Below are 53,896 nucleotides of genomic sequence, written 5' to 3'. Positions count from 1 at the left end.
AGGCCTTGATTCCGACCAGGTTGGCCGGAATATGCAGCGGAGCGAGGTCGGAAAGGCTTTCGATTTTCTTAATGACTTCGTCCGTGATCAGGACGGAATCATTAAACGACTCCCCTCCGTGCAGCACCCGGTGCCCGACTCCCTCGATCTCCGACAGCGAATGAATGATCTGCAGTGAAGTCAGTTTTTTAAGCAGTTCGCGCACCGCTTTTTCATGATCGGGAATAGAGTAAATTTCCTGCTTTTTTTCCCCTTTCACACTGATTGAAAAAATTGAATCCGGCAAACCGATTCTTTCCACAGAACCTTTTGTCACTAATCTTTCATCAGGCATGTCGAGTATCTGAAATTTCAGTGATGAACTGCCTGCATTGATTGCAAGAATTAATGCCATGTCTTCACCTCCCGTTCATTTTACGATCAGCGCGCAAACCATTGATCCATTTGAATCATAAAATCCCGCATTTTGCGTTCATCCGAGAAATCCGGCATTTCGGCAAGAAGCGTCTGTTTCGGAACAGAAGCGCCCCTGCCCTTCTTCTGCAACAGAATCACACTCTTGGCTGCAGCCGCATTTTTGAAAAGTGAGGACGGCAGCTGAAGAAGTGCCAGAATGGCCGCATTTTTCTGAATGAAGCGATGAAAAAGGTGTTTCTTGTCTTCCGAGAATAGTTGATTGGGAATCAGATAGAAAAGATATCCGGATTCCTTCAGCTGTCTCAGACCTTTTTCAATAAAAAGAAAATGTGTGTATGCCTTCCCGTTAATCCCGTTCAGTTCAAACGACTTTGCCGACTGCCTGTCCGGATAGATTCCGACCGGGACATCGCAAACGACAAAATCAACAGGCCCGGAATAGATGGGCCCGAGTCCGTCCTGATGAAAAAAATGGATCTCTTTTTGCTGCAGATTGGCATTCGTAAAAGCCAATTTAAGCATCAGGTCATCCGTTTCCGCTCCGTATGCCGCAATATGATCCGTTTCAGCCTGATTCATGACGCCGGTCAATAGATTAGCTGTACCGACTGCAGGATCGAGAATGGAAAACGGCCGGCTGCCGGCCAGAAGTGCGACGACATGTCCCATTAAAATGACCAGACTGTCCGGCGTCATTTCACGGCCCGGCCGCGGCTCGGCCTTCATCCCTTTAAGTGCGGCAAGCTGAAAAGCGCGGCGGATCTCTTCCGCAGTCATTCCCTCACGATAGAAATCCGTATAAAACGGCTCAAGTTTTTTCCCCAGTTCTTCATCCTGAGCGGTTCCCTTGAAGATTATTTCACCGGCTGTGCAGAGCGCTTCGAGATAGCTTATATGACGATGCTCCCTGATCAGCCGGACAGATTGATCGAAAACCGAGAACAGCTCGCTTACTGTCGTTGTTTGCAAATTTTTTCCCCCATAATGAAGCGCTTACAACATAATAAATATGACAAAATCCCTCAGTCTCTTTTTAGCCCGCTGCGGGTGATCTCTTTTAGCACATCGTCCGAAGCCGCCTGATTTCGCCGACCCATTTGATTTCCCAAAAACTTTGCCAAGTCATTGACAAATGTCACACTTTCCATTTTTTAAATCACTCCTGTATTTACTATAGATTAATTGTAGCGGCAGAGCAACCGGAACGCAAGTCAGAACGGATTCCGGAATGAGACAAACAATCGGGCCGGACCGATTCATCCGCTGAAATAATCTATTTACGAAAAAAAAACGAATAAGTTTCTTTTTTCCGGATCCGTAAAAAAATTCCGGCCTTCAGACAAAGACCGGAAAAAGTTCAAAGATTTATTTTCAAGCGGCTGCTTCAAAAGTCGACGTCATCCGTCCATTCATTGCTGCGCCGTCTTTTTTTCATAGTCCTTTGCTGCCGGCGCTCGTTTTCCTCTCCTGACCCGCCGCCCGCGTTCTCAAGAATCTCTTTAACCTTTTCGACCGTTTGCGGAGCCAGGTCGATGAGCCTTTCATACAGATGCGTGCTATTATCCAGATGAATGGTCTTGACTCCCGCCGGACCGACAATCAGAAAAGCGATCGGAGTAATCGAGACGCCGCCGCCCGTCCCGCCTCCGAACGGCAGGTAGGCTTCCGTCTCCTCTCCCGGCTCTTCGTCAGTATTTTCATTTTTTACAGTAAATTCACTCCCGCCGGCTACAAATCCGAAACCGACTTTGGAGATTGTCACAATCATGTGTCCGTCCTTTGTCTCAATCGGTTCGCCGATAATCGTTCCGACGTCGATCATCGACTGAAGATTTTCCAGCGCTGTCTTCATCAAGCCCTGAATGGGATGATCCGCCATTGCATTCTCCCTCTTTCACCTGCCGCCTTATCTGCCGCATGATAAGCATAGCTTCCCCCGCTTTGATCGTGATCATGCACGATAATCGGGAAGTGAAAATTTTTTTCTGCTTTTTCCGGAACAGAGGAATCACTTCGATTGAAGGCCGGCCGACCATCATTTTTCCGATCAGGGGCATGACAGAATACTTGACCGACCAGATGATCCCGCAGAGCATGGCGGTTGCCTGTGCATTCTCAACCCCGCAGGATGTCTTCCAGAAAAAATCGCTGAGGCATACTCTTTCCGTCAGATCAAGAGAACGGATTGTTCTGACGATCTGACGGCTCAGACGATACCAGTCATGCATGGGCTGAAATGCATCGCCGCCCTTGCCGTTCCGGACCGGCCTTCGGTTGTCCGCTTCCTGTTTTTTAATCCATTCTCTGAAAGTTTCTTCAGTAATTTTGAATGATTTCAGTTCTTTTTTCCAGAAAAAGACAGTTATTTCCGCTTCCAGCCGATCCGTTCCGATCAGGCATGAAATCCGGCAGGAAAGGACGCTCTTGAATAAAACAACGGCAAATATAAGAACAGCGGCCAAAAAGCAAAGCAGAAGCGCAAATAGAAGCATCATCCGTTTTCCCTCTTCAGATCCATGCGGGAGGCACGGTGCATTAATTTTATACTTATTATTAGCCGCAAAAGGCGAACTATCCTTAAAAATGCGAAGGATCAATAAAAAATCGCCGGAATCAATAAACGATCCCGGCGGCAGGAGTTTAGCGTTTCCGCGAACGCAGATGGACAAAAAGGGGGTAAGGCTCGGATTTAATTCACTTTTTTCGCTTTTTCCCGCTTGAATTCGCTTTTTTCGCGGTGACGTTTTTCAAGCACATGCAATACACGGTCAAAGCCGATCTTCTGCTCGCGAAGCATGACCAGTGTATGGTAAACGACATCGGATACTTCCCATTCCAGTTCATCTGCCGACCGGTTCTTGGCGGCAATGATCACCTCGGACGTCTCTTCGCCGATTTTTTTCAGGATCTTGTCGATGCCTTCATTGAACAAGTAAGTCGTATAGGTGCCTTCCGGGCGCTCCGCTTCACGCTCGGCAATCACGCGTTCCAGTTCGGCGAGAATGCCGTAGCGTTCATTCCCGCTCTTTACGGATTCCAGCTTGTCGCTCTCCTCCGTCTTGAAACAGCTATAACTCCCGGTATGGCACGCAGGACCCGCAGGATTGACTTTGACAATCAGCGCATCCGAATCGCAGTCCACCGCCCAGTCGACGATTTTCTGGATGTTTCCCGACGTTTCGCCCTTGTGCCATAGTTTCTGCCTGGACCGGCTGAAAAACCATGTTTCACCCGTTTCAAGCGACTTTTCGAGCGATTCTTTATTCATATAGGCAAGCGTCAATATTTCTTTGCTCTGTGCATCCTGAACAATCACCGGGATGAGCCCTTTTTCATCAAATTTGACATTTTCCGCATTCATCGGATCGCCACTCCTTTTTGTTTCAAATATGTTTTAACTTGTGCAACCGACGTCTCTTTATAGTGAAAAATCGAAGCGGCCAGTGCGGCATCTGCTTTTCCGGCACTGAAAACATCCAGAAAATCAGACGCTTTTCCGGCACCTCCGGAAGCAATGACCGGCACATCGACGGCCTCACTGATTTTACGTGTCAGATTCAGTTCAAACCCGCTCTTCTCCCCGTCCCGATCCATACTGGTCAGCAGGATCTCGCCGGCTCCGAGCGAAACGGCTTTTTTCGCCCACTCGACAGCATCCAGATCCGCCGGTTTTTGCCCGCCGTGTGTATAAACTCTGTATGAGGACGTTGCCGGATCAAACTTCGCATCAATCGCGCAGACGATGCACTGGCAGCCGAAAAAATCGGCTCCGGCTGCAATCAGTTCCGGATTTTCCACTGCCGAACTGTTCAGAGACACCTTGTCCGCGCCCGCGCGCAGCAAAGCCTTTATGTTTTCCGGCGAGTGGATGCCGCCGCCCACCGTAAAAGGAATGGCCAGTTTGGCGGCTACCGCCTTCACAACGTCGACCATCGTGTTTCTGCCTTCATTCGATGCGGAAATATCGAGAAAAACAAGTTCGTCCGCACCCTGGTCGTTATAGTACATCGCCAGTTCGACAGGATCGCCGGCATCACGCAGCTGAATGAACTGCTTGCCTTTGACGACACGCCCTTTTTTTACGTCAAGACAGGGAATAATCCGTTTAGCCAGCATGCACGTCCACCACCTTTAAGGCTTTTCTGAGTGAAATCTGTTGTGTGTAAATCGCTTTTCCGATGATCGCACCGCTGATCCGGCCCGATCCCATTTTCACCATGGCCGCCAGTTCTTCCGTACTGGAAACACCTCCGGAAACGACGACCGGCATTCCGATTTCAGCCGCCAGCTTCCCGGCGCCGTCCTGGTCTGCGCCCTTTAAGGCACCGTCCCGTGAAATATTGGTATAGATGAAATGGCGGGCACCGAATCCGATCAGCCTTTTTGCCAGATCGGCCGCACTCAGTTCGGAAACCTCCAGCCAGCCCTTTACTGCTACTTTGCCCCTTTTAACGTCAAGACCGATGGCAATCGAGTCCGGATAGCGGCTGAGAGCCAGCCGGACGAATTCGGGATCCGCAATCGCCGAACTGCCGAGAATCACTCTGCCGACTCCCCGATCCAGATATCGATCGACTGTTTCCATATTGCGGATGCCGCCGCCGACTTCAATATGTACCGGCACCTCGGCGGCAATTTGTTCAATCGTGCGGCGGTTCAGCGGCCGGCCTTGCCGGGCTCCGTCAAGATCGACAATATGAAGCCATTGTGCTCCTTCGCTCAGAAAAGTTTTTGCCGTCATAACGGGCGAGTCGCTGTAAACCGTAGACTGGCCGTAGTCTCCCTGAATCAGCCGGACGCACTTTCCGTTCAGAAGGTCGATTGCCGGATAGATCGTAAACATGACTATTTTCCCTCCTCACGCGGCGCAAGCGATGCCGACGGCCGGGAAACGGCGGTTTTGTCCTGCGGCAGCCGATTTACAAAGCCGAGATAATTTTTCAGGAGCGCCTGTCCGAACGCACCGCTTTTTTCCGGATGAAACTGCGTGCCGAATACGCGGCCTTTGCCGACAACGGCCGGAACCTGTCCGTGGTAGTCCGCCGTCGCGATCAGAATCGACGGATCCTCTGTTTCAGCGTAATAAGAGTGAACAAAATAAGCATAATCCGGTGCCAGCCCATCAAGCAAAAGGGAATCCGGCTGCCTGAATTCAAGCGTATTCCAGCCCATATGGGGAACTTTATAGCGTTCTCCCGTAATCGGAGCCGTCCCGCTGAAGCGCACAATGCGTCCTGAAAGGAAAGCAAGGCCTGCGGTCAGGCCGCCTTCCTCGCTTTCCTCGAATAAAAGCTGCATGCCGAGACAGATCCCAAGCAGCGGTTTTTTTTGCACATAACGTGTCAGAAAAGCAGAAAGCTGCTTTTTATTCAACAGCGCCATCGCATCCTTAAACGCGCCGACCCCGGGGAGAATCAATCCGTCCGTTTCGGCGAGCTCATCCGGACGGTCGCTGATCGTAAAATCCTGGCCCAGTCTTTTCAGCGCCTGGCTGAGACTGTATAAATTGCCCATGCCGTAATCGACAATCCCGATCATCCCAATGTTCCTTTCGTCGACAGGACCCCCTGAATCCTTGGATTTTGAACCGATGCCGCGTCAAGGGCGCGCCCGAGTGCTTTAAAAATCGACTCGATGATGTGATGCGTATTTTCTCCGTAACGAACGGTTACATGCAGATTCATGCGCGCTTCAATAGAAAGCTTATCGAGAAATTCAGGTACCAGTTCCGTATCGAACGTGCCGACTTTCTGAGCGGGCAAAGTTCCGTGAAAGACAAAATACGGGCGGCCGCTGAGGTCGATGGCTACGTCCGACAGTGCCTCATCCATCGGGATAACGGCATAACCGTACCGATTGATTCCTTTTTTGTCCCCAAGCGCCTGGCGGATTGCCTGCCCGAGACAGATGGCGATGTCTTCCGTCGTATGATGATCGTCCACGTCGGTATCTCCTTGCGCCTCGATGCCGAGATTAAACAGGCCGTGCTTCGCGAAAAGCGTCAGCATGTGAGTCAGGAAGGGCACGCCGGTTTCAAGGCGCGATTCGCCGCTGCCGTCGATCGCAAAATGCAGTTTGATCTGTGTTTCAAGAGTATTCCGCTCGACTGCGCCTGTCCGTTTATTCATGAACAGCGGCCCCCTTCATGCGCTCTTCGACGGCCCGTGCATGGCCTTCCAGCCCTTCGAATCGGGCGAAAGCGGCAATCGCCGGACCGTTTGCTTTCAGCGCTTCATCCGTGTATCGGATCAGACTTGACCGTTTAACAAAACTCTCAACGCCGAGAGGGCTCGCATAGCGGGCCGATCCGTTTGTCGGAATAATATGATTGGGGCCGGCAAAGTAATCGCCGACCGGCTCCGAGCTGTACATGCCGAGAAAAATGGCTCCCGCATGCCGGATCAGCGGCAGAACGGATTCGGGATCGGCCGTCGCCAGTTCAAGATGTTCCGGAGCGATTTGATTTACAAATCGGGCCCCTTCCTTAAGATCGGCCGCAAGCACAATCTTCCCGACCGTTTCAATCGCCGGACCGGCGATTTCATGCCGCGGCAGCACCGCGAGCCGGCGGTCGACTTCTCTGTCGACTTCCTCAGCGAGCTGCCGGGACGTCGTGATCAGTACGGGCATCGACAGTTTATCATGTTCCGCCTGGGAAAGCAGATCGGCAGCTACCCATTCCGGATGCGCCGTCTCGTCAGCCAGAATCGCAATTTCGCTCGGTCCGGCAAGGCTGTCGATCGCGACATCGCCGAACACCTGTTTTTTTGCCAGCATCACGTACAGGTTCCCGGGCCCGACAATTTTATCAACCGGACGGATGGTTTCGGTTCCGTAAGCGAGCGCCGCAATCGCCTGCGCCCCTCCGACCTGGTAAATCTCCTTAATGCCGATCTCATGAGCGGCAGCAAGCACCCCGTCCGCAATCAAACCGTTTTTCTGAGGCGGAGAGACCAGAACAACGCGCCCGACTCCGGCAACGAGGGCCGGGAGAGCGCCCATCAGGACAGACGAAGGATAGCTCGCGGTCCCGCCCGGTACATAGACACCGACCGAATCAAGTGCTGTTACCTTCTGTCCGAGGACGACGCCGTATTCCACTGTTTCTGTCCATGACGAAGGCTTTTGCTTTTCATGGAAGGCACGGATATTCTTGGCCGCCCGGCGGATTGCCCGGATCACTTCTTCAGGAATGCGGCGATAAGCTGCGGCCGCCTCTTCATCCGAAACGCGCAGCTTTTCCAGTTCGATTCCGTCGAATTGTTTTGTATAAGCTTTCAGCGCTTTGTCGCCTCCGGCTCTGACCTGTGCAATGATCTCACGGACAGATTGCTGCGCCTCTTCTTTGGCCTCAACTTTCCTTTTCTTTAAAAAACTTAAATCCCCGTTTTCAATCCATTCCAACTTTGATTCCTCCCGTAGCCCGGATCATTTTCTCAACAATCTCGTCAATGACGGGCTTTTTCAAGCGATAGCTGACCGGATTGACGATCAGCCGCGAACTGATATCCATCAGCCGGTCAAACTCAATCAATCCGTTCTCTCTGAGTGTCGTTCCCGTGGAAACAATGTCGACAATGGCATCTGCCAGACCGACGATAGGAGCCAGTTCAATAGAACCGTTCAGCGCAATCAGATCAATCTGTTCACCGCGGCGCCGATAAAAATCGGAAGCAATGTTCGGATACTTTGTCGCAATCTTCAAATAAGGATTCTTGCTGCGGTGTCCGGGAAGCCCTGCCACGGCCATGTGGCATCTGCTGATGCCGAGATCGACCATTTCATAAACATCGCGCCGGCTCTCGAGCAGGACATCTTTTCCGGCAATCCCTATATCCGCAGCGCCGTACTCAACGTAAGTCGGCACATCGACCGGTTTGGCAAGAATAAAGCGAAAGGGTGCAGCATCCTGATCTAAAATCAATTTGCGCGTCGTTTCGAACGTGACGGGCAGTTCGAATCCGGCGTTTCTCAGGAGGCGGCACGCATCGCCGAAAATCCGGCCCTTCGGCATCGCCACCGTAATAACCGATTCATTCATCCTTTTGTCTCCGTTTCCTCAGATTTCAAAAAGCGTTCAATCGTTTCAAACTGCCGCGCAAAGGCTTCGGCATCAGTAATGCCGTCCGCATGCTGCAAAACGACAGTGCGTCCTTTTTCCCTCTCCCGTGCGGCAAAGCGCATTGCTTTCCCCGCATTTTCCCGATCATAGATGACCGCCTGTTTGTGCGGTTCGGCCGGAGTTCCGCCTGCCACGCTCATCAGCCGGTCGATCCGGATGCCGAAACCGGTCGCCGGACACGGGCGGTGAAACTGTGCCAGCAGATCGTCATAGCGGCCGCCGCTTGCCACCGGAAAACCAAGCCCTCCGCCGAATCCTTGAAAAACAAATCCTGTATAATAGCTGAGATGCGGCATCAGCGTGATATCCAAATCAATCCGGCCGTCGAGATGATCGATTTTCAGCAGCTGAATGAGTTCAACGATATGTTGATAATAGGAACGTACAGGAATTGACGATCCGGCCGTCAGTTCTCTCAGAAAATCAAGCGTCGCCTGATTATCCATCCTTCTTGAATCGATAAATGTATTCAGCCTTTTCGCCGATCGATCGGATAAGTGCAGCGAAGCGACATATTCATGAAATCCGACATCATTTTTATTATAAAGCAGATTGCGAAGCTGTCTGACCGTTTCCTTGTCTTTTACAATATCATAGAAAAAAGCATTGACAAATCCGACATGGCCGACCGCGAGCCGGATCGACCGAAGTCCGGCCTTCTTAAGCAGCGTCATCAGCAGCGAGATTACTTCCACATCCGCATAAGGTGTCGCGTCGCCGATCAGTTCCGCTCCGGTCTGCTCGAATTCACTCGGGTGCCCGCCTTCTCTCCTCTGGCTCCGGTACAGTGCCGCCGTATAGGCAAGGCGCAGCGGAAGCGGCTGCTTCCTCAGACTGGAAGCCGCTATCCGCGCAATCGGCGTCGTCATATCCGGGCGGAGTACGACCGGACGCCCTTCGACGTCCAGAAATTTGAACAGCTGGCCGTCTTCGATGGCCGAAGCGCGTCCGATCGTTTCAGCGTACTCCAGCGCAGGGGTCTTTATAAAATCGTAGCCCCAGCGCAGCAGTTCCCGGCGGAAAATCGCTTCCAGCCCGGCGATCGACCGCTGAGCCTCGGGAAGCGTATCCCGCAGCCCGAGCGGCCTTTCAAACATAAACGGTTGTGTCATTAAGATTTTCTCCTTCTCTGCAGCTTTTCTCTTTCTTTTGTTTATCCAAATAAAAGGGAAGAAAGCCTTCTTCCTTCAGGTTCCGTTTAAACTGCAACCCGTCAGTCAATAACCTCCGGTTGTTTTGCTTTACTTCACTAGTATGGTAAAGCATGTTATGTGTATTTTAGATGAAAGTTCACCATAAGTCAAGTAGAGTTGTTTCCCTTTTAAAAATTTTCCCCACAATCAAAACCACCCTTCAAAAGGGTGGTTTGCTCTAAGGCTATAAGCCTTGGATTGCCGACCAGCGTCTCAAGACGCTGGCCTTCACTTTGTTCAGGCCATATTGCCTTTGCCTCTTTTGCCCACCCATAAATGGGTGTTTGTACCACTCAGCGACCTCTAAAGGGGTCCTCATATTCCCGGACACTTAATTTATCTAGTGCGATATCGTGTTTCTCCTGATCCTGAATATACTTTCGAATGGTTGCTTCATTGAGTCCTACTGTACTTACGTAGTATCCTTCGGCCCAAAAATGTCGATTCCCAAATTTGTATTTCAAGTTTGCATGCTTGTCAAACATCATCAGTGCGCTTTTCCCTTTCAGATAGCCCATGAAACTGGACACGCTCATCTTGGGTGGTATGCTTAAAAGCAGGTGAACGTGATCGGGCATCATGTGTCCTTCAAGGATTTCAACACCCTTGTATCGGCAAAGGTGTCGGATGATCTCCTGAATGCTGGCCCGATATTGATTGTAGATTATTTTTCGTCTATACTTCGGTGTGAATACGATCTGATATTTGCCCAACCATTTTGTATGGGCTAAACTATTTGTTTGATTAGCCATTCTGTTCTTCCCTTCTTTTAGCAATATAGCCTGAACACCTATATTCTATCGAAGGGAAGAATTTTTTGTATAACGGTCTGGGTACTCCCCCCGCATAGCAGGGGGTTTTATGTTTCGCACGCTACGCGTACTCAACGGACTAAAGTCCATAAGAAAAAGGGCGGCCTGAGCCGCCCTTTAAACGATCGTTTTTTCATTAAAACGCTTTTCCGCCGAGCTGCTGCTGTGCAGTCGCTACGAGACGCTTCGTGATTTCACCACCAACGGAACCATTGGCGCGCGAAGTCGTATCGGGGCCTAATTGCACACCAAATTCGGAAGCAATTTCCATTTTCATTTGTTCCAGTGCCTGCTCTGCGCCCGGCACGAGAACCTTGTTGCTGTTATTTTCAGCCATGTTTCTCACCTCCTTGTGCCCTTATCATGTGCAGGCCCCATTTCCCGCATTCACAAGGATCGGTGGTAATTATTGCAAATCGCACAAGGTGAAGAAATGAGAAGCTTTGAAACAGCCGGTCAGAGCAGTCCGCTGAATGCATCCTCACTTTCGCTACTTTCAAAAGTCAGCGTTTCAATCCCCCGGACCGCTTCATTCACCAGATCTTCCATGTCTAACGAGCGTTCAAAACGGCCTGCATGGAATCTGTCCGGACGCGTCCTCGGGGCTTTGGGCAGGAAAATCGTGCAGCAGTCTTCATAGGGACGGATGGATATTTCATACGTATCAATTTGCTTGGCAATAGCAGCAATATCCAGCTTATCCATCGTAATTAACGGCCTTAAAACCGGAAGATCGGTCACTTGATTAATGGTATTGATACTTTCCAGTGTCTGGCTGGCAACCTGGCCGAGACTTTCCCCGGTCGCAATAGCCAGGGCACCGCTCTCTGCCGCTGCTTTTTCCGCAATCCGGAACATCAGCCGTCTCATGATCGTAATACGGTAATCCTCCGGAACGGCATCCCGGATCGCAACCTGTGCCCGAGTGAAGGGCACAAGGTGCAGGCGCACGCTCCCTCCGAACGACTGCAGCTTTTTTGACAGATCGATCACTTTCTGTCTGGCGCGGTCACTCGTATAAGGCGGGCTCTGAAAATGGATCGCCTCGATCAGCGCCCCCCGTTTGGCCAGAAGATAGCCGGCGACGGGACTGTCGATGCCTCCCGACAGCATCAGCAGCACTTTTCCGCTGGCGCCTACCGGAAGGCCGCCCGCCCCTTTGTACTCATGCCCGTAGATCCGGGTTTCATGATAGCCGACTTCCACGCGCAGGATCAGATCCGGGTGATGGACATCGACGCTAAGATGAGGACAATGCTTCAGCAGCCATGCGCCCAGATCCCGGTTCAGCTCGCTGCCGTGAACGGGAAATCGCTTGTCCTTCCTGCGCGCGGCGATCTTAAATGTTTTCACGCCTTCTTCCTGCTCGGCGATGCGCAGCGCGCCGCTGTGCATCGCATCCAGATCGTTTCCGACTTTAATTGCCGAAGAGATATTCTGGATGCCGAAGATTCTTTGAAGAATGGGAATGATTTGATCGGCGTCTTCCCCGTTCAACTGAATTTCAATATCATCAAAATGCCGTTTTATATAAAGACGGGGAAAGCGGCTCAATTTCCCGCGTACATCATCCTCAAGTTTCATGACAAATGCTTTCTTATTCTTTCCCTTGATAGCAATTTCCCCGAAACGGATGATCAAATAATCATAAACCATCTGTTTCACCCCATTACTCTTTTCAATTGTCGTGTCTGAACGGCGAGTGCCGAAAGGAAAGCGTCGATTTCCTCCGCTGTCGTTTCAAAAGCCGTGCTGATCCGTATCGCTTCTTTTGCTTCGTCTTCGGGTACGCCCATTGCCAGAAGAACGCCGCTTGCTTCATCATCTTTTGAGGAGCACGCCGATTTCGTAGAGACAAAAATATCGTTTTCTTCAAGAGCATGAACCAGCACTTCGGCCTTGATTCCCTTTAATGAGACATTGACAATATGAGGCGCCGCACCGCTCTGCGGCGTGTGAATCACTGTCCCGCCGATCTGCGGCAGTCCGTCGCGAAGCCTCTTCTGCAGAGCGGTCAGGTGAAGAATCCCTTCATTTTCGCGCTCAAGAGTCATCCTGAGCGCCCTGACCATCCCGCAGATTCCCGGAAGATTTTCCGTTCCGGACCTTCGCTGATTTTCCTGGCCGCCTCCGGCGAAAAGAGGATCAAGCAGCGTGCCGTTGCGGACGTAAAGGATTCCCGTCCCTTTCGGACCGTGAAACTTATGGCCGGAAATCGTGCATAAATCAATGCCGCTCTCCGCCAGCCGAAGCGGCACCTTGGCAAACCCCTGGACATGATCCACATGGAAAACCGTTGTCGGGCGTGCCTTCAGAAATTCTCCGATTTCCCGGATCGGCTGAATCGTCCCGACTTCGTTGTTGACGTGCATGACGGAAACAAGAATCGTGTCTTCGCGGTATGCCCTTTTAAAATCATCAAAAGATACCCGGCCCTCGTGATCCACGGGCAGATAGGTCACCTCGAAGCCGAGATTTTCCAACTGTCCGAACGCATTGAGGGCAGAAGCATGCTCAACAGATGTCGTGATCAGATGGCGGCCGCGGCCGCGGTAGGCGAGCGCCGCTCCTTTTATAGCAAGATTGTTGCCTTCCGTACCTCCCGAAGTGAACACAATCTCTTTTTTATCGACGCCGAGCAGCGAGGCAGCTTGTTCGCGCGAGCGCGACAGCAGGGCTTCGCTTTTCCCGCCCAGTTTATGAAGCGAAGACGGATTGGCAAAAAATTGCTCGGCCACCGTCCGGTACGTATCCATTGCTTCGGCATAAGGCTTGGTTGTTGCGCTGTTATCAAGATAAATCATTGATTTGTTTATAAGCTCCTTTCAGATGGCCTGCAACGGCCCATTTCGATTAGAAACGGGCAGAATCGTTTTTATTTCTCATCTCAATTCTTACCGCTTTATCTGAATCTTAACATGTGATGTTCCGGCTGTCGACGAAACGGCAATCGGAACGCGATAAAAAAACGGCGGCCCGATCCGCGGGACGCGGAATCAGGCCGAAACAGGGGGAAAAATATAAAAGAACGCCGTTTCAATCACATTTGCCGTTCCTGATCCTGATACAGATCCATTCTTTTCAGAATCTTGGGTTCTTTTTTCTCAATCGCCCGAACAGCCGTCTCAACGGCCGCCTGATAATCAAAGTCTCTGAACAGTTTTTCCGCCGTTTTCAGTTCCCGGTCGATTTCCTCATACTCGCTGCGATAACGGTTGCCGTAACGGATCATTTCTTCCGCCAGGGCGGCCGTTTCCACCAGCCGGTCCGCCCGGCCGCGGACATCGTCGACCTTTTCCTGAGCCTGGCTCAGTGCACTGCGGACACCCGCCATATCCAGCGGTTTTTCATCGAGCTTGAGATTCACGGCCTTCAGCAAATTCCCCGCTTCGGCAAGCGCATCGGAAAATGAAGCGGGCACACCCGGCAGATTGCTTTGCCGGAGGATCCTTTTGGACTCAAAAAGCGTGTGTTTCAATTTCTGGATGGTTTCTCTGGCCGCCAGTTCATCCTTGCGCAGAGCCTTAATCTTCCTGCCGAATTCATCCGCAAGAGACTCGACCTGCTCAATATCCGCGCGCATCTTCTCAAGTTTTTCAATGATCGAGCTGAAGGCTTCCGTATGATTGTTCAGAACCTCGCGCGTTTCAACAAAGCTGCCCTCCAGTTTTTGATAAGCCTGGCCTATGTCGCGGCGCGCTTTCAGATCCTCGACGTCAATATGATAACTGTCTCTGACGGTTTCTGTCTCATCGGCCAGCTCTTTTATCTTGCCTCCTACACGGTCCAGCCTCTTCTCAATACTGGGCGCCAGATCATGGAGCTGCTGCCTGCTCAGCACTTCTTTTTCAAGCTGGGCATACAGCCAGTCCAGCTGATCGTGAATGCCCTTGCAGCCTTCCTGTGCTTCATCCAGCTCCATTTTGGCGACGGCCTCCGAAAGCACGTGCAGCTGTTTTTCCATCTCTTCAGTCTGCGAATCGAGCTGCAGATAATCAAGGGCATAGCCCTGTTCCGTCATTTCTTTTTTGCCCTGCCTCAGTTCCTTCAGCTGATTCGGGATCGTCCGCTGGAGATCTTCAAACAGTCCCGGAATGCGTTCAATCCGCATCTGGGCACTAACGACCGATTTCTTGACGTTCAGAAGAATTTCACGCGCTTCTACGTAGTTCCCCTGATCGCTTTCTTCTTCATATTTTTTAAACTGTTCATCGATTTCCCGAACGGATTTTTCCAGAAACGGCAGCGCCTGCCTGAACTGATTGCGCTGGGTAATCATATTTTTTTTGATCTGATGATAGCTTTCCTTGATCGGTATCACGTCTTTGCGGTTCCTGCTCTCGCTGTCCACAACGACATTCAGATCATGAAGCATGTGATCGATCGTTTCCTCAATTCCTTTTCTTTTCTCCTCAAGCGCTTTAATCAGTTTTTCCGCTTTTTTAAAGCGATATTTATCGGTCAGCTCTTCCGCGTTAAAAAGAGTCTCCTCAATCGCCGGCAATTCCGCGGTAATGATCCTGTCCCAGTCCGATCGCGATTTTTCAAACTTTTTCTCTGTATCGCCGACCATTTTCAACTTTTTCACTTTCGCTATCTCTTTCGCGACGGGCCGATTCATCAGTTCTACTCTCCACGTCTCGATACGATCAATTTCGCCGTACATTTTTTTTCGCATCCATGCACCGTAGACGATCACAATGACGCCAATTAAAATAAGGCCGATTATCACATAAAGCATACGGAATTTCCCCCATTCTCGCATGTAACCCATTCACACTCAGCTACTCTATATTGTATCAAAAAAAGGCGCAATAAGATTAAAAAATGAAAGAATGCGTCGATTTTTAGCAGCCGGGAAGTCGGAAAATCGCCGGCACCGCACAAACGGTCCCGGCCTCTATGTATTCTTCGACAAATGGAAGACGGCATTTAAATATGATCGGCCGAACGGCCGTCTTCGCCTGAATGCTGCCGTGCTTTTCCGGGGAAACCGGCGGCTCTTCTCTGCGCCGGACCTCCCCGTCACCGATCCGGGGCACAAAAAAGCCGGCCAGTTCTGCAGAAATTCTGACCGGTTCGCCCGCATAGATCCGTTTCGGCGCCATTCCGCCCTGCTTCCGGTTCGTCGATAACGAATCGGACAGGGGCCGGGTCTGCCCCCGCATCTTGTGAAAATCCCGTTTCCTGCCACAATCGGCGCCTGACAGTAAAAAACACGCAGCGCCTTCCCCCACCTCCTCCGATGACACGGCTTATTTCAGATTTCCGACAGGACGGCCGGCGAGCCGCTCCACCCACCTTTTGATATAACGCAGATAATTCATGCGGAAAGATGGTTCACCGGGCTGCAGATAAAAAACTTTTCTAAGAAACTGGGGCTGAAGAAAGGGCATCATGATCATGTCCCGATACTGCAAAAGCGCGAAGTCGGCCGACATCGGATCAAATTTTAATTCCGGAGCCGCTTTCTCAAAGAGCCGGGTCAGCAGAAACTTTTCCTTCATCAGATAACTGGCCATCAATTCACGGACAAGCTGATTGTCCAGCGTCATCTCCCGATGGACAAAGCGGGACAAATAAAGAGATTGCTGCTGATAGCCGATCAGTGCATCCGCAACAGAGACGAGACACTCATCCGGCGGTTTTCCCGCGTCCTGCGCCTCATGCTCCGCTTTCTCCAGATTGTTTAAGTACCCTTCAAAAAAAGAGGCCATAAGATATTCCAGAAGCCCCTGTTTTCCGCCGAAATAATAAGAAACCAAAGCAATATTTACACCCGCGTCCGCTGCAATGGCGCGCACGGAAGTGCCGTCATAGCCGCCCATATTAAATAATTTCAGCGCCGAATGAATGACGGCCTCGCGCGTGCTTCTTCCACTGGCCGGATTCGCATGTCTCGTCAGCATTCTTCCACATCCCTTCAGAATGACTGCATCCAATGTCACTAATATAAGCCTTCTCTTCATCAAGCGTCTACCCTGCAAAAATCGTTCGACTTTTCCGATGAAACTTTCGACCTGATCTGATAAAATGAGAGTACTCCCTTGAAAAACCGAAGGTGAAAATTATGAATTCTGTCAATAAGACGATGATCAATGCTCTCGAAGCACTGATTGGCGACGAGCCGAACCGGATTGCCAATCTGGCCAATGCATCGGCACTGCTCAATCAATATCTGGACGATATCAACTGGGCCGGGTTTTACTTGCTTGAAAAACATGAACTCGTTCTCGGGCCCTTTCAGGGAAAAACGGCCTGCATCCGGATTCCCGTCGGCAAGGGTGTATGCGGAACTGCTGCCGAGCGAAAAGAAATCGTCCGCGTCAGAGATGTCCATGACTTTCCGGGCCACATTGCCTGCGACGCGGCCTCGCGCTCGGAAATTGTCGTCCCGCTGTTAAAAGGAAATAGTTTAATCGGCGTGCTGGATATTGACAGTCCGGTTCCCGACCGCTTTTCAGAAGAAGATCAGCAGTTTCTTGAAGCATTTGCGGAAACGCTCGTCCAATATCTCTGAAACGGACGGGGATACGGATCTTCAAAACGGAAATGGCGCTGTCATCCGGCCCGCGGCCCACACTTCTTCTTGACAACAGGCAAATAAAAAATGTATAATTTTCTTCGTGTAAAATGAGGCAGCATCGTCAAGCATCCAATGTCCGTTTCTTCTATTTTGTTCCTCTTTCCGAGGTGTACTGCGTAACCTAGACTGCCTGGGCGAACGTGCAAGATAGCAAAATAGCATTGGAAGTGTTTGCGAGGTGTCATTTTATGCCATTAAAATGACAAAGGAGGAGTCATCTCTATGGCTCGTTATACTGGTCCTGTATGGAAAAAATCACGGCGTCTGGGCATTTCGCTCAGCGGAACGGGAAAAGAACTCGAGAGACGTCCGTATGCTCCGGGACAGCACGGTCCTTCTCAGCGTATCAAACTATCTGAATACGGCCTTCAACAACAGGAAAAGCAAAAACTGCGTTTTATGTACGGTTTGAATGAACGTCAATTCCGCCGTACATTCGACGATGCAGCAAAAATGAAGGGCGTCCACGGCGAAAACTTCATGATCCTGCTTGAATCCCGTCTTGATAATCTCGTTTACCGTCTCGGTCTGGCACGTACGCGCAGACAATCGCGCCAGCTCGTCAATCATGGCCACATTACGGTGAACGGACATCGCGTCGATATCCCTTCCTACCGCGTAAAGCCGGGAGAAACGATCGGTGTCAGAGAAAAGTCGCGGAATCTTATTGTTATCAAAGATGCACTGGAAACAAATACGTTTGTTCCCGAATACCTGACCTTTGACCCGAACACTTTAGAAGGTACCTATACGCGCCTGCCCGAGCGTTCAGAATTGCCTGCAGAAATTACCGAAGCCATGATCGTCGAATTCTATTCAAAATAAACAATGAATGGATGCTTTCCGCAGGGAAAGGCGAAGAACCGGAGAAGATTTTCATTTCGTATGAAAATTCTCTTCGGTTCTTTTTTGTGTTTAATGGTCATCCTCTCAGCTCATGTATCCAATCAGACCCTCTGCGAGAACACGCCGTCGATTCCTCCCTAAAGCGACGGCTTGGCGCGAGCGCCGATCTATTCTTTTGAATGCTGATACAAACAATTATTGATTTCTCCGAAAAAGAGAGAGAATCAGGAACAAGTTCTCTGTTCTGATTATTCGCACCTATTGATTCCGTTCCATTTACGATCAATTATTTAGGCGTTACCGTTGATTTTAAGCACATTAATGGCGATATTATGCCGGTTACTGCTGATATTTTGCTTTTTACTGCTTATATCCTGCATTTATCGACGATTTTAACCATGATTTACTGAAATCCGCGGCAGACCAAAGAAAAAGATCGGACTGTTTGCTCAATATCAGCGCCTGTCCGCGCCGGACAATCAACCGCGGTCGGAGTCTTATCGGTCAGCGAAACAAGTTTTTCGGTCGCGGCAGAGAGTCTTTCGGTCAGCGAAGCAAGTTTTTCGGTCGGAGCAGCGATTTATCGATCGGGGCCTCGTTGCTGGGAGATTATCAGGCGGCGCCCCCGGTTTTTCGGCCGCGGCGGGGAGTCTTTCGGTCAGCGAAGCAAGTTTTTCGGTCGGAGCGGCGATTTATTAATCGGGGCCTCGTTGCCGGGAGTTTATCGGCTGGCACGCACTGTTTATCGGTCGCGACAGGGAATTTTTCGGTCGGCGTGGCAAGTTTTTCGGTCGCGGCAGGGAGTCTTTCGGTCGGCACGCACGATTTTTCGGTCGGAGCGGCGATTTATCAATCGGGGCCTCGTTGCCGGGAGGTTATCGGTCAGCACGCACTGTTTATCGGTCGCGGCAGGGAATTTTTCGGTCGGCGTGGCAAGTCTTTCGGTCGGCGTGGCAAGTTTTTCGGTCGCGGCGGGGAGTCTTATCGGTCAGCGAAGCAAGTTTTTCGGTCGCGGCAGAGAGTCTTTCGGTCAGCGAAGCAAGTTTTTCGGTCGCGGCAGAGAGTCTTTCGGTCAGCGAAGCAAGTTTTTCGGTCGGAGCAGCGATTTATCGATCGGGGCCTCGTTGCCGGGAGTTCATCGGTCAGCACGCACGATTTTTCGGTCGGCGCAGCAAGTCTTTCGGTCGGAGCGGCAAGTTTTTCGGCCGCGGCGGGGAGTCTTTCGGTCGGAGCGGCGATTTATTAATCGGGGCCTCGTTGCCGGAGTCTTATCGGTCGGCACGCACTGTTTATCGGTCGCGACAGGGAATTTTTCGGTCGGCGTGGCAAGTTTTTCGGTCGCGGCAGGGAGTCTTATCGGTCAGCGAAGCAAGTTTTTCGGTCGCGGCAGAGAGTCTTTCGGTCAGCGAAGCAAGTTTTTCGGTCGCGGCAGAGAGTCTTTCGGTCAGCGAGGCAAGTTTTTCGGTCGCGGCAGGGAGTCTTTCGGTCGGCACGCACAGTTTTTCGGTCGCGACAGGGAATTTTTCGGTCGGCACGCACGATTTTTCGGTCGGAGCGGCGATTTATCAATCGGGGCCTCGTTGCCGGGAGATTATCAGGCGGCGCCCCCGGTTTTTCGGTCGCGGCAGGGAGTCTTTCGGTCGGCGCAGCGATTTATCAATCGGGGCCTCGTTGACGGGAGTTCATCGGTCAGCACACACTGTTTATCGGTCGCGACAGGGAGTCTTTCGGTCGGAGCGGCAAGTTTTTCGGCCGGCACGCACGATTTTTCGGTCGCGGCAGGGAGTTTATCGGTCAGCACAGGCGGTTTATCGGTCTTGAGCCACTATTAATCGGTCGGCGGCGCACCGCTTATCGGTCTGGGGCGATGGATTCGGTCATCCCGGCCGTTTTTTCGGTCAACTTGTTCGCGGTATCGGTCAGCACAGGCGGTTTATCGGTCGTGAACTACCTTAATCGGTCGTTGCCTGCCATTTATCGGTCATCACCGGGATTGATAGCAGAAACGCTCTTGTCTTTCGAGAGATTGACGTTTACAGGAAAAGTCGATCATCATTGGACGGTACAGCAGGAAAATGAACGAAAGAGATATCATATTTTGCTTTTCCCCGACTGCTCGACTCTTCGCACTTCCTTAAGAGCTGTGAACCGGCACCGGAAGCCGGATCCGATCGATCCCTTTCAAGCCCCGCGGACAAATCGCGCGGATCGCTTCATCATTCGGGGCAGGCCTGTTTCTCAAGCGGAATCCGTCTTTTTTAGAATAGGGTTCCCTTTTTTTCCCTTTTCAAGAAATTTATTTTAGGATAATATATTAAAGAGCCCGGTCATTTTAAATTTCTTCAGAATTTTATTGTCTTTTAAGGATCAAACAATTGTCAGAGGAGATTTGCCATGACGTCCCATTTCAATAATTTTTCCCGATTTTTCGACCGGTTGGCGGAAAAGTGGGCAGAAAGCTCCATGATCCGGACAATCCTTTCAGTAGAAAATAGAATCTGGAATTCATTTCTGATTTTCCTTTCCGTATTATTCATTGGTTTTTTTTTCGCGATTGGCACCGTTTCCGGATACTTTGCCGAATTGGTCCGCAATCAGCCGGTTCCCGATTTCAAAACTCTGAGCCGGGACATCAACGACTACTCGGAAAGCAGCGTTGGCTATTTCGCGGGAAATATTCCGATCGGCAAAATGAACAGCGATCTGATCCGTACCAAAACGGCACTTAAAGATGTATCCCCCAATCTGGTTCACGCCGTGATTGCGACAGAGGATGAACTTTTCTATCAGCATCATGGGGTTGTACCGAAAGCCGTCATCCGGGCAAGTTTCGAACAATTGCTGAATGAACCCCAGGTGACGGGCGGAAGTTCGATTACTCAGCAGCTTGTAAAAAATCAAATTCTGACCAGCGAAGTTTCTTTTGCCCGAAAAGCCAAGGAAATTCTTCTGGCGCTGCGTGTTGAAAAATTTTTTTCAAAAGATCAGATTCTTGAAGACTATCTGAATATTGCTACTTTCGGCCGGGACCGTTCGGGCAGCAACATTGCGGGAGCTGAAGCAGCAGCGGAAGGTATTTTCGGCGTGGCCGCCGACAAACTGGATATTGCGCAGGCCGCCTTTATCGCAGGCCTGCCGCAGGACCCTTTTGTCTATACGCCCTTTACCAAACAGGGCGATGTCAAGACAGATATCACTGCAGGCGTCGGCCGGGCGCATGAGGTGCTGCAGCGCATGTACGATACGGGTTATATCAGTAAAAGCCAGCTGGACGCAGCTCTGAACTATGATTACCGCAGCCATTTTGCGAAACCGCAGAAGTCGGCAGCCGTTGATTACCCTTATCTGATGAAGGAAGCGGCCGACCGGTCGCAGACGATTCTGGCTAAGCTTGCGGCGCAGCAGGAAAGCTACGACGGCGATACGCTTTACAATGATTACATGGCCTATCAAAAGGTCGAATATGAATACAGCAGAAAACTCTATGGAAGCAAATCTGCCGAAGAGATCGCCAAGCTGCACGGAACAAACCTGGGCACGCTGACCGGGCATTATAAAATCTTCAACGGACTGCTGCAGACGGCTGCCCACAGGCTGGCAACAGGCGGTTACAAAATTTACACAACGATCAATAAACCGATCTACGACAGCATGCAGCATGTCGCGCAAAATTACACGGGTTACAGCCCCGACAAAATCGTTACGGTCGGCAGCAGCCGGACCGGAAAAAGCGGATCAGTGAAAGATCCGATGCAGGTCGGCTCCATCCTGATTGAAAACCGAACGGGGAGAATCATCAGTTTCGTGGGCGGACGCAGCTTTCAGCAATCCGAGTACAATTATGCAACGAATGTGCCCCGGCAGAACGGATCGACGATGAAACCGCTGCTTGTCTACGCGCCGGCCATGGAGCTCGGGCTGATCCAGCCGGGATCGATCCTTCCCGATCTGCCTTATAAGCGGACGATTAACGGGCAGGTCTATCAGCCGACGGATTACGGATCAACCGCGACCCATCAGATTTATCATGGATTTGAGACCGCCAGAGCGGCGCTTGCGCAATCGGACAACGTTCCGGCCGTCAGTGTCTTTACGCGGTTAAACAGCGTTACAGGCCGGGCGCCCGACTATCTGAAAAAAATGGGGATTACGACATTGGCCGGTTCGGACGGCTACAATATATCCGCAGCCCTCGGAGGGATCGCCCGCGGAATCACCGTCGAGGAAAATACGAATGCCTTTACAACTTTTGCGAACGGCGGGCAGTTTGTTGATGCCTACATGATTGACAAAATCGTCGACGGCAGCGGCCATGTTATCTATCGGCACGAATCGGCGCCCGTCCGTGTTTTCTCGCCGCAGACAAGCTACCTGATGGTGGATATGATGCGGGACGTTCTGAAATACGGAACCGGCGCCAGGCTCCCCGGATCGCTGCAATTCTCGGCGGACTGGGCAGGGAAAACCGGAACATCCCAGGACTGGCGAGACTCATGGCTTGTCGCCTCCAATCCGAACGTGACACTCGGCGTCTGGAACGGCTATGCGCATAATGAACCGATGAACCCGCTCACTTATTCCACACAGACGCGGCAGCTGTGGGCCGGTTTCGCAAACGGCGCCTATCAGATCGATCCGCAGCTCATGGACCCGGCCAAGCGCTTCGAACAGCCGCCGGGCATCGTCCGTCATACTTTCTGCGGGATCACGGACGAACAGGCCACGCCGATGTGCCAGGCAGCCGGTTTCGTAAAAACGGACCTGATGAATGTAAAATACCTGCCCAATCGGACGATTGAAGCGCTGGAACCGGCCTTCACTTCCCCGTCCGGCAAGGGAAACAGCCCCAGTCATACACAGCCCGGCCAGATCAGCGGCTTCAGAATTAAACCGGACTTTTTAAGCACCTATTTCCCATTCACGGATCTACAGTCCGCAGATCCCGCCCTGCTTGGGAAAATACAGAAATAAGGCTTCAAAAGAGGCCCATCGGCGGCACCTGCATATCTGAACCGTCCATTTCGACTATAGGGGCAGGACGTATCATCCGATGGCAGGCTCCCGCTACAGTGGAAATCTTTCACCGATGCCGGCCTCACTCCTTGTCATCATTTTCCGGGAATCCGGGGCGAAAGAACGCGCCGGATTCTGATCGATTGATGTTTATAATATGAAATGAAAGAGAGCGCCTCATCACCGGCTATTCACCTGATGAGACGCCCTCTATTTTATTCTCTTAAATCTGTGACAAATTTATTTCGTCGAATTGCGGAAATCGATATGATGCGGCAGGACGACCGTGGAGCTCTCCACTTTTTCGTTATTCATTATTTTCGTCAGCAGTCGCATGGCCACCGCTCCGATGTCGTATGTAGGTTCTGCGATGCTGGATAATGTCGGGCGGACCATCTGAACAAGGCGCGTATTCTCGCTACTGATCACTTCAATGTCGTCCGGCACTTCTTTGCCCTCATCCTGAATTTCATGAATGGAGCCGATCGCCATTTCGTCGGAGTCTACAAAAATGGCCGTCGGTTTCACCTCCTGCTTCAAGAACTGCTCCGTCGCTTCCTTGCCGGATTCATAGGTGTAATCGCCTACAGACAGCAACGTTTCATTAAAGGGGATGCCGTGCTCCGCCAGCGCCCGCTTGTAGCCGTTCAGTTTGTATTTTCCATTGATCGGCACGTCAATCGGTCCGTTAATAAAGCCGATCTCCCTGTGCCCGGATTCAATCAGATGCGACACAGCTTCAAAAACAGCCTGTTCATAATCAATATTCACCGACGGGATCTGATTTCCTTCGTCGACCGTCGCCGCAAGGACAACCGGGGCTGAGGAATGTTTAAACTCCTCAATGTGCTCTGCCGCGATTTTTCCTCCCATAAAAACAATGCCGTCCACCTGTTTGCCAAGCAGTGTTTGAATCAGGCGAATTTCCTTGTCCTTATTTTGATCAGAATTGCAGAGAATGATGTTGTATTTGTACATCGTTGCAATATCTTCAATACCGCGGGCAAGTTCGGAAAAGAAGACACTCGAAATATCAGGAATAATCACACCGACTGTGGTTGTCTTTTTGCTCGCCAGGCCACGGGCGACGGCATTCGGACGGTATCCCAGTCTTTTGATTGCTTCAGACACCTTTTTCCGCGTCGTCGGTTTAACGTTCGGATTCCCATTCACGACCCTTGAAACCGTCGCCATCGAAACTCCCGCTTCTCTTGCCACATCATAAATTGTTGCGCTCATTGCCCTCGTCCTCCTCGATTTTCCACCGTTTACCTCCATTCAATCCGAATTTCGGTCCGCACTCTAGAACGTTTTCATTTTTCGGCACTCGAAAATTGCCCCAACACTATAAATTGACGCCTTTCATTTATAGTATCAGAACGGCATCGGCAATGCTATGCTTTTCTGCCGTAAAAAGACCCTTCCGGCAGAATGATAAGCGCTCTGCCGGCAAAATCAAGTCGTTATACGTAATCCCTCGGAATCGGGATCATCCGGCCGTTCTCTTCACTTCCGGTTCTTCCGTCCCGTGAAAACGGCCGCTTCAAGTTGACGGATTTATTTTTTGCGAGCTTCAAAAATTCGGAACCCTTTCCTTTCAGAGAAATGGTTTCCTTCCCGATGCTCCGCACCGCTTCTTTCCCGGAAGGAGATGCAATGAAGAACATGACCGCAGCACCAAGAATACTGCCGAGAAAGACACCGGATAAAAAAGAGCGTCCCTTTCCCGATTGTCTGGCCGAAACACTCACCGGGCATCCCTCCTTATTCGTTTTTTTTAGAATGCTTCCAGCGTTGGATTAAATCGATGGCTGCCTTGCCCCACTGAACCGCCTGGGCAACTTTGCCCGCATTTTCTTCTCCGCTGCTTTCGATGCTTGATGTCACTTTCTGAACGGAAGTATTGATATTGTTCAACGATTCGCCGAAACCGTGAATGGCATCAAAAACGCTGTTGAGATTCGCTGATTTTTTCTGGACATCCGTTGCCAGTAAATTCGTCCGATGCAGCAGTTCCGTTGTCTCCTCATTCAGCCCTTTCATCTGATTCTGAACATCCTCCAAAGTCGACGCGACATCATCCATTGTTTTCTGGGCGGAACGAAGAGTCTGTGAAAGAAAATAAACAAGCACCGCAAAAGCAACTGCGATTACGGCAACAGCTAAATATAAAATAATGATCACCGTATGTCCTCCTTTTAATCGATTCGCTATTAGTTTGATAAATAAACACGTTTCTATACCTCGAATAAGGCCGACGACCGGTGCATTTCCATCTCACCGGCGTTTCATGTTTCATTTTATCATGTAAAAATGTCGAAAAAAAGCAGGAGGACTGCAGAATCGCATTATAAATTCAAAATTCTCATGTACTCGCTCTGATATTTTTGAATATCTCCGGCGCCCATGAAAAGGAGAACGCTGTGACCGTACTGCTTCAAATCTTCGATATTGCTGTTATGCAGAATGTGCGACCCGGGAATCCGGTCCTGCAGATCGTGGATGGAAAGCTTGCCGCTCTTTTCACGGGCAGAACCGAAAATATCACAGAGATAGACTTCGTCCGCCGTTCCCAGCGCTTCGGAAAATTCATCCATAAACGTCATGGTTCGCGAATACGTATGCGGCTGGAAAACAGCAACAATCTTTCTGTCCTGATACTTCTCCCGCGCGGCTTCTATCGTTACGCGGATTTCGGTCGGATGGTGGGCATAATCGTCAATCATCACCTGATCCGTGTCCGAAAGAACGGTTTCCGAAAATCTCCGCTTGACGCCGTGAAACGAAGCCAGCCGTTCCGTGACAAGCTGAATCGGCACATTCATATAATTACAGAAAGAGATCACGGCCAGCGCATTCAGGACGTTATGGTTCCCGTAACCGCGGATCTTAAAGTGCCCGTAAAAATCGTTGCGTATATAGACATCGAACGACGTGCCGCTATCGTCGGACTGAAAGTCAACGTTCCGTGCCTGAAAATCATTTTCTTCATTGAAGCCGTAATAAATGATCGGCACATTTGACTGGATCATCTGCAGTTTCTCATTATCCCCGCAGGCGAAAATCGCTTTTTTAACTTTCAGGGCAAGTTCCTGAAAAGCACTGACAACGTCATCAAGATCCTTGTAGTAATCGGAATGATCGAATTCGATATTTGTAATAATGCAGTAATCCGGTTCGGAATGCAGAAAATGGCGCTTATATTCGCACGATTCCCAAATGAAATATTTGCTGTTCTCGTTCCCCGATCCTGTTCCGTCTCCGATCAAATAAGAAACCGGAGCGAATTTTTCAAAGACATAAGACAGCAGTCCGGTCGTGGATGTTTTTCCATGCGTCCCCGTGACGGCAATGCTTGTGTACTTTTTGGCAAGATCGCCGAGAAAATCATAGTAACGATACACAGGGATACCTATTTCCCGTGCTTTAGCAATCTCTTCATGCTGATCCGGAAAAGCATTCCCGGCGATAACAACCTCGTCGGATGCAATATTATCCTTAGTGAACGGCAGAATTTTGATGTGTTTATCTTCCAGCGCTTTCTGAGTAAAAAAACGCTTCTCATAGTCGGAACCCTGAACTTCGTGATGCAGGCCCTGCATAATCTGCGCCAGGGCACTCATCCCGGTACCTTTGATTCCGACAAAGTGGTATTTCGTCATACAACGACCTCCATAACATGCTTCGTGCTTGACCCAACTGACGATACCAATAGTATACTCATTCTTACTTCAATAAGTGTTTTTGCCTTGATTAAAGCAGTCATGATGATCGTCCGGCCATAACGTATTTCGCTATCCCGTGCCCGTTTCCTATTTTTCCCGTCAAATACCTGCGGCATGCACCGCCCGCGAACGTCCGCACCGGCCCTGGAGCGCCCGGATGCCGCTGTCAGTGAAACCGGCCTTATTTTTCGTTCCTGCCGAATCATTTCATCCTTTCGGAAAACAAAACAGTCAACAGAAACCGCCCTTCGCGTTTTCGGAAAACCGAAGACGCAGCCGGTCAGTCTGTCAGACATGAAAAACCTGTTTCATAAAAGTTAAGAAAAAATTCTCGACACCTATTTTAACCTTTATCGACGAGGTTGTAAAAGCAAATTTTACTAATACGATTTATCGCCCGAAATTTGCTCCTCAAATTTTTTTTTGGATATCAGCACCTGACGCGGCTTGCTCCCGTTCGCACCTGAAACGACATTGCGGCTTTCAAGCTGATCGACAAGGCGTGCGGCGCGGTTATAGCCGATACGGAAGTGGCGCTGGATGCTTGAGACGGATGCCTGTCCCTGCTCGACGACAAATGCGGCCGCATTATTAAAAAGATCGTCTTCCCGGCCGTCCGCTTCGGAATCCGCATCGGCAAAAGACTCCGCATCAAACAAGTATTCCGCTGCCGGCCGATGTCCAAAGGCATCCGTGACACGCCTGATTTCCTCGTCGGAAACGAAACATCCCTGCAGCCGCCGGATCGTCCGGGCACCGTTCTCGGCAAAAAGCATATCTCCTCTTCCGAGCAGCCGTTCCGCGCCCCCGCAATCCAGAATTGTCCGCGAGTCGGCCTGGGAAGCAACACTGAACGCGATTCGGGTCGGAATATTTGATTTGATTAAACCCGTAATCACGTCCACCGAAGGACGCTGCGTCGCGAGCAGGAGATGAATGCCCGCCGCCCGCGCCTTCTGGGCAATTCGGCAGACGGATTCCTCTACATCCTGCGGCGAGGCCATCATCAGATCCGCCAGTTCGTCGATCACGATCACGATATAAGGAAGCTTTCCGCTTTGATCCTCGCCGGCCGGCCGGCTGCCGTTATAGCCGGCAATATCCCTGACTCCGGTTTTTGCGAACAGCCTGTACCTTTTTTCCATTTCTTCAACGGCCCACTTCAGCGCAAGCGCTGCTTCCTTCGGCTCGGTAATAACCGGAGCAGCCAGATGAGGAATTTTCTGATAAGGAGCCAGCTCAACCACCTTCGGATCGATCAGAAGAAAACGCAGGGCATCCGGAGACGTTTTATAAATCAGGCTTAATATTAAAGAATGAATGCAGACGCTCTTTCCGGAACCGGTTGCGCCGGCAATCAGTCCATGGGGCATTTTTGAAAGATCCGTCACGATGCAGTTTCCCGAGACGTCCTGCCCGAGCGCTGCTGTAAGCGGGGCTTTGCTTTTCAGAAAAGCATCCGAGTTCATAATCTGTTTTAACAGCACCGGCTTGCGCCGGTCATTCGGAATTTCAATACCCACCGCGCTGCGCCCCGGCACCGGAGCAATTCTGATCTGCTTAACGGCAAGGCTCAGTTTGATGTCTTCCGCCAGGCCGAGCACCTTGTTTATCTTTACGCCCGGATGCAGATGGATATCGACCCGCGTCACGCTCGGTCCGCGGACATGGCCCAGTATATCCGCCTCAACCCGAAAATTCGACAGCGTCTCAGCCAATATTCTTTCTTTTCCGGCAATCCATTCCTCACTCTCTTCTCCGGATTCCTGAGGATCATCGAGAAGATCGAGCGGGAGCTGCAGGCCGGACTCGCCCGCTTGATTCCCTTGTCTCTCTCCATTTTCCACAGGCCTGCGATGAGTATGATGATCGGATTGGAACATCAGTACGTTGAAGGGGACTTTCGACTGATGGTGGGGACGGTGCGGCGATCTCGGCAGGCTGCTGTTTACCGGCATTGTCCGTGGCGGTACGGCCGTCTCCCGGGTCGCCGCCGCAGCTTCCGGCAGCCCCGAACTTACGGAGACCGGCGCTGCGGCAGCCGGCAGGCCGTGCGGAACCGACCCATCCGCTTCCGGAACAGGCCGGAGCGTCTCCCCGGGTTTCCCCGGAGCAACCGTATGAGCGCGCGCGGACAGATAATCGGACGGTTCGTCCGGATGTTCGTCCCTCTTTTTTCCGTTCCTGTCTTCAGACACAGCGGATGTATCCGCCCGGCGGTGAAGCGCGGGCTCCTCAATGACTTTCCTGTCAATGACAGGCGGAGTCTTCAGTGAAGGAAGCGGGATGCGCTGATGCATCGCCTCATTTTTCTTTTTTTCCGCAATCTGTCTTTTTTCCTGTTCTTCTTTCGAAGTATCCAGATAGAAATCTTCATCCGCTTTTTTCCCATAAAAACTTGCGGGCGGCTTTTTATAACCGAATACCGGAGAAGGGACTTTGGTCAGGCGGAAAGGGGCTTTCTTCTCTTTCGCATTCCCGTTTTCCTGTCTTGCTGTTCCGGCAGAGACGGATCTGTCCGCCCGGTTTTTATCCAGCACTCCCGGAACATCTGAATCACGGCGCAGCGGCTCGTGCCCGTCTTCAGCCGGAGCTTTCTTATATCCTTCCGGATAGCGCGAAGCCATCTTGACTTCAATATGACGATGCGAGTCTTCGAACCGTCCCACAGAGTGCGGTTCCCGGCCATCCCCCGCATACGCCCGGTCATGTCCGTTGCCGCTGTCCTCCTCTTCCCCGTCATCCAGGCTAAAAAGACGGTGCCACCATTTTTCTGCCATTTCAGATTCACCTCTTTACTCTTGCAGGCTTCAGTGCCGCGGAATGTCGGTCAGCGAGGCAGCAGTTGATAAAAATCCTGTCCTACCGCCGTCGCCGGATCAAGGGTCAGGATGCCCCGCTTCTGCGGCGCACCCGGCAGCCCGAGCTCACGTGCCGAACAGATCATCCCATCCGAGGCAATCCCTCTTAGAACCGAAGGCCGGATCACCATTCCGTCCGGCATCAGCGCGCCGACCTTCGCAACGACAACCTTCTGACCCTCTTCGATGTTCGGGGCGCCGCAGACGATCTGCAGCTGCTCCGGCCCGACATCAACCTTGCAGACGTGCATGTGATCGGAGTCCGGATGCTTTTCCGACTTGAGCACATACCCGGTTACAATGAACGGCCGATCATTATTTATGATCCGCTCCGAAAATCCATATGATAAAAGTTTTTCATTCAGACGGCTGATAAAATCTTGATTCGCTTTGATCAGCCCCTCTTTATGATCCAATGGAAGATACGTCGATGCATTGAAAAAATTGTAGCCGAGAACTTCTCCGGTTTCGGCCTCAAAAATTTCCGATACATCGCCTCTTCGCTCAAACTTTCGCAGACCGCCCTCTTTCAGATAGGTAATCAGAATATCACCGATGCCTTCCCGATTATAATAAAAAATCATGTGCTTCTCCCTTTCGTAAATATTAACGATCGGTCGTTCGACCGTCTATGCGGCGTTTGCCGGCAAGAATAAAAATCGGTTCAAGTTCTCCTTTGTCGTAAATAAAAGGAAGAATCGTGATCGGTACTTTTCCCGATGCGAAAAACTTCATTGTCATTTGCGCAAGGATATCATATCCCTCGGGATTAACAATGTCTCCGAAAATAAGCACGTCCTGATGCGGAACGGCAACCGTCAGCTCTCCGCGGGCCTTGGTTTTCATACGCTCCAAAAGGCGGCTGTTCAATATCCTGCTTGCGTCGTACCCGTCATTGTAATTAATAAAATAGAAAGCATTGTTTCGGACCACATCTTTTTTGGGTCTGGCCGGAAGCGACCTTAGATTAAAATCCGCCGCCTCGACGATCTGCTGCTCATCCATTCCTTCCTGCTGCAGCAGCCGGCGGTCCAGCAATCGGTACGAACTCCCCAGATCAACCGCATAGAATATGCTCGTCTCCGCAGTATGTTTCCGGAAAACAAGACTCCGTCCGTCGGATGTCGTCAGCGGAAACGAAGCCGAACGGATGACCGGAAAGATCTGCTTTTCTTTTCCCTTGAGGCTCAGGGAACGCCCCATATCGCGGAGAGCGCGGTCCGCATAGTACACGCTCTCCTCAACGGCACGGGCGCCTTCCCGCGAGCTGCGTTCCAGAATATCCGCCAGAGACAGGGTAACGCCCTTCCCGCTGTCAGTATTAACGACTCTGATTTTGCCCGATTTATGATCGTAACGGATCCGGCGTCCTTCCGATGCCAGCTTTTCCGTAAGGATCTTTTTTAATTCCTGCTGATTCATTGGCGAACAGCCTTCCCTTCGCTCCGAATAACATCATTTTATCATAGACTGGCCCCCAAAGTGCAGGGGAGAGTAAATGATTGAAAAACTTGGCTTAGCCGGGCCTTCAGCCCTTCGCCGCGGGGACGGGACAGCCTCATGCCGAACAGGCCGCAGGACGCGGCGCATCTGTCCGTCCGCTTATCTTATCCCTATCATCCTTAAAAATTTTCTTATAGTATTTAAAAAATCCGTCCTGAAGACTGCCGGCCGGCCCGGTCTGCAAGGACGGATTTTTATTTTTCAGCCGAATACGTTCGGAAGAAGCGCCATTACCTCTTTTTCCGGTGTTCGCTCAACCCTTTAAGCAGTTCTAAAATATGAAAAAACATATCGCTCCTTGTGACCCGGTTTTCTGTCAGGATGCCGATCGTTCCCCCGTGTTTTCTCACGTTCTTCTGATGGACGTACTCATCGGCGACATCCCCGAGCTCCCGTCCCCGGCGGACGCCTTCGGCAAGGATCTCCGGAAGCCTGATCCGTGCGCCGCCCGCCGTAATGATCCTGCCGGAGCGATCGGCCATAGCTCCCCAGTTGCAAAGAAACATTTCTCCGTCCAGCAGGCTGACCCCGCCCTCCAGTCCGATTCCCACAGAAACTTCGCTGTCTTTTTCGAGAACCGCCCTGGCCCGGTTCATGGCTCCCTGCCGCGTTTCAAGATCGGACATCGGCATCGCGGAAACGCGCGACGGCACCTCAAAGCTTCTGATTTCGGCGTCTGCCCCTTCAATCGAAACCAGGCGGGTAACGGCCTCAATCTTTGCCGGGTTTTTTGTTCCGACGCCAATAATTTCCATAGATAAGCTACCTCTTTCTGATACATTATTTTTTTATAAATAACTCTATTCGTCCGAGCAGGCACTGCCGGGCGACAAAGCCTTTTTATAATCAGGATCGGATTTTTCCACTGCCTCAGCTTTTCTTGGTTTATCGGATGATTCCGCCTATAATGGTAAATGATAGCCATTGCTTGAGAAAAAGTGCCTCAGCCAAGAAATAGAAATCGGAGGGATTATCATGAAATCCGGTCTTTATGCCGTCATCCTGACCGCAGGAATTGCAGGTTTCAGCGCAGGAGTAGCGGTTGAAAAGTTTAAAAACGGCGGTCATCGTTTACTAAGCTCGGAAAAAGTGCTTCATTTAGTCAGAAAAGCGGCAAAGGAAAGCCTTTCGGTTGACGGAGCATGGATTTATCTTTCTCCCCAGACACTGACAAGAGATGCGCTCACCAGTCGGGTCTACAGAGGCGGCCTGACCGTGGCGGAGGAGAAAACGGTCGGCCATTATGACTTCCTTGCCGACGCGCATACAGGAACCCTGCTTGAACTCAAGAAGCAAAATTAATCGAGAAGCAAAAGCCCTGTGTCCGGAAAACACAGGGCTTTTCAATCGTCGCAAACGGCTTCAAAACGATAAATGGGTTGGCCTTTTGCAGAAAATTTATCCTCATATTCCGTCGTCACATTATCGGTAAACTGCGATCGATGCAAATCGAGGCTTATATTCTGCAGTGTAAAACCGTATTTCGAAAAACTCTCCAGCGAATATTCGAAAAAGCCCTGATTATCTGTCTTAAAGTAAACCGTTCCTTGATTTTTCAATACATATTCATATTGTGCCAGGAAAGTCTGATAAGTCAGCCTTCTCTTCTCATGCCGTTTTTTCGGCCACGGATCGCAAAAATTCAAATAAATAGAGTCCACTTCATCCTCCGCAAATAATTCCGTCAGTCTGCGCGCGTCCGCATTGATCAACCGTACATTTTCTACTTCGGCATCCAGACATTTCTGAAGAGCAGACACAATAATACTCTCATGCAGCTCGATGCCGATAAAGTTCTCGTCCGGGTACTTCTGGGCCATGCCCACGATAAACTGGCCCTTGCCCGTGCCGATTTCGACGTTAAGGGGCGCTTCGCGGCGGAAGATATCATACCACTCGCCGCTGTAATCTTTCGGCGAACGAATCACAATATCCGAATGCCGGTCCAGTTTCCCCTTTGCCCATGGCTTATGACGTACCCTCATGTAAAGCTCTCCTTATACTCAACGATTTTGTCAAATAACCCGGTCCGGCGTTCCTGAAAAAGCGCCGGCCTCCGCTCCTTTAGAAACACAGGCTGAAGAAACCGGCTAACAGGTTATATTCGCCGCATACTCATTCAGCCAGAGCAAATCTTTTTCAAAAAGAATAATTTTCTTCACCTCCGCATGTTCCTGATGCCAGAACATAAATCGAAGCGTCGTGGCAATCATGTGCCATACGAGCCGCAGATGGAGAGAGTCATCCAGGTCCCAGCCGTAAAGATTCAGCCAGTCTTCCCATTTGTCTTCTTCGACATACCAGTAAAGCAGCATCGACAGGTCCACGGCCGGATCCGCAATAACCGCCTGATCCCAGTCGACCAGGTAAAGAGACTTTCCGTCGTTATCCAGAAGCCAGTTGTTATGGTTGACATCGGAATGGCAGACCGCTTTCTGTGCATGCTCCGCCTGTCCGGCCGTCTTTTGTAAAAAAAGGATGGCCTCACGCACCGCTTTCGTCTGCCTGCCTTTCTCAGCCCGGTCAACAAGCTGCTTCAGCATCTGATCTGTCGAAACCGGTTTTTTCCCCAGCCTTTTCAGCATAAACAAAAGCGGATCGGACGTGTGTATTTTTTTTAAGAGCCCGGCCACCCGTTTTGATGACATTTCTCCTGGCTTCAGCACTCTGCCGTTCATCCACTGCTGGGCCGTCAGCACATCCCCGTTGCCCATCCGCCGGGCCCACAAAAGCTTCGGAACGATTCCCTCGGCTGAAAGCACGGCGAGGAACGGTGACGAATTGCGTTTGATAAACAGTTTATTGTTCCCGGACTCGGCCATATAAGCCTCCCCGGTCATTCCACCCGCAGACGAAATAACCCATTCCTCGCTGTCAAAAAATCTCATCAAGACAGGTCACCTTTGCCTTTCAAAATCCGATCAATAAAAATGGACCATCGCATAAAAATATACCACTTTCTCTATGATTGAACAATCTCCAGATGCTTCCTTTCCGAAAAAGCACACACGCCGCATTCTCTGCCTAAATTCCGGCGTCCTGAAACCGCATTTCCGCATCCGTCTCGCTGTGAGCCAGCAGCGTTTCGGCCGCTGTGATCTGTTCCTTTTTCAGCATCAGAGAATGCGCGGAAAGCTCTTCATACCAATCTCTCTTGCTGCGCAGATCAATACAACGAATATCCGGTTTTCTATGCACAAATTCGATATAACTTTCCGGAGCGAAGACGGCTCCCGCTGTCTTCATTTTGATCCCCAGATTGCTCATCAATGAGGACACGACGCTTTCCGTTCTGACCAGAGAGATCAGCGGATTAAGCCGTTCCCGTACCGACCCTGTCAGGATCTCCCGCCATTTACGGGCCGACACCTCCTGGAAAACGCTGCCTTCTTCCCCGATCAGGGGTTTAATGCACCAGATCGTATCATTGGTAATGAGCAGCGAATCAAGCTGGACAGCCGCTGATTTTGAAAGCAGCACCGGACAATACAGCACGAATGAAACATCGTTAACCGCCCGCAGAATTTTCTTCAGCCAGTTCTGGCCGTGCACTTCATTCGGGCACGGAGAATGTTTGTCCGCCGTTCTCGTTGCCCAGTCCAGCTGTTCTTCAAACAGCCATTCATAAAATAGCCTCTCCGGATCCGCAGGAAGCGTCGTATCTTTTGCACCTGAGAGGCTCCGATCCGTGTCCTGAAGTCCTCTTTCCTCCTTCCATTCGGCAAGTCTCCTGCTTTTAAGCCAGACAAAGCGGCCGGCATATCCGGGCAGATCGATCTGATAGCGTGAAACGCACTGCCTGATTTTTATCAGCTGAGCCATACTCCTCTCATCCACCCCTTCTTCCCCTCTTATTGTAGTACAAAACAGGCGGCGGAGGGTCCCGTTATCACCCTCCGAAAAGAAAATGTTTGAGCGGAAGATAGCGGGGAAGCCTGCCCGGCCGAACCGTGTACAGGATCATGCCGTCCGCCTTCCATGACAAGCCGCGCCACGGCGAATCTCCGGCCGTTATAGCGGCAGCCGTTCCGGACGACCACTTTTTAGCCACGGTAATATGAGGCTTAAACGGCCGGCGCTCCAGAGACAGGCCCTGGCGGGACAGCCTGTCCGCCGCACGCGCTCTGAGCCGGAAAAGCTCTGCAGACGGTTCCAGATCCGCATAGATCACACGCGGGTGCCGTTGATCCCCGAATCCGGTCATGTCGGAAAGCGTCAGGCACAACGGGGCCGTCTCCCGCGCAAGCAGCTCCATCGAATGACTGATCGGTCCCAGTTTTTCTGAAGCGAGAGCGCCAAAGAAAAACAGAGTAATATGGCAGTCGCGGGAATCCGTCCAATAACGATACGTACATGTCCGGCGCAGCCGATCCGCATCTGCTGCCAGCAGCCGGCCGATCGTGTCAGGGACGGGTATGGCAAGAAAATAGTGTTCAGGCATTGTCATCCATCCCTTCTCTTCTGATCATATCGCCTGGCAGTGCCCTTCTGCAACTTTTTACAGCTGCCAAACTTTTTTTACGTAAATTAAATCTTTTTACTCGGAAATATAAAAAAACAGGTCGACCTTCGTTCGCCGCATCCTGTATAATGAGGAAGGAAAATGAGGTGAATACTGTGAATACGCCGCAACGGAAACGGCGACAGTGTTACAAGGACCTGTTCGAAGCGGGAAGGCAGGAAGGCAGGGGGAGACGAAAGGTTTTCTTCTTCGCGAAAATTCTGCTCTTCCTTCGAACATCTCTTTAAAGAAGGAATTGTGAAAGAGAGATGCATATTATGATGAAAATTGTGAATTTAGTAAGCGATCTTGTCGGAAATACGCCGATGGTCCGGCTCAACAGGCTGCCCGACCCCAACGGCGCGTCAATCTACGCCAAACTGGAATACTTCAACCCGACCAAGAGTGTAAAAGACCGAGCCGCCCTGAATATGATTCTGAGCGCCGAGCGGGAAGGAAAATTAAAAAAGGGAGCCACCATTATCGAACCGACATCGGGCAATATGGGAATCGGACTAGCGATGAACGCGGTGGCCCGCGGTTATAAGGCCGTCATCGTCATGCCGGATACCATGACGCCGGAGCGGATCAACCTGCTGAAAGCATTCGGAGCCCAGATTGTCCTGACTCCCGGCAAAGACAAAATGCCCGGTGCGATCAAAAAAGCCGAAGAACTTGCTCAAACCGTACCGAACAGCTTTATGCCGATGCAGTTCGATAATCCGGCCAATCCGGAAGCTCACAGCAAGACAACCGCCCCTGAAATTATCCGCGACGTTGAAGCACTCGGAATGCCGCTGAAAGCATTCGTGGGAACAGCCGGAACGGGCGGAACCGTTACGGGGACAGGCAGAACATTAAAAGAGAAATTTCCGGACGTAACGGTCCATATCTGCGAACCGGCCGGATCGCCTGTCTATTCCGGAGGCAAACCCGGCCGTCATAAAATCGTCGGGACCAGCCCGGGCTTTATTCCGAAAACTCTCGATCTCTCTCTGATCGATGAAATTATCCAGGTAACGGATGAGGATGCTTATGAAATCACCCGCCGGCTGGCACGGGAGGAAGGCATTCTCTGCGGACCGTCGTCCGGCGCCTCCGTCTATGTCGCTCTTCAGGTCGCCAAACGGTTCAAACCGAGTGATCTCGTCGTCTGTATGATCAATGACACGGGTGAACGCTACCTTTCGGGGGATATCTTTTCCCGTTGAATAGCTGAATACTGAATAAGGGACAAGGCTGATCAGCAGCAGTTTCCGATGAAAGCCATCGGGAACTGCTGCTTTTTTCTGAAAACGCTGTCTGAACAGCTCTCAAAAATTAAATCTAATTCACGAAAAAGTCTAATAAAGCATTTGACATTTATTAAAAAAGAGTTATATTAAAAATGTCAAGAGGGGACCCTTTGAAAAGTGTTTTCCTTCACTCAGAACTGTTTTGCACCTATCCGGAAAACTCTTCCGTATTTTCAGAAGGTTGAGTATTTCCTGTCAGTAAGAGACGTATCTTTTTATTGATAAAAAAATAGGGAGTGGTTTCTTGAGTCCTTCAACTGATCGAATGCTAAATCGCGTTAGGTCTGTTTATTTATTTATTCGCAAGCAGGGAACCGTCACGACGAAAGAGCTGGTTGAAGAATTTGACATGACACAGAGAACTATGCAGAGAGACTTGAATATTTTAACCTATAATAATTTGGTCAGGAGTCCGAGAAGAGGCCACTGGACAGTGACAAATAAAAAAGTAAGAGTTTCCTGAACTGCTTCCGGCGGTTCTTTTTTTGTTGGCGCGCACGGCCGCGATAGGCACTTTTCCCCCGCTTCCCCTTTCCGCACCGTTATCGGGAATCACCTCTCTCCGTTTCTTTTTCAGCAAAAATTCTTCCGCCTTGTCCCCGGATTCACGAACGGCTTACAAAAGACGGGCAGCGCTCATTCATGTATAATAATTTCAGAAACAAATTGCAGCGCGCTGTCAAGGGAGAGTAGAGTTGATGAAAAAAAAGATCGGCCTTTTGGCAACAGCAAGAAAGAAAGCACACGGCCCCGCCCCGGTCACCGATTTCTATAAAAGTCCGCTATTCATTAAATCACTTCGTTACGCGAGGCAGACTTACGATCGTTTTTACTTTTACAATGCCAGGGACGGCCTGCTGCTCCCCGATAAAATCATGGAACCTTACGATATCTCGATCCGGACCTTCCCCCAATACCAGAAAGTCGCCTGGGGCAAACGGGTCATCGCCATGCTGAACGATCTTGAAAATCTGAAATCGGTCTCTCTTTACCTGCATGGGGGCAGGATTTACCGCAATTACCTTGAACCGGAGCTCAACCGGCTCGGCATTGATTTTATCGTCCCTCTTGAGGGGATGAGCATCGGAAAACAGCTTCGCTGGTACGATGAACACACGCTTCTGCCGGAAGATTAGAAAACCCGGCTTTATTCAAATCTCCGACGCAGACGAAGGTACCGTTGCGGGGACCGGAACGGCCTCATGCCGGACAAGCCGCGCGACACGGTGCTTCTGTTCGGCTGCCCATCCTTCTCAAAAATTTTTCTTCCTCCTATCTATAATAATATAAAGGAAACATGCCCCGATTTATTTTTCCGCGGACAGCCCCTTATCGGCTTTCTGTGTCATAGACTGTTTATTAAGTCAGGCAAAAAACCAATGACCAGGGAGGCTTTCACTCATGACTTACAACGATGGCAACGGATCCCTGTCCGCAGGCGCTCCTTTTTTCTATGATTCTGCTTCGTCCGGAGACGTTCCGAAGCCGCACGACAGGTTTTATTTCCCGTCCCGGCCGCTGTCTGCCGAACAGCAGGCCGGCGGCCCCGCGGAAACTCCTTTTCCTTACCCTTACACAAGTGAAACGGCCGCATCTTTTACGGAAAACAGCTTTGAGTGGTACGATCCGATGACAAGCGGAGGAAGCAGAATGCCCGACCAGCCGGTTCAGACAGGCGGAGGCAGCCGGCTTGAGCGCAGGCTGATTTCTCTCGAGAGAAGGCAGGATCGGCTTGAACGCGAGCTCGAGCGGATGGACAGACGAGTGCGCCTGCTGGAAAGAAGGATCGGGCTTCCGATTCCGCCCGGCGGAATACCCAGATAAAATACGTTCCGGTGCCCGAAAGAAATTGCCGATTCAATGCAAAGAGGATCCGGGAAGCACGGCCTACCGGATCCTCTTTGTTTTATTTAGAGGCAGGATCGGGCGGGATTTGCCTATGACTTTTCTCAGCAGTCCCGTCCATTTTGCCAGTGCAAGATAGATGAGAGAGCCGACAACAATGCTTACAAACAGCACAAATGCCGCAGAGCCCCTGCTCGCCGGTGACCCTCCGCCAAAAAGCTTGAAAATCAGAGAAATACTCAGCAGCATGATGACGGTGTAGGCCATGATATGCGCCAGCTGCCGGGCAATCATCGAAAAACGGTAGCCGGTTGCCCGTCTGATCGAAACGATGTTGATGGCAATCGACAAAGTATAACCGATATCGGTGGCAATGATCGGACCGATCATGCCGAACAGCAGCATACAAACCGGATTAAGAAGCAGCTTTACAATAACGCCGGCGACGAGGCTGATCAGCGTCGTACGCTGATGATTGATTCCCTGAAGGATGGAGGCTGTGACTTCGAAAAGAGAAAAAAACAGCGCGCTCGGCGCATACCAGCGCAGGATGCGGCCGCCGATCTCCAGGCCGGGGGACGTGATATCAATCAGCAATCCGTGAACGGTGTAGCCGAGAATCGAAAGGCCGGCAACGGCGGGAACCGTCAGAAACAAAACAAGCTGCAGCGCCTGTGTAATTTTCTGATTGACATCTTCCAGATCGTGCCGGGCATAGGAAACGATCATGGCCGGGACGACGCTGGCCGCCAGCGACGTCGCCAGCGTGTCCGGAATCATCACGAACTTTTGATCATTCATCGTCAGATCAGGAACGATGATTTTCAGCATACTTGCGCTGTAGCGGAGATAATGAAAGACCATTGCCTGATCAATCGCCTGATAAAGCTGCAGGGCAATGCCGACGGCAACGAAAGGAACAGCATAGGCTGTCAGTTCTTTATACATCGACAGGAGAGAGACACGGGTTCTCCGCTTTCTGATCACACCATTTTTCTGTGCATCAGGCCGCCTGACGACCCAATAACGCATCACAACATAAAGGCCGGCAACAGCGCCGACGAACGCGGCAAAAGTGGCCAGGGCGGCGGCCGTCACGGCCGAGCCGTGCAGGACATCCATCACAATGAATGCGCTGATCAGTATAAACGCTACCCGGACAATTTGCTCGGCAACCTGTGAGGCCGCCGTCGGCCCCATGGATTCAAAACCCTGAAAATAGCCGCGCAGCAGGCTCATCACCGGAACGATAATAATTGCGATACTGACGACACGCATAACCAGCACGACATTGCTGACATCCGCTTTGCCGACGCCGTACAAATCGGCGATCCACGGAGAGCCGAGAAAGAGAAAAAGGAATCCGAGAATGCCTGTCACCGACATCAGCAAAATGCCGGATCTGAACAGGCGCCTTCCTGTCTCATAATCGCCGAGCGCATTGTATTTCGAGACAAATTTCGCCACGGCAAGCGGCAGTCCCATCGTCGAGATGCTCAAAATAATTGCGTAAGGCGTGTAAGCAAACTGATAAAGAAAAGTACCTTCGTAACCGGTCATTGCCTGGTAGGGAATAAAGAAGAGAATACCCAGAAATTTAGAAATGAAGGCGGCGACGGCAAGAATCATCGTCCCCCTGATTATTTTTGAAGTGGCCATTACATTCGCTCCCGGAGCCGTATACTCGGGCCTGTCCGCCCGCGGTCCTTTTGTATTTTACCACATTAATTTTCTTTTCGATAAAAAAGATAAGTCATTTTTTAAAAGATTTTACCGCTATGCGGCTATTCTTAAAAGACAAAGACAGATAAAGGAAGCCGGGCTTTACCGCGGATTGTTTTCTTCCGCCGCCCGAACTGCAGCCAAAAAAAAACACCGCGCCACTGATGACGCAGCGAACAAACGGATTGTCACCTTTGTCTTATATCTTTTCGGATCCTTCCTTCCGGCTCTGTACATCATTACCGGACAACAATATTAACGAGCTTATTGGGAACGGCAACAACTTTCTTTACCGTTTTCCCTTCCAGGCGGCGGATGATCGCCGCTTCACGCATCGCTTTTTCTTCAAGCGCCTCTTTTGAAGTTCCTTTATCAACGGTCAGTCTGGCGCGGATTTTCCCGTTAATCTGCACAATGATCTCAATTTGTTTTTCGGCAAGTTTGCGGACATCGTATTTCGGCCACAGCGATTTTTCAACGGATTGATCATGGCCGAGCAGCGACCAGATTTCTTCGCCTATGTGCGGTGCAACCGGAGAAAGCATCTGGACAAAGCCCTCGGCCATCGTTTGCGGAATCTGCTCCTGTTTGTAAGCTTCATTAATAAAAGTCATGAGCTGGGCAATGGCCGTGTTGAAATGCATGGATTCATAGTCTTCGGTCACTTTCTTAACCGTTTGATGATAAATCTTCTCAAATCCGGCATCGGGAACGGCTGTTTCAGATACTGTTTCCGAAAGCCTGCCGTTTGTACCGACAAACAGCCGCCAGATCCGGTCAAGGAACCGGCGCGAGCCGTCGATTCCTTTTTCCGACCAGGCAACCGCCGCGTCGATCGGCCCCATGAACATTTCGTAGAGACGAAGCGTATCCGCGCCGTGGGAAGCCACAATCTCGTCCGGATTGACAACATTTCCCTTGGATTTACTCATCTTTTCATGATTGCTTCCGAGAATCATCCCTTGATTAACCAGCTTTTGGAAAGGTTCCTTCGTCGGCACGATACCGAGATCATACAGGGCCTTGTGCCAGAAGCGGGCATACAGAAGGTGCAGTACCGCATGCTCCGCGCCGCCGACATAAAGATCGACCGGCATCCATTTTTTCAGCTTCTCCGGATCGGCCAGCTGCTTTTTATTGCGCGGATCTACATACCGGAGGAAATACCAGCTGCTGCCGGCCCACTGCGGCATCGTATTGGTTTCCCGGCGCCCTCTCATACCGGTTTCCGGATCAATGACATTGACCCAGTCCGTCTCATTGGCGAGCGGCGATTCACCCGTTCCCGAAGGTTTGATATTTTTCGCTTTCGGCAGCCGGAGCGGCAGTTCCTCCTCAGGCACCGGCTTCATCGATCCGTCCTCCATATGGATAATCGGAAGCGGTTCGCCCCAATAGCGCTGGCGGCTGAACAGCCAGTCGCGCAGCCGGTAGGTCACTTTGCGTTTCCCGGCGCGGCGATTCTCCAGCCAGTCGATCATTTTCGCAATGGCTTCTTTTTTGCCCAGTCCATCCAGAAAATCCGAGTTCACGTGCGGGCCGTCGCCGGTAAAGGCGCCCTTCGACAGATCGCCGCCGGCAACCACTTCAATAATCGGAAGGCTGAATTTCCGTGCAAATTCATAGTCGCGTTCGTCATGCCCCGGAACGGCCATGATGGCACCGGATCCATAAGTGATCAGCACATAATCGGCGATCCATATAGGGACCTTCCGGCCGTTTACCGGGTTGACGGCATAGGCGCCGGTAAAAGCGCCGGTTTTCGTCTTCGCCAGATCCGTCCGTTCCAGATCGCTTTTGGCAGCCACTTCATCGCGGTAGGCATTAACAGCGCTCCGCTGCTCTGCCGTCACAATTTCATCAACCAGTCCATGCTCCGGCGCAAGCACCATGTATGTCGCACCGAACAGCGTGTCCGGCCGCGTTGTAAAGACCGTCACCGATTTCCCGGGGTGGCCGTCAACCGGAAAAACGACTTCGGCGCCTTCGGAGCGTCCGATCCAGTTGCGCTGCATTTCCTTAATACTCTCCGGCCAGTCCAGATCATTGAGATCATTCAGCAGCCGGTCGGCATAGGCCGTAATCCTCAGCATCCACTGTTTCATCGGTTTGCGGACAACCGGAAAACCGCCGCGCTCGCTCTTGCCGTCAATCACCTCTTCATTCGCCAGCACGGTTCCGAGCGCCGGGCACCAGTTGACCGGTACTTCTGCCATATAGGCCAGGCCCTTCTTATAAAGCTGGAGAAAAATCCACTGCGTCCATCTGTAATAATCCGGATCCGTTGTATTGATTTCCCGGTCCCAGTCGTACGAGAAACCGAGCGATTTGATCTGGCGCTTGAAGGTCTGTATATTTTGTGCGGTAAACTGTGCAGGATCATGTCCCGTATCCAGCGCATACTGTTCTGCCGGAAGTCCGAACGCATCCCATCCTATCGGATGAAGGACTTCAAATCCCTGCATCCGTTTCATCCGTGCAAGAATATCCGTTGCCGTATAGCCCTCCGGGTGCCCGACATGAAGGCCCTTCCCGGAAGGATAGGGGAACATGTCCAGAACATAATATTTTGGTTTATCCGAGTCATCATTTGTTTTGAAAGTATGATGATCCTCCCAATATTTTTGCCATTTCGCTTCGATTTTCCGATGATCGAAAGCAAGTGCCACGGCGAATTCCTCCCTTTTTGAACGCTTTTCTTTGTTTAAAATATAAAACCCCCCGTCCTTAACTTCATGTCAGGGACGAGAGGTTGATGACTATATGATTCCATTCCCGCGGTACCACCCAGATTAGTGCCCGCTCCGCCCGGCAGAACAGCACCCGCTTATTCCCTTAACGTGGGTATTCGGCGGACGGCGTCCAGCAAAGGATGCCGCCGCAGCTCAAAGGCGAGTTCACTTGTTCGTCGGACCGGCTCGCACCAGACGCCGGCTCTCTGTTTCCGTATCTACTATAAGTTACTGTTCCTTTTCATCGCCGCTTGGATAATCATGCTGTATAGTTCATTTATAGTCCATTCTATGTAATCCGTCATAACGTGTCAATACAGGGCAGGTTGAATTTGATCATTTTTCTTAAACAGAGATCATCCTTTCACCCCCCGGCGCGTTATGTTTACGCAGAATTATGCTAAAATTTTCGATAGATTGCCGAAAGGGGCCATCATGTATGCCCGAAACAAAGCGGCCGGATTTTTTCGGCCCGGATAAACGTTATTATTCCTGGAATACCTATCTCAGAAGCAAATTTGGAGAAAAAATCTTTAAAATTCCGCTGGACGGCGGATTCGACTGCCCGAATCGTGACGGAAAAGTAGCCTACGGCGGCTGCACGTTCTGCAGCCAGAAGGGTTCCGGAGATTTTGCCGGAGACCGCCGTGACGATCTGATCACACAATTCAATACGGTGAAAACGAGAATGCTGAAAAAGTGGACACATGCAGCCGGCTATATCGGTTTTTTTCAGGCCTTTACCAATACATATGCGCCGGTTGAAAGACTCAGGGAACGTTTTGAAGTCATTCTCAAGCAGAAAGGATGCGTCGGATTGTCGATCGCGACACGTCCGGACTGTCTTCCGGACGATGTCGTCGATTATCTGGCGGAACTGAACAGCCGCACCTTTCTATGGGTCGAACTCGGCCTGCAGACCGTCCACGACCGGACCGGGCGCCTGATCAATCGGGCACACGACTATCAGTGTTTTGCCGAAGGCGTCGAAAAACTGCGCAGGAAGAGCATTCCGGTCTGCGTCCATATTATTGACGGGCTGCCGGGCGAAACGACGCAGATGATGATGGAAACGGCCCGAACGGTTGCAGGGCTCGATATCCAGGGCATTAAAATCCATCTTCTTCATCTACTTAAAAAAACAGCGATGGTCAAGCAGTATGAAAAAGGTCTGCTGAAGTTTCTCGATTTCAATACTTATGTGAACCTGGTCTGCGACCAGCTGGAAATCCTGCCGCCGCACATGATCATTCACAGACTCACCGGGGACGGTCCCGCCGATCTGATGATCGGTCCGATGTGGAGCCTGAACAAATGGGAAGTGCTTGACGCCATCGACGACGAGCTGGCGAGACGTGACAGCTGGCAGGGGAAATATTATCGGCCTCAGGCTGCCCGATCGCCCGAAAACTGAATGCTGCATGAAAAATTGAAGAAAGCGGGCACTCGAAAGGGCGCCCGCCTTCTGGTCTGCTGCGTTCAGACGCTTTGCCGCAGCCTGCGGTAAATCCATCCGTTGACAAAGAAAAACAAACCGCAGCCCCCGGAACGCCGAATTAATTTTCTGGCCAGAACCCGTACATTGCGCTGCCTGGCCACTTTTCTGTCTGCGAGATAGATGCCGAGCAGCCCGCGATTGATCATTTTGTGAAAGTTCCGGTCCGGCATGCCGTCAATTGCCGCATCCGCTTCCTCAATAAAATGATTAAAGCGGGCCATCATTTCTTCCTCACTGTTGTAATAAAAGCAGAAGTTGAGATCCCCTTCCTGTTTATCCTCTTCCTGATCAACAAAATAATCCATTAAAATATGCAGACCCTGAACCCATGGAAAATAACTGTTCTTGATCGTCTGAACGAGCTGCCCCATCTCACGGCCCCGGGCAGCCGCATAGGATACGATGCAGAAAATGCCGAGGGTGGAACCCGAGCAGGCAGCAAATTCATACCAGCTCATTTCAGGAAATCTGTTCTTATACTTCTGAAACCAGGCGATCAGCCGCGGAACGCGCTGATCCTTTTCGACATGTTTGTGCACCTGAAGATCGCAATAAAAACCGGCCAGCTCATGCAGTGCCGGCTGAATGTCGCCGAGCGCAGTCAATCGGGACAGAACGCCCTGACAGGTCGATACAAGATCCTGAAGATAACCGCCGTCGGACGAGACGTCCCGATATTGATAATAATCGGACGGGCCGGTGCCCGGAGTCAGCGCGTGCAACATGGCGCTGTGAAGCCTGCGGAAGTCCACGGGATCAAGCGATACGCTTCTGTCGCACAGATTGTCCAGATAATCGCTGATCGTCTGGTAGGCAACGATAAAAGAAATCACTTCGCTTCTTTTTTCTCCGGCGAGCAAACTGTAAATAGCGCCGCCTTCACAGTGGAACGCTTTCGTCTGCAGGCTTGCAAGCGCCTGTCTGCGCAGTTCCGGGTCCGGAATGGCGCGCGCTTTCTTTTTCCAGTTTTCAAGCTCGCCGTGTACTTGCGGAAGCACTTTCCGATAAATTTGCGCCATCAGCCGCAGCGGTCCGGATGGTACGGCCATGAAGAATACCTCCTTTGCCCGTCTTAATTTGTCTTTCTCTGAACCGTCTACACTATGAAATAGTTTTCGTCTCCGCGCCGTCGAATCCGTCTAAAAAATTATTTTAGCGATACGGCCCGGCTCAATCCCCTTTTTATTATAATACACTATTATCGAAAAAATTTTCGTTTCTTGTCGTACGCCCGGCTTCAATTTTCCCGAATCATTTAAAAAGCCGTTTTCCGCTCTCAAGCCCAACGGAAAACGGCTTTAATCATGGTTTTTATTTTTCGGATGCCGAGGAACCCGCCAGAACCTGCTGCTTCAGCAATTCGGCCTTATCCGTTCTTTCCCACGGAAGATCAATATCGGTCCGTCCGAAATGGCCATACGCTGCTGTCTGAAGATAAATCGGCCGGCGCAGATCAAGCATTCTGATAATACCCGCCGGACGCAGATCGAAATTGTCGCGGATCAGTTCTACCAGCCGTTCTTCCGCCGCCTTCCCTGTCCCGAATGTATCGACGGAAATCGAAACAGGCTGAGCCACACCGATCGCATAGGCAAACTGAACCTCGCATTTATCGGCAAGGCCTGCCGCAACAATATTCTTGGCCACGTAACGCGCGGCATAGGATGCCGAACGGTCGACTTTCGTTGCGTCTTTGCCCGAAAACGCGCCGCCGCCGTGATGGGCATATCCGCCATAAGTATCGACAATGATTTTGCGCCCCGTCAGGCCCGCATCGCCCTGCGGCCCTCCGATGACAAAACGTCCTGTCGGATTAATGAAGAATTTGGTTTTACTGTCGATCAGGTCCTGCGGCAGTGTCGGATAGATCACATGATCAAGCAGATCCCTTTTGATTCTGGCTTCAGCCACATCCGGATCGTGCTGTGCCGAAACGACAATCGTGTCAATACGCGCCGGACGGCCCTCTTCATCATACTCTACCGTTACCTGCGTCTTACCGTCCGGCCTCAGGTATGTCAGTTCGCGGCTTTTTCTGACGTCGGCCAGGCGTTTGGCCAGTTTATGCGCGAGTGAAATCGGCATCGGCATCAGCTCGGGTGTTTCGTTAACCGCAAAGCCGAACATCAGTCCCTGGTCGCCGGCTCCGATCGCCTCTATCTGGTCATCCGTCATTTTCCCCTCACGCGCTTCAAGCGCCTGGTTCACGCCCTGGGCAATATCCGCCGACTGCTCCTCGATCGATGTCAGAATCGCACAGTTCGAAGCATCGAATCCGTATTTGCCGTCGTCATAGCCGATGTCCCTGATCGTCCGGCGCACCACTTTCGGTATATCGACATAAGTCGATGTCGATATTTCTCCCGTGACAAGAACGAGGCCGGTGTTTACGGCCGTTTCGCAGGCCACGCGCGCGTTGGGATCCCCTTTCAGAATCTCATCAAGAATCGCATCTGATATTTGGTCGCAGATTTTATCAGGATGGCCTTCCGTCACCGATTCCGACGTGAACAGTCTTCTTGAATACTTTTTCTTCATTTTCCTTCCCTGCCTTTCAAACATTATATACAAAATAGTTATAACGGTACCCGATCCGTGACTTTTCTTTTAATAAGGCATGAAAAAGGCCCGTTCCCTTGTGTAAAGGATTAGGCCGTTTCTTATCACGCATCTCTTATTAATCAGAAGAAAATTTCTCCTGCAGGTTAGCACCGTACCGCAAGCGGCCGGTTGCCGGGCTTCACCGGGCCTGTCCCTCCACCTACTCGGAATAAGAGCAGCCATATTATAATTCCCATAATAACGCAGGGAATTACCACTGTCAATGAAATTCCGCCGCCTCTTAAAGGGCGGTTTTGAGCCATACCATTATGCCGGTGCGTGCAGGAGATTCCGGCAATTTTTCCGAAATAATTATGGTTCACTTTTTAAGTGTGCTATACTTTAGGTGTCGAAAGTATGATGGCTATAAAATGAGGAAGGGATGTTAATATGAATGTGACGGTTTCCAATACGCTCATCTCTGAACTGTTCAAAGCGAAAAATACCTTTGTGAATCTGTCTTCTGCAGAACTTGTTGAGAAAGCGCTCGCTAAAAATGAAGGCGCTTTAACGGACAAGGGGGCACTGGCCGTGACGACCGGAAAATATACAGGACGGTCCCCCAAAGACAAATTCTTTGTAAAAGATGAAACAACAGAAAATCGGATTGACTGGAATCGAAACCAGGCGATCGGTGAATCTGTTTTCGTTAAGCTTTATCAGAAAGTCGTTCGCTACTTGAACGATCAGCAGGATCGTTTTGTTTTTCAGGGTTTTGCCGGAGCCGATCCGAATCATCGTCTCTCCATTCAGGTGGTCAATGAATACGCCTGGCAGAATCTGTTCTGCCGTCAGCTGTTCATTTGCCCGACTCCGGATGAACTGAAGAGCCACAGTGCCGATTTCACCGTTCTTTCCGCCCCCGGATTCAAAGCAGATCCGGCGATTGACGGTACCCGTTCGGAAGCATTTATCATTATTTCCTTCACGCATCGCATCGTTTTGATCGGCGGCACCGAATACGGTGGCGAGATCAAGAAGTCGATCTTTACAGTGATGAACTATCTGCTTCCGCAGAAACAAGTTATGTCGATGCACTGCTCGGCAAACCAGGGAAAGAACGGAAAAGTCGCTTTATTCTTCGGCCTTTCCGGCACAGGAAAAACGACTTTATCAAATGTTCCCGACCGTGATTTAATCGGCGATGATGAACACGGCTGGTCGGATCAGGGTGTGTTCAACATCGAGGGTGGCTGCTACGCAAAAACAATCCGGCTTTCAAAAGAAAAAGAGCCGCAGATTTACAACAGCATTCAATTTGCCACTGTTCTCGAAAACGTTGTCATCCATCATGATGACCGCAAACCGGATTATGACAACGGTTCTCTGACAGAGAACACGCGTGCTGCCTACTCACTTGAAAATGTCCCGAACGCATTGATTCCGAGCGTCGGCGGACACCCGAATGCCATCATCTTCCTGACGGCGGATGCATTCGGCGTGCTGCCGCCGATCAGCCTGCTGACGCCGGAACAGGCTATGTACCAATTCCTGTCGGGATACACAAGTAAGCTGGCCGGAACCGAAAGAGGCGTGACCGATCCGGAGGCTACCTTTTCAACCTGCTTCGGAGCACCGTTTATGCCGCTTCCGGCATCGACCTACGCCGAACTGCTGGGTGCAAGAATCAAAAAGCATCACGCGGCTGCCTATTTGGTCAACACAGGCTGGACGGGCGGACCGTACGGCGTCGGAAAAAGAATGCAGCTCTCCTATACTCGATTGATGATCCAGGCTGCGCTTGAAGGCAAATTTTCCGATACGGAAACGGTCACGGATCCGATTTTCGGCCTGCACATTCCGAAAAAATGCCCCGGCGTTCCCGACAAAGTCCTGCTGCCGTGGGAGACGTGGTCCGACCGGGATGCATACGATAAAAGCGCCCGGCAGCTTGCCAAAAAATTCAAAAACAACTTCGGCAGTTTTCCTGAAGCATCCGAAGCGATCCGCTCTGCAGGGCCGCTGGCTGAATAATAAATGTGAACAATCAAAAAGGCATTGCCCTTTATTTTCGAGGGCGATGCCTTTTTTTAATCATCAAATGCATCCCGATGCACATGAAGAACCCGGCGGCCGCCGAATTTCCCGGCAGCGATCGCCTTCATTGATTCGGAAAGCACGCGGTCTTTCATCAAAAAACTGTATCTTCCGTCCGTCGCAATCGAATCGGGCAGCCTGCTGATAAATCGCGGACCTCCGGTTTCCAGATAGCTTTTTTTCAGTTCGATCCGATCGATCTCGCCATAATAAATATTCTTAACGATGGAATCGGTTTTTCCGTCGACACGATACTGGCCGACTGGAAACAGGCGGCCGATATGCGCCCCCGTCTCTTCATCGACTTCCCTGCGCGCAGCATCGTCGGCATTTTCACCCTTCTCCACTTTACCGCCCGGGAATTCGAGGCCCCGGCGCAAATGCAGCGTGAGCAGCCATTGTTCATGAAAACGGCAGATGACCCAGACGTGCTTCGGCCGATCGGAAAACGGAAAATCGGCAACAGCAAGACTGACCCTGTTTCCGTAAAAATCCTCAAATGTTTTAATCGCAGCCAAAAAAAATCGTCTCCCCGGTTTTTCAGCGTCTTTCCGCTCCGCCGGCTCTTTTTATTTCGGCAATTTTCGCCCGCTTTTTGCTCATGGATAAGGCGCCCGTTGCTCATTATTGTACCACGTTTTTTCGCATACTTCTCCGCTTTTGTCCGTTTTCGCGCGCTGCACTTATCCGATATTCCTTTTCTGCCATTTCTGATAGCGTTTCCATTCATTTTCAAGCTCAGACAGCGTCCATCTGTTCAAGCTGCCCGGATCGCTGGTCACTCTGTTTTCCTTCAGCATTTCAATCAGATATTTTTTCCGATTTTCCACTGCGGTTCTTAATAAATTAACATTATTCATCCTCTGATCGGGCCGCCGGATAAGTAACCGTTTTCAAAAAGATCCGACGCGCACCCTTCACTCCTTCCATATTATCAGAACGCCGTCTCGGCCTTTCCCGATATCATTTCCGTCCATGCCTATCTAAAACCCGGCTGATTGCCAAAACGCAATTCCAAAAAATTTCAGCGTCTCCGTATCTTTGAAAGCATCTGTTCTCTTTAAACGGAACACCGCCGGACGCAGACCTTGCCACATGGATTCGGATACTTTTTATCTGAAATCAAGAATGTACTTATTTTCACAAATTTAAATACTAATATATATATTATATATCAAATATACGGAAAAGTATGCAATTTCAGCGAAAAAAAAGCGCTTCTTATAAAAAATCAGAAATGAGGTTTCGGATTGCCGAAAAACGGCTATATGATTACTAACCCTAACCCCAATACACTTTATGTATCATCCCGCTCCTGTGAGCGGGATTTTTTCATAGGGCAGATGTTTCCGCTCCGATCCGTACGATACGGAACGGAGACCGGCTGCCTGCGAAAAGCAACACGCGCCTCTCACGACGCATCAAGCATTGACCATGCGGCTCCGCCTGACTTTCTCCTGAAAATCCGTTTGTTCCTGCCGCGTCATTTTCTTGAAGTCCTTAATAAACGCTTCGTATTTGGGCATGACGTCCTTCATCCGTCCGTAATCGTCAACGCGTCCGTACTGAATCCACAGCGCCTTTTCACAAAACTGCTTCATCTGACCGATCGAGTGGCTGATAAAGAAGATCGTCTTCCCGCTTTCTTTGAACTCATTCATTTTATCCAGACATTTTTCGGCAAAGGTCTGATCCCCCACGGAAAGCGCCTCATCAATAATCAGAATATCGGGATCAATATGGATCGAGATGGCAAAACCGAGTCTCGACCGCATCCCGCTTGAGTATGTTTTGACCGGCTGATCGATAAAATCGCCGATATCGGCAAATTCAATAATGTCAGGTGTCAGCTCTTTGATTTCATTTTTATTGAAGCCGAGCATTAGACATTTCAGCTCAATATTTTCTTTTCCGGTCAATTCACCCTTCAGACCGGAAGCAATCGCAATCAGTGCCGTTTCGCCCTTGACGGTGACCGTGCCCGATGTCGGCGGAACAACGCCGGCAATAATGTTCGACAGCGTTGATTTACCGGAGCCGTTGACACCGATAATGCCGATGACATCGCCTTTTTCCGCCTCAAAACTGATATCCCGAAGCGCGTAAAACGACTTGCCGTAGCTCTTCGGAGAAATAAGATCAAGGATTTTCTCAGAATTTTTAGTGTACATCTTATATTTTTTCGTGACGTGACTCACGATAACCGATTTTCCCATAATGAACCTGTCCACCTTACAGATAGTCTACGAAGTGATCCCTGAATTTCATATGGATCACCGAACCGAAAATGAACATCAGAGCAATGACGGCCCAGAAATAAATCGTATACTTAATGTGTTCGATGCCGTACCACGAGATGCCGAGAAGGGAGGCCCGATACCCCTCAACAAGATAGTACATCGGATTGAGCAGCATCACGTTCTGCAGAAAAACAGGCAGCCGCGACGGTGCCCAGAGAAACGGCGTCAGATAGATCATCATGCGCATCAGCGAGATCAGCACCTGCTGCAAATCACGGACAATGGTCGTCAGTGTCGAGGTAATCAACGACGCGGACAGCAGAAAAGCGAGCGCCGCAAACATGAAATAGGGCAATTGTATAATATAGAAACTTATTTTGAAATCTGTAAACTGCAAAATAACGATGATGATGGCCATTAGCATTAAATGCTGGTAAAACTTTTCAAAAATGACATAGCTCGGAATCGTACTCATCGGAAAATTCATCTTGGCAATGAACCAGATACGCGAATAAATGGATCTTCCGCCTTCCATGATGGCTGGATTGAGGAAAAACCAAAGACATATTCCGGAAATCAGCCAGACAACATAGGGAACTTCTATGCCGTGTCCCATATATATTTTCGTATTCCGGCTCAAAATATAGCCGAAAACAAGCCAATAAATAAGAATCTGAATCGTCGGGTTGAGAATCACCCATAACATGCCTAAATAATTATTATTGTTCTCGCTTTTCAGTTCATAGAGCGACAGCCGTCTGATCAGATAAAAGTTGCCGACCTGCTCTTTAATCACTTTCCATGCAGATTTCATAATCCAATCCTTCCACATCACTGAGTCGTGCATGTCTTCCTGCGGCCGGTTTCGCAAAACCTCCAATCAATACTTTAGCACAGCTTTAGTAAAAAAGGAAATCCTCCCAAGCGTGCCCAGCCGGCGTGTCCGTCATTGAAAAACCGCCGCTTTCGCCGTTTGCTCCGCCCGTGAATACAGCCACCAGTTATTCGCACCCCTGTTTCCGTTTGCGACCGGTTTCTTCTCCTGTTCCAGAGGAATGATTGCCGCCGGCTTTTTCCCGTTTTCGCATTCCTCTTCCCGTCATGTTCCTTTCATGCCGGGCATCAGGGGGGAGAAAGATCAGGCGGCACTTGGAATAGGTCGGGCGTTTCCGTTTATTTATTCGGCTAAATAGGATATAATAATAAGATTAACAGGAAAGGGGATTTTGACACATGGGATTTAATCGAGGCCCTCAAGAACCGGTTCCTGAAGCAGAAACGGCTGTCTGGACGTGCACCAATGAATCATGCTCGGGATGGATGAGAGATGCCTTCTCGTTTGACAGTCATCCGAAATGTCCGCTCTGTCACTCCGAAATGAAGAAAGAAACGAGAATGCTTCCGGTCATTGACTGATTTTTCAATGAAGGCCGGTCAACGAGCTTGACAGGCGTTATTCAAGCAGTCTAAATACGGCAGGATGTTTCCGCTAAAGATATTCGGGGATGTCCTGCATTTCTTTTACCGGATAAAATAGTGATCCCGGCACTGATCCCCCGCACAATTCAGTATCCTATTTCTGTATCATTCTGAATAAAGCGCCGTCCGATACGATCTCCCTTCTTTACAGATACAGCTCCCGTATTCTGAAAAAGATACTTTCCTCAACCGGCCGTCGATACTTTATTCCGCCTGACTGTAATACTTTCTAAAAGTACAGGAAAATGGGAATCCGACTACCCATTTTTTGGATAAGTTACGATACAATAGATAGGCAGGGACAGAAGGTGATTCTTTGAAGCTGAATAAAATGAAAAGAAAATATGCCGACAGGCGGGGATGGCGCCGGATCATCGGAAGCCGCATGACCCGAAAATCGTTCATGTGGCCTTCGTTCCATGGAGAGGCCGTACTGCTTATTTTTGACGATATCAAAGCTCCTCTTTCGGTCATCTATGGAGGAATCCGGACAAAAACAGTGGACCGCTCCTTTTCCTGGCTGCAGCTTTTTCCCGCCTCTCCGGCACATTTTGTTCTGACAGCAATGTTTAACGCGGAAAAACAGCTGGTCCAGTGTTACTTTGATGTCACATATCAGGAAGGGTGTGATCCGGACGGTGTTCTCTGGTTCGATGATCTTTACCTGGATATCATCCTTTTCCCGAGCCATGACCTCTATCTGGTTGACGAGGATGAGCTGAACGAAGCGCTTAACGCCGGAATCATCACCCCGGAAATGTATGATTTGGCATGGCGGACAGCGCGGTGTCTCGGGACCTTTATTAAAAACAATCCCGATCATTTTCTCAATCTGGTCCGTGATCTGCGCAGCATATTTACAGATTGA

The 53,896-nt window shown here is 50.6% G+C and carries 54 protein-coding genes, 1 pseudogene, 1 riboswitch and 1 other annotated feature; of the genes and pseudogenes, 13 read left to right on the top strand and 42 right to left on the bottom strand.

Features of this window, described 5'->3' with window-relative positions; translation table 11 throughout:
* The 21 genes and pseudogenes from OYT88_RS13305 to refZ all read right to left on the bottom strand — a co-directional run.
* Positions 1 to 394, bottom strand: a pseudogene (locus OYT88_RS13305) (acetate kinase); the annotation flags it as partial.
* A 26-nt stretch (positions 395 to 420) separates the two neighbouring features.
* Positions 421 to 1,386 (bottom strand): class I SAM-dependent methyltransferase, encoded by a 966-nt coding sequence (locus OYT88_RS13300; protein WP_274400679.1) that lies wholly within the window; start codon positions 1,384 to 1,386, stop codon positions 421 to 423.
* 53 nt (positions 1,387 to 1,439) lie between these two features.
* Entirely contained in the window at positions 1,440 to 1,565 is a 126-nt protein-coding gene (locus tag OYT88_RS13295) for a hypothetical protein (RefSeq protein ID WP_274400678.1), read from the bottom strand.
* 236 nt (positions 1,566 to 1,801) lie between these two features.
* Positions 1,802 to 2,296 carry a GerW family sporulation protein gene (gene ytfJ / locus OYT88_RS13290; protein WP_274400676.1) on the bottom strand — a complete coding sequence of 165 codons (495 nt, stop codon included), beginning with the start codon at positions 2,294 to 2,296 and terminating at the stop codon, positions 1,802 to 1,804.
* Positions 2,202 to 2,912, bottom strand: coding sequence for a DUF2953 domain-containing protein (locus OYT88_RS13285; protein WP_274400675.1), 711 nt, complete (start codon positions 2,910 to 2,912; stop codon positions 2,202 to 2,204). Before OYT88_RS13285 ends, ytfJ begins: the two co-directional genes overlap by 95 nt.
* Before the next feature lie 194 nt (positions 2,913 to 3,106).
* Positions 3,107 to 3,778 (bottom strand): bifunctional phosphoribosyl-AMP cyclohydrolase/phosphoribosyl-ATP diphosphatase HisIE, encoded by a 672-nt coding sequence (gene hisIE, locus OYT88_RS13280; RefSeq protein WP_274400673.1) that lies wholly within the window; start codon positions 3,776 to 3,778, stop codon positions 3,107 to 3,109.
* Entirely contained in the window at positions 3,775 to 4,533 is a 759-nt protein-coding gene (gene hisF / locus OYT88_RS13275; protein WP_274400670.1) for an imidazole glycerol phosphate synthase subunit HisF, read from the bottom strand. The genes hisIE and hisF overlap by 4 nt, the downstream gene beginning before the upstream one ends.
* Complete coding sequence (gene hisA / locus OYT88_RS13270) at positions 4,523 to 5,266, bottom strand: 1-(5-phosphoribosyl)-5-[(5-phosphoribosylamino)methylideneamino]imidazole-4-carboxamide isomerase (protein ID WP_274400687.1); 744 nt, start codon at positions 5,264 to 5,266, stop codon at positions 4,523 to 4,525. The genes hisF and hisA overlap by 11 nt, the downstream gene beginning before the upstream one ends.
* Positions 5,263 to 5,955, bottom strand: a complete 693-nt coding sequence (gene hisH, locus OYT88_RS13265; RefSeq protein WP_274400669.1) for an imidazole glycerol phosphate synthase subunit HisH — start codon at positions 5,953 to 5,955, stop codon at positions 5,263 to 5,265. The genes hisA and hisH overlap by 4 nt, the downstream gene beginning before the upstream one ends.
* Positions 5,952 to 6,545, bottom strand: coding sequence for an imidazoleglycerol-phosphate dehydratase HisB (gene hisB, locus OYT88_RS13260; RefSeq protein ID WP_274400667.1), 594 nt, complete (start codon positions 6,543 to 6,545; stop codon positions 5,952 to 5,954). The genes hisH and hisB overlap by 4 nt, the downstream gene beginning before the upstream one ends.
* A complete protein-coding gene (gene hisD / locus OYT88_RS13255; protein ID WP_274400665.1) occupies positions 6,538 to 7,821 on the bottom strand; it encodes a histidinol dehydrogenase in 1,284 nt (427 codons plus the stop codon). The genes hisB and hisD overlap by 8 nt, the downstream gene beginning before the upstream one ends.
* The gene (gene hisG, locus OYT88_RS13250) at positions 7,808 to 8,458 is read right to left on the bottom strand and encodes an ATP phosphoribosyltransferase (protein ID WP_274400664.1); all 651 of its coding nucleotides are present in this window, start codon (positions 8,456 to 8,458) and stop codon (positions 7,808 to 7,810) included. Before hisG ends, hisD begins: the two co-directional genes overlap by 14 nt.
* Positions 8,455 to 9,651: an ATP phosphoribosyltransferase regulatory subunit gene (locus OYT88_RS13245; RefSeq protein WP_274400662.1), complete on the bottom strand. Its 1,197-nt coding sequence runs from the start codon at positions 9,649 to 9,651 to the stop codon at positions 8,455 to 8,457. The genes hisG and OYT88_RS13245 overlap by 4 nt, the downstream gene beginning before the upstream one ends.
* A 209-nt stretch (positions 9,652 to 9,860) precedes the next feature.
* Complete coding sequence (locus OYT88_RS13240; protein WP_274400660.1) at positions 9,861 to 10,025, bottom strand: hypothetical protein; 165 nt, start codon at positions 10,023 to 10,025, stop codon at positions 9,861 to 9,863.
* Positions 10,026 to 10,484 (bottom strand): IS200/IS605 family transposase, encoded by a 459-nt coding sequence (gene tnpA / locus OYT88_RS13235; protein WP_274400658.1) that lies wholly within the window; start codon positions 10,482 to 10,484, stop codon positions 10,026 to 10,028.
* Positions 10,485 to 10,680: 196 nt separating this feature from the next.
* Entirely contained in the window at positions 10,681 to 10,881 is a 201-nt protein-coding gene (locus OYT88_RS13230) for an alpha/beta-type small acid-soluble spore protein (protein WP_274400657.1), read from the bottom strand.
* 119 nt (positions 10,882 to 11,000) lie between these two features.
* Complete coding sequence (gene thiI / locus OYT88_RS13225) at positions 11,001 to 12,200, bottom strand: tRNA uracil 4-sulfurtransferase ThiI (RefSeq protein WP_274400656.1); 1,200 nt, start codon at positions 12,198 to 12,200, stop codon at positions 11,001 to 11,003.
* 5 nt (positions 12,201 to 12,205) lie between these two features.
* Positions 12,206 to 13,348 carry a cysteine desulfurase family protein gene (locus OYT88_RS13220; protein WP_274400655.1) on the bottom strand — a complete coding sequence of 381 codons (1,143 nt, stop codon included), beginning with the start codon at positions 13,346 to 13,348 and terminating at the stop codon, positions 12,206 to 12,208.
* A gap of 236 nt (positions 13,349 to 13,584) precedes the next feature.
* The gene (gene ezrA / locus OYT88_RS13215) at positions 13,585 to 15,285 is read right to left on the bottom strand and encodes a septation ring formation regulator EzrA (protein WP_274400654.1); all 1,701 of its coding nucleotides are present in this window, start codon (positions 15,283 to 15,285) and stop codon (positions 13,585 to 13,587) included.
* Positions 15,286 to 15,391: 106 nt separating this feature from the next.
* The gene (locus OYT88_RS13210; RefSeq protein WP_274400653.1) at positions 15,392 to 15,712 is read right to left on the bottom strand and encodes a hypothetical protein; all 321 of its coding nucleotides are present in this window, start codon (positions 15,710 to 15,712) and stop codon (positions 15,392 to 15,394) included.
* Between the two features lie 87 nt (positions 15,713 to 15,799).
* The gene (gene refZ, locus OYT88_RS13205) at positions 15,800 to 16,513 is read right to left on the bottom strand and encodes a forespore capture DNA-binding protein RefZ (protein WP_274400652.1); all 714 of its coding nucleotides are present in this window, start codon (positions 16,511 to 16,513) and stop codon (positions 15,800 to 15,802) included.
* Between the two features lie 101 nt (positions 16,514 to 16,614).
* Here refZ and msrC point away from each other — a divergent pair, with 101 nt between their 5' ends.
* From msrC to OYT88_RS13185, 4 genes are all read left to right on the top strand, one after another.
* Positions 16,615 to 17,064 carry a free L-methionine (R)-S-oxide reductase MsrC gene (msrC, locus tag OYT88_RS13200; RefSeq protein WP_274400651.1) on the top strand — a complete coding sequence of 150 codons (450 nt, stop codon included), beginning with the start codon at positions 16,615 to 16,617 and terminating at the stop codon, positions 17,062 to 17,064.
* 288 nt (positions 17,065 to 17,352) lie between these two features.
* Complete coding sequence (gene rpsD, locus OYT88_RS13195) at positions 17,353 to 17,955, top strand: 30S ribosomal protein S4 (RefSeq protein ID WP_274400649.1); 603 nt, start codon at positions 17,353 to 17,355, stop codon at positions 17,953 to 17,955.
* Positions 17,956 to 18,686: 731 nt separating this feature from the next.
* Positions 18,687 to 19,808, top strand: coding sequence for a hypothetical protein (locus OYT88_RS13190; RefSeq protein ID WP_274400648.1), 1,122 nt, complete (start codon positions 18,687 to 18,689; stop codon positions 19,806 to 19,808).
* Positions 19,809 to 20,439: 631 nt separating this feature from the next.
* Positions 20,440 to 22,947: a transglycosylase domain-containing protein gene (locus OYT88_RS13185; RefSeq protein WP_274400646.1), complete on the top strand. Its 2,508-nt coding sequence runs from the start codon at positions 20,440 to 20,442 to the stop codon at positions 22,945 to 22,947.
* A 282-nt stretch (positions 22,948 to 23,229) separates the two neighbouring features.
* Here OYT88_RS13185 and ccpA read toward each other — a convergent pair whose 3' ends face one another.
* From ccpA to OYT88_RS13140, 9 genes are all read right to left on the bottom strand, one after another.
* On the bottom strand, positions 23,230 to 24,228 hold the full coding sequence (gene ccpA / locus OYT88_RS13180; RefSeq protein ID WP_274400644.1) for a catabolite control protein A: 999 nt from the start codon (positions 24,226 to 24,228) through the stop codon (positions 23,230 to 23,232).
* Positions 24,229 to 24,452: 224 nt separating this feature from the next.
* Entirely contained in the window at positions 24,453 to 24,740 is a 288-nt protein-coding gene (locus tag OYT88_RS13175) for a hypothetical protein (RefSeq protein ID WP_274400643.1), read from the bottom strand.
* Positions 24,741 to 24,753: 13 nt separating this feature from the next.
* Entirely contained in the window at positions 24,754 to 25,173 is a 420-nt protein-coding gene (locus OYT88_RS13170; protein ID WP_274400642.1) for a DUF948 domain-containing protein, read from the bottom strand.
* 164 nt (positions 25,174 to 25,337) lie between these two features.
* Complete coding sequence (gene murC, locus OYT88_RS13165) at positions 25,338 to 26,651, bottom strand: UDP-N-acetylmuramate--L-alanine ligase (RefSeq protein WP_274400641.1); 1,314 nt, start codon at positions 26,649 to 26,651, stop codon at positions 25,338 to 25,340.
* Positions 26,648 to 27,010, bottom strand: a complete 363-nt coding sequence (locus tag OYT88_RS13160; protein ID WP_274400640.1) for a hypothetical protein — start codon at positions 27,008 to 27,010, stop codon at positions 26,648 to 26,650. Before OYT88_RS13160 ends, murC begins: the two co-directional genes overlap by 4 nt.
* An 84-nt stretch (positions 27,011 to 27,094) precedes the next feature.
* Positions 27,095 to 29,494, bottom strand: a complete 2,400-nt coding sequence (locus OYT88_RS13155; RefSeq protein ID WP_274400638.1) for a DNA translocase FtsK — start codon at positions 29,492 to 29,494, stop codon at positions 27,095 to 27,097.
* 50 nt (positions 29,495 to 29,544) lie between these two features.
* On the bottom strand, positions 29,545 to 30,159 hold the full coding sequence (gene ytpR, locus OYT88_RS13150) for a YtpR family tRNA-binding protein (RefSeq protein ID WP_274400636.1): 615 nt from the start codon (positions 30,157 to 30,159) through the stop codon (positions 29,545 to 29,547).
* A gap of 22 nt (positions 30,160 to 30,181) precedes the next feature.
* Complete coding sequence (locus OYT88_RS13145) at positions 30,182 to 30,997, bottom strand: DUF1444 family protein (protein WP_274400635.1); 816 nt, start codon at positions 30,995 to 30,997, stop codon at positions 30,182 to 30,184.
* A gap of 311 nt (positions 30,998 to 31,308) precedes the next feature.
* Positions 31,309 to 31,833 carry a DUF84 family protein gene (locus OYT88_RS13140; protein WP_274400634.1) on the bottom strand — a complete coding sequence of 175 codons (525 nt, stop codon included), beginning with the start codon at positions 31,831 to 31,833 and terminating at the stop codon, positions 31,309 to 31,311.
* A gap of 220 nt (positions 31,834 to 32,053) precedes the next feature.
* Here OYT88_RS13140 and OYT88_RS13135 point away from each other — a divergent pair, with 220 nt between their 5' ends.
* Positions 32,054 to 32,380: a hypothetical protein gene (locus OYT88_RS13135; RefSeq protein ID WP_274400632.1), complete on the top strand. Its 327-nt coding sequence runs from the start codon at positions 32,054 to 32,056 to the stop codon at positions 32,378 to 32,380.
* Between the two features lie 41 nt (positions 32,381 to 32,421).
* Here the strand turns inward: OYT88_RS13135 and trmB are convergent, their stop codons facing one another.
* From trmB to thpR, 4 genes are all read right to left on the bottom strand, one after another.
* Entirely contained in the window at positions 32,422 to 33,063 is a 642-nt protein-coding gene (gene trmB, locus OYT88_RS13130) for a tRNA (guanosine(46)-N7)-methyltransferase TrmB (protein WP_274400630.1), read from the bottom strand.
* 105 nt (positions 33,064 to 33,168) lie between these two features.
* Entirely contained in the window at positions 33,169 to 33,966 is a 798-nt protein-coding gene (locus OYT88_RS13125) for a phosphotransferase family protein (protein ID WP_274400628.1), read from the bottom strand.
* 136 nt (positions 33,967 to 34,102) lie between these two features.
* Complete coding sequence (locus OYT88_RS13120; protein ID WP_274400627.1) at positions 34,103 to 34,915, bottom strand: hypothetical protein; 813 nt, start codon at positions 34,913 to 34,915, stop codon at positions 34,103 to 34,105.
* Positions 34,916 to 34,967: 52 nt separating this feature from the next.
* Positions 34,968 to 35,525 (bottom strand): RNA 2',3'-cyclic phosphodiesterase, encoded by a 558-nt coding sequence (gene thpR / locus OYT88_RS13115; protein WP_274400625.1) that lies wholly within the window; start codon positions 35,523 to 35,525, stop codon positions 34,968 to 34,970.
* 332 nt (positions 35,526 to 35,857) lie between these two features.
* On the opposite strand from thpR, the gene cysK reads away from it, so the two are divergent.
* The 4 genes from cysK to OYT88_RS13095 all read left to right on the top strand — a co-directional run bounded on the left by cysK (position 35,858) and on the right by OYT88_RS13095 (position 38,698).
* Positions 35,858 to 36,790 (top strand): cysteine synthase A, encoded by a 933-nt coding sequence (gene cysK / locus OYT88_RS13110; protein ID WP_274400624.1) that lies wholly within the window; start codon positions 35,858 to 35,860, stop codon positions 36,788 to 36,790.
* A gap of 328 nt (positions 36,791 to 37,118) precedes the next feature.
* On the top strand, positions 37,119 to 37,337 hold the full coding sequence (locus OYT88_RS13105) for a DeoR family transcriptional regulator (RefSeq protein WP_274400623.1): 219 nt from the start codon (positions 37,119 to 37,121) through the stop codon (positions 37,335 to 37,337).
* 235 nt (positions 37,338 to 37,572) lie between these two features.
* On the top strand, positions 37,573 to 38,010 hold the full coding sequence (locus OYT88_RS13100; RefSeq protein ID WP_274400621.1) for a DUF6884 domain-containing protein: 438 nt from the start codon (positions 37,573 to 37,575) through the stop codon (positions 38,008 to 38,010).
* A gap of 265 nt (positions 38,011 to 38,275) precedes the next feature.
* Entirely contained in the window at positions 38,276 to 38,698 is a 423-nt protein-coding gene (locus OYT88_RS13095) for a hypothetical protein (protein ID WP_274400619.1), read from the top strand.
* A gap of 63 nt (positions 38,699 to 38,761) precedes the next feature.
* Here the strand turns inward: OYT88_RS13095 and OYT88_RS13090 are convergent, their stop codons facing one another.
* Complete coding sequence (locus OYT88_RS13090; protein ID WP_274400617.1) at positions 38,762 to 40,378, bottom strand: putative polysaccharide biosynthesis protein; 1,617 nt, start codon at positions 40,376 to 40,378, stop codon at positions 38,762 to 38,764.
* A 302-nt stretch (positions 40,379 to 40,680) separates the two neighbouring features.
* Positions 40,681 to 43,110, bottom strand: a complete 2,430-nt coding sequence (leuS, locus tag OYT88_RS13085; protein WP_274400616.1) for a leucine--tRNA ligase — start codon at positions 43,108 to 43,110, stop codon at positions 40,681 to 40,683.
* 68 nt (positions 43,111 to 43,178) lie between these two features.
* Positions 43,179 to 43,427, bottom strand: a binding site (T-box leader).
* A gap of 185 nt (positions 43,428 to 43,612) precedes the next feature.
* Here leuS and mnmL point away from each other — a divergent pair.
* Positions 43,613 to 44,587 carry a tRNA modification radical SAM protein MnmL/YtqA gene (gene mnmL, locus OYT88_RS13080; protein ID WP_274400615.1) on the top strand — a complete coding sequence of 325 codons (975 nt, stop codon included), beginning with the start codon at positions 43,613 to 43,615 and terminating at the stop codon, positions 44,585 to 44,587.
* 65 nt (positions 44,588 to 44,652) lie between these two features.
* Here mnmL and tbcS read toward each other — a convergent pair whose 3' ends face one another.
* Both tbcS and metK read right to left on the bottom strand, forming a co-directional pair.
* Positions 44,653 to 45,720: a tetraprenyl-beta-curcumene synthase gene (tbcS, locus tag OYT88_RS13075; RefSeq protein WP_274400613.1), complete on the bottom strand. Its 1,068-nt coding sequence runs from the start codon at positions 45,718 to 45,720 to the stop codon at positions 44,653 to 44,655.
* Between the two features lie 262 nt (positions 45,721 to 45,982).
* A complete protein-coding gene (gene metK, locus OYT88_RS13070) occupies positions 45,983 to 47,209 on the bottom strand; it encodes a methionine adenosyltransferase (RefSeq protein ID WP_274400611.1) in 1,227 nt (408 codons plus the stop codon).
* Between the two features lie 133 nt (positions 47,210 to 47,342).
* Positions 47,343 to 47,448, bottom strand: a riboswitch (SAM riboswitch).
* Between the two features lie 214 nt (positions 47,449 to 47,662).
* On the opposite strand from metK, the gene pckA reads away from it, so the two are divergent.
* Positions 47,663 to 49,246 carry a phosphoenolpyruvate carboxykinase (ATP) gene (pckA, locus tag OYT88_RS13065; protein WP_274400609.1) on the top strand — a complete coding sequence of 528 codons (1,584 nt, stop codon included), beginning with the start codon at positions 47,663 to 47,665 and terminating at the stop codon, positions 49,244 to 49,246.
* A gap of 56 nt (positions 49,247 to 49,302) precedes the next feature.
* Here pckA and ytkD read toward each other — a convergent pair whose 3' ends face one another.
* From ytkD to OYT88_RS13045, 4 genes are all read right to left on the bottom strand, one after another.
* Complete coding sequence (gene ytkD, locus OYT88_RS13060) at positions 49,303 to 49,827, bottom strand: RNA deprotection pyrophosphohydrolase (RefSeq protein ID WP_338000553.1); 525 nt, start codon at positions 49,825 to 49,827, stop codon at positions 49,303 to 49,305.
* A 165-nt stretch (positions 49,828 to 49,992) separates the two neighbouring features.
* On the bottom strand, positions 49,993 to 50,169 hold the full coding sequence (locus tag OYT88_RS13055; protein WP_274400607.1) for a Fur-regulated basic protein FbpA: 177 nt from the start codon (positions 50,167 to 50,169) through the stop codon (positions 49,993 to 49,995).
* Between the two features lie 561 nt (positions 50,170 to 50,730).
* Positions 50,731 to 51,525, bottom strand: a complete 795-nt coding sequence (gene tagH / locus OYT88_RS13050) for a teichoic acids export ABC transporter ATP-binding subunit TagH (RefSeq protein WP_274400605.1) — start codon at positions 51,523 to 51,525, stop codon at positions 50,731 to 50,733.
* Positions 51,526 to 51,541: 16 nt separating this feature from the next.
* On the bottom strand, positions 51,542 to 52,363 hold the full coding sequence (locus OYT88_RS13045) for an ABC transporter permease (protein ID WP_274400603.1): 822 nt from the start codon (positions 52,361 to 52,363) through the stop codon (positions 51,542 to 51,544).
* 419 nt (positions 52,364 to 52,782) lie between these two features.
* Here OYT88_RS13045 and OYT88_RS13040 point away from each other — a divergent pair, with 419 nt between their 5' ends.
* Together OYT88_RS13040 and OYT88_RS13035 are read left to right on the top strand one after the other, a co-directional pair.
* Positions 52,783 to 52,965 carry a cold-shock protein gene (locus tag OYT88_RS13040; protein ID WP_274400602.1) on the top strand — a complete coding sequence of 61 codons (183 nt, stop codon included), beginning with the start codon at positions 52,783 to 52,785 and terminating at the stop codon, positions 52,963 to 52,965.
* A gap of 379 nt (positions 52,966 to 53,344) precedes the next feature.
* Positions 53,345 to 53,896 (top strand): ribonuclease FAU-1 family protein, encoded by a 552-nt coding sequence (locus tag OYT88_RS13035; RefSeq protein WP_274400601.1) that lies wholly within the window; start codon positions 53,345 to 53,347, stop codon positions 53,894 to 53,896.

Source organism: Sporolactobacillus sp. CQH2019 (assembly GCF_028765345.1).
Taxonomy (GTDB): Bacteria; Bacillota; Bacilli; order Bacillales; family Sporolactobacillaceae; genus Sporolactobacillus.
This window is presented reverse-complemented; position numbering and strand designations above follow the sequence as displayed.

Excerpts from the sequence above, each read along its gene's own strand:
- hisB (WP_274400667.1), bottom strand. The coding sequence starts at position 6,545 with ATGAATAAACGGACAGGCGCAGTCGAGCGGAATACTCTTGAAACACAG.
- cysK (WP_274400624.1), top strand. The coding sequence starts at position 35,858 with ATGATGAAAATTGTGAATTTAGTAAGCGATCTTGTCGGAAATACGCCG.
- ccpA (WP_274400644.1), bottom strand. The coding sequence starts at position 24,228 with ATGAGCGCAACAATTTATGATGTGGCAAGAGAAGCGGGAGTTTCGATG.
- OYT88_RS13245 (WP_274400662.1), bottom strand. The coding sequence starts at position 9,651 with ATGACACAACCGTTTATGTTTGAAAGGCCGCTCGGGCTGCGGGATACG.
- OYT88_RS13145 (WP_274400635.1), bottom strand. The coding sequence starts at position 30,997 with ATGAATCAGCAGGAATTAAAAAAGATCCTTACGGAAAAGCTGGCATCG.
- OYT88_RS13045 (WP_274400603.1), bottom strand. The coding sequence starts at position 52,363 with ATGAAATCTGCATGGAAAGTGATTAAAGAGCAGGTCGGCAACTTTTAT.
- OYT88_RS13220 (WP_274400655.1), bottom strand. The coding sequence starts at position 13,348 with ATGATTTATCTTGATAACAGCGCAACAACCAAGCCTTATGCCGAAGCA.
- OYT88_RS13040 (WP_274400602.1), top strand. The coding sequence starts at position 52,783 with ATGGGATTTAATCGAGGCCCTCAAGAACCGGTTCCTGAAGCAGAAACG.
- hisH (WP_274400669.1), bottom strand. The coding sequence starts at position 5,955 with ATGATCGGGATTGTCGATTACGGCATGGGCAATTTATACAGTCTCAGC.
- ezrA (WP_274400654.1), bottom strand. The coding sequence starts at position 15,285 with ATGCTTTATGTGATAATCGGCCTTATTTTAATTGGCGTCATTGTGATC.
- OYT88_RS13095 (WP_274400619.1), top strand. The coding sequence starts at position 38,276 with ATGACTTACAACGATGGCAACGGATCCCTGTCCGCAGGCGCTCCTTTT.
- msrC (WP_274400651.1), top strand. The coding sequence starts at position 16,615 with ATGAATTCTGTCAATAAGACGATGATCAATGCTCTCGAAGCACTGATT.
- OYT88_RS13160 (WP_274400640.1), bottom strand. The coding sequence starts at position 27,010 with ATGTCTGACAGACTGACCGGCTGCGTCTTCGGTTTTCCGAAAACGCGA.
- OYT88_RS13135 (WP_274400632.1), top strand. The coding sequence starts at position 32,054 with ATGAAATCCGGTCTTTATGCCGTCATCCTGACCGCAGGAATTGCAGGT.
- tbcS (WP_274400613.1), bottom strand. The coding sequence starts at position 45,720 with ATGGCCGTACCATCCGGACCGCTGCGGCTGATGGCGCAAATTTATCGG.
- hisG (WP_274400664.1), bottom strand. The coding sequence starts at position 8,458 with ATGAATGAATCGGTTATTACGGTGGCGATGCCGAAGGGCCGGATTTTC.
- metK (WP_274400611.1), bottom strand. The coding sequence starts at position 47,209 with ATGAAGAAAAAGTATTCAAGAAGACTGTTCACGTCGGAATCGGTGACG.
- OYT88_RS13140 (WP_274400634.1), bottom strand. The coding sequence starts at position 31,833 with ATGGAAATTATTGGCGTCGGAACAAAAAACCCGGCAAAGATTGAGGCC.
- mnmL (WP_274400615.1), top strand. The coding sequence starts at position 43,613 with ATGCCCGAAACAAAGCGGCCGGATTTTTTCGGCCCGGATAAACGTTAT.
- trmB (WP_274400630.1), bottom strand. The coding sequence starts at position 33,063 with ATGAGGGTACGTCATAAGCCATGGGCAAAGGGGAAACTGGACCGGCAT.
- ytpR (WP_274400636.1), bottom strand. The coding sequence starts at position 30,159 with ATGATTTTTTATTATAATCGGGAAGGCATCGGTGATATTCTGATTACC.
- OYT88_RS13090 (WP_274400617.1), bottom strand. The coding sequence starts at position 40,378 with ATGGCCACTTCAAAAATAATCAGGGGGACGATGATTCTTGCCGTCGCC.
- tnpA (WP_274400658.1), bottom strand. The coding sequence starts at position 10,484 with ATGGCTAATCAAACAAATAGTTTAGCCCATACAAAATGGTTGGGCAAA.
- OYT88_RS13185 (WP_274400646.1), top strand. The coding sequence starts at position 20,440 with ATGATCCGGACAATCCTTTCAGTAGAAAATAGAATCTGGAATTCATTT.
- OYT88_RS13295 (WP_274400678.1), bottom strand. The coding sequence starts at position 1,565 with ATGGAAAGTGTGACATTTGTCAATGACTTGGCAAAGTTTTTGGGAAAT.
- OYT88_RS13125 (WP_274400628.1), bottom strand. The coding sequence starts at position 33,966 with ATGAGATTTTTTGACAGCGAGGAATGGGTTATTTCGTCTGCGGGTGGA.
- rpsD (WP_274400649.1), top strand. The coding sequence starts at position 17,353 with ATGGCTCGTTATACTGGTCCTGTATGGAAAAAATCACGGCGTCTGGGC.
- OYT88_RS13210 (WP_274400653.1), bottom strand. The coding sequence starts at position 15,712 with ATGCGGGGGCAGACCCGGCCCCTGTCCGATTCGTTATCGACGAACCGG.
- OYT88_RS13230 (WP_274400657.1), bottom strand. The coding sequence starts at position 10,881 with ATGGCTGAAAATAACAGCAACAAGGTTCTCGTGCCGGGCGCAGAGCAG.
- refZ (WP_274400652.1), bottom strand. The coding sequence starts at position 16,513 with ATGAAGAGAAGGCTTATATTAGTGACATTGGATGCAGTCATTCTGAAG.
- murC (WP_274400641.1), bottom strand. The coding sequence starts at position 26,651 with ATGACGAAATACCACTTTGTCGGAATCAAAGGTACCGGGATGAGTGCC.
- tagH (WP_274400605.1), bottom strand. The coding sequence starts at position 51,525 with ATGGGAAAATCGGTTATCGTGAGTCACGTCACGAAAAAATATAAGATG.
- thiI (WP_274400656.1), bottom strand. The coding sequence starts at position 12,200 with ATGGTTTATGATTATTTGATCATCCGTTTCGGGGAAATTGCTATCAAG.
- hisF (WP_274400670.1), bottom strand. The coding sequence starts at position 4,533 with ATGCTGGCTAAACGGATTATTCCCTGTCTTGACGTAAAAAAAGGGCGT.
- OYT88_RS13055 (WP_274400607.1), bottom strand. The coding sequence starts at position 50,169 with ATGAATAATGTTAATTTATTAAGAACCGCAGTGGAAAATCGGAAAAAA.
- thpR (WP_274400625.1), bottom strand. The coding sequence starts at position 35,525 with ATGACAATGCCTGAACACTATTTTCTTGCCATACCCGTCCCTGACACG.
- OYT88_RS13285 (WP_274400675.1), bottom strand. The coding sequence starts at position 2,912 with ATGATGCTTCTATTTGCGCTTCTGCTTTGCTTTTTGGCCGCTGTTCTT.
- hisIE (WP_274400673.1), bottom strand. The coding sequence starts at position 3,778 with ATGAATGCGGAAAATGTCAAATTTGATGAAAAAGGGCTCATCCCGGTG.
- ytfJ (WP_274400676.1), bottom strand. The coding sequence starts at position 2,296 with ATGGCGGATCATCCCATTCAGGGCTTGATGAAGACAGCGCTGGAAAAT.
- OYT88_RS13155 (WP_274400638.1), bottom strand. The coding sequence starts at position 29,494 with ATGGCAGAAAAATGGTGGCACCGTCTTTTTAGCCTGGATGACGGGGAA.
- pckA (WP_274400609.1), top strand. The coding sequence starts at position 47,663 with ATGAATGTGACGGTTTCCAATACGCTCATCTCTGAACTGTTCAAAGCG.
- OYT88_RS13100 (WP_274400621.1), top strand. The coding sequence starts at position 37,573 with ATGAAAAAAAAGATCGGCCTTTTGGCAACAGCAAGAAAGAAAGCACAC.